This is a genomic window from Lactobacillus rizhaonensis (genome assembly GCF_036246345.1).
GTDB lineage: Bacteria > Bacillota > Bacilli > Lactobacillales > Lactobacillaceae > Lactobacillus > Lactobacillus rizhaonensis.
Window position 1 is genome coordinate 57,672 of the sequence record NZ_BTTV01000005.1, and the last position, 57,671, is coordinate 115,342.

At 36.2% G+C, this 57,671-nt stretch carries 57 protein-coding genes, 1 tRNA gene and 2 other annotated features (2 of these 60 cut by a window edge); of the genes, 49 read left to right on the forward strand and 9 right to left on the reverse strand.

Features of this window, described 5'->3' with window-relative positions; translation table 11 throughout:
- The 23 genes from polA to AAA915_RS07210 all read left to right on the forward strand — a co-directional run.
- Positions 1-1,114 carry the end of a DNA polymerase I gene (gene polA, locus AAA915_RS07100; protein WP_338201022.1) on the forward strand. Its footprint begins 1,562 nt before the window's first position, so only the last 1,114 of its 2,676 coding nucleotides appear in the window; the start codon falls outside the window, past its left edge; the stop codon is at positions 1,112-1,114.
- 12 nt (positions 1,115-1,126) lie between these two features.
- Positions 1,127-1,957, forward strand: a complete 831-nt coding sequence (mutM, locus tag AAA915_RS07105) for a DNA-formamidopyrimidine glycosylase (RefSeq protein ID WP_338201024.1) — start codon at positions 1,127-1,129, stop codon at positions 1,955-1,957.
- Positions 1,954-2,556 carry a dephospho-CoA kinase gene (gene coaE, locus AAA915_RS07110; RefSeq protein ID WP_338201026.1) on the forward strand — a complete coding sequence of 201 codons (603 nt, stop codon included), beginning with the start codon at positions 1,954-1,956 and terminating at the stop codon, positions 2,554-2,556. The genes mutM and coaE overlap by 4 nt, the downstream gene beginning before the upstream one ends.
- Before the next feature lies 1 nt (position 2,557).
- Positions 2,558-3,025: a transcriptional regulator NrdR gene (gene nrdR / locus AAA915_RS07115; protein WP_046325124.1), complete on the forward strand. Its 468-nt coding sequence runs from the start codon at positions 2,558-2,560 to the stop codon at positions 3,023-3,025.
- Between the two features lie 2 nt (positions 3,026-3,027).
- Entirely contained in the window at positions 3,028-4,386 is a 1,359-nt protein-coding gene (locus AAA915_RS07120; RefSeq protein WP_338201028.1) for a DnaD domain protein, read from the forward strand.
- An 8-nt stretch (positions 4,387-4,394) separates the two neighbouring features.
- Positions 4,395-5,294 (forward strand): primosomal protein DnaI, encoded by a 900-nt coding sequence (gene dnaI / locus AAA915_RS07125; RefSeq protein WP_338201030.1) that lies wholly within the window; start codon positions 4,395-4,397, stop codon positions 5,292-5,294.
- Between the two features lie 313 nt (positions 5,295-5,607).
- Entirely contained in the window at positions 5,608-7,542 is a 1,935-nt protein-coding gene (thrS, locus tag AAA915_RS07130) for a threonine--tRNA ligase (RefSeq protein ID WP_338201032.1), read from the forward strand.
- A gap of 194 nt (positions 7,543-7,736) precedes the next feature.
- The gene (locus tag AAA915_RS07135; protein ID WP_338201034.1) at positions 7,737-8,474 is read left to right on the forward strand and encodes an amino acid ABC transporter ATP-binding protein; all 738 of its coding nucleotides are present in this window, start codon (positions 7,737-7,739) and stop codon (positions 8,472-8,474) included.
- A gap of 15 nt (positions 8,475-8,489) precedes the next feature.
- Positions 8,490-9,308, forward strand: a complete 819-nt coding sequence (locus AAA915_RS07140) for a transporter substrate-binding domain-containing protein (protein WP_338201036.1) — start codon at positions 8,490-8,492, stop codon at positions 9,306-9,308.
- Positions 9,305-9,943, forward strand: coding sequence for an amino acid ABC transporter permease (locus tag AAA915_RS07145; protein WP_294891787.1), 639 nt, complete (start codon positions 9,305-9,307; stop codon positions 9,941-9,943). The genes AAA915_RS07140 and AAA915_RS07145 overlap by 4 nt, the downstream gene beginning before the upstream one ends.
- Positions 9,944-9,957: 14 nt before the next feature.
- The gene (locus AAA915_RS07150; RefSeq protein WP_338201039.1) at positions 9,958-10,611 is read left to right on the forward strand and encodes an amino acid ABC transporter permease; all 654 of its coding nucleotides are present in this window, start codon (positions 9,958-9,960) and stop codon (positions 10,609-10,611) included.
- A 67-nt stretch (positions 10,612-10,678) separates the two neighbouring features.
- Positions 10,679-10,790 (forward strand) — a sequence feature (ribosomal protein L20 leader region).
- A gap of 37 nt (positions 10,791-10,827) precedes the next feature.
- Complete coding sequence (gene infC / locus AAA915_RS07155; RefSeq protein ID WP_046325116.1) at positions 10,828-11,340, forward strand: translation initiation factor IF-3; 513 nt, start codon at positions 10,828-10,830, stop codon at positions 11,338-11,340.
- Positions 11,341-11,361: 21 nt separating this feature from the next.
- Entirely contained in the window at positions 11,362-11,562 is a 201-nt protein-coding gene (gene rpmI / locus AAA915_RS07160) for a 50S ribosomal protein L35 (RefSeq protein ID WP_034980158.1), read from the forward strand.
- Between the two features lie 36 nt (positions 11,563-11,598).
- The gene (gene rplT / locus AAA915_RS07165; protein WP_034980161.1) at positions 11,599-11,955 is read left to right on the forward strand and encodes a 50S ribosomal protein L20; all 357 of its coding nucleotides are present in this window, start codon (positions 11,599-11,601) and stop codon (positions 11,953-11,955) included.
- 108 nt (positions 11,956-12,063) lie between these two features.
- Positions 12,064-12,588, forward strand: coding sequence for a YqeG family HAD IIIA-type phosphatase (locus AAA915_RS07170; protein ID WP_338201043.1), 525 nt, complete (start codon positions 12,064-12,066; stop codon positions 12,586-12,588).
- A complete protein-coding gene (yqeH, locus tag AAA915_RS07175) occupies positions 12,581-13,696 on the forward strand; it encodes a ribosome biogenesis GTPase YqeH (RefSeq protein WP_338201045.1) in 1,116 nt (371 codons plus the stop codon). The genes AAA915_RS07170 and yqeH overlap by 8 nt, the downstream gene beginning before the upstream one ends.
- A gap of 8 nt (positions 13,697-13,704) precedes the next feature.
- Complete coding sequence (locus tag AAA915_RS07180) at positions 13,705-14,346, forward strand: nicotinate-nucleotide adenylyltransferase (RefSeq protein ID WP_046325113.1); 642 nt, start codon at positions 13,705-13,707, stop codon at positions 14,344-14,346.
- Entirely contained in the window at positions 14,339-14,935 is a 597-nt protein-coding gene (gene yqeK / locus AAA915_RS07185) for a bis(5'-nucleosyl)-tetraphosphatase (symmetrical) YqeK (protein WP_338201048.1), read from the forward strand. The genes AAA915_RS07180 and yqeK overlap by 8 nt, the downstream gene beginning before the upstream one ends.
- Positions 14,936-14,943: 8 nt before the next feature.
- Positions 14,944-15,291 carry a ribosome silencing factor gene (rsfS, locus tag AAA915_RS07190; protein WP_338201050.1) on the forward strand — a complete coding sequence of 116 codons (348 nt, stop codon included), beginning with the start codon at positions 14,944-14,946 and terminating at the stop codon, positions 15,289-15,291.
- A 6-nt stretch (positions 15,292-15,297) separates the two neighbouring features.
- On the forward strand, positions 15,298-16,452 hold the full coding sequence (locus tag AAA915_RS07195; RefSeq protein ID WP_338201052.1) for a nucleotidyltransferase: 1,155 nt from the start codon (positions 15,298-15,300) through the stop codon (positions 16,450-16,452).
- Positions 16,453-17,025: a DUF177 domain-containing protein gene (locus tag AAA915_RS07200; RefSeq protein WP_338201054.1), complete on the forward strand. Its 573-nt coding sequence runs from the start codon at positions 16,453-16,455 to the stop codon at positions 17,023-17,025.
- Between the two features lie 136 nt (positions 17,026-17,161).
- Positions 17,162-17,875, forward strand: a complete 714-nt coding sequence (locus AAA915_RS07205) for a response regulator transcription factor (RefSeq protein ID WP_294756799.1) — start codon at positions 17,162-17,164, stop codon at positions 17,873-17,875.
- Positions 17,853-19,418 carry a HAMP domain-containing sensor histidine kinase gene (locus tag AAA915_RS07210; protein ID WP_338201057.1) on the forward strand — a complete coding sequence of 522 codons (1,566 nt, stop codon included), beginning with the start codon at positions 17,853-17,855 and terminating at the stop codon, positions 19,416-19,418. Before AAA915_RS07205 ends, AAA915_RS07210 begins: the two co-directional genes overlap by 23 nt.
- Before the next feature lie 94 nt (positions 19,419-19,512).
- Here the strand turns inward: AAA915_RS07210 and yidC are convergent, their stop codons facing one another.
- Positions 19,513-20,478 carry a membrane protein insertase YidC gene (yidC, locus tag AAA915_RS07215; RefSeq protein WP_338201059.1) on the reverse strand — a complete coding sequence of 322 codons (966 nt, stop codon included), beginning with the start codon at positions 20,476-20,478 and terminating at the stop codon, positions 19,513-19,515.
- A 34-nt stretch (positions 20,479-20,512) separates the two neighbouring features.
- Positions 20,513-20,845 carry an acylphosphatase gene (locus AAA915_RS07220; RefSeq protein ID WP_338201061.1) on the reverse strand — a complete coding sequence of 111 codons (333 nt, stop codon included), beginning with the start codon at positions 20,843-20,845 and terminating at the stop codon, positions 20,513-20,515.
- A 90-nt stretch (positions 20,846-20,935) separates the two neighbouring features.
- Here AAA915_RS07220 and AAA915_RS07225 point away from each other — a divergent pair, with 90 nt between their 5' ends.
- From AAA915_RS07225 to greA, 5 genes are all read left to right on the forward strand, one after another.
- Entirely contained in the window at positions 20,936-21,706 is a 771-nt protein-coding gene (locus AAA915_RS07225) for a TrmH family RNA methyltransferase (protein WP_338201062.1), read from the forward strand.
- A 78-nt stretch (positions 21,707-21,784) separates the two neighbouring features.
- Positions 21,785-22,135 carry a winged helix-turn-helix transcriptional regulator gene (locus tag AAA915_RS07230; RefSeq protein ID WP_046325103.1) on the forward strand — a complete coding sequence of 117 codons (351 nt, stop codon included), beginning with the start codon at positions 21,785-21,787 and terminating at the stop codon, positions 22,133-22,135.
- A 48-nt stretch (positions 22,136-22,183) separates the two neighbouring features.
- Positions 22,184-22,389 (forward strand) — a binding site (T-box leader).
- Between the two features lie 40 nt (positions 22,390-22,429).
- Positions 22,430-23,479 (forward strand): phenylalanine--tRNA ligase subunit alpha, encoded by a 1,050-nt coding sequence (gene pheS / locus AAA915_RS07235; RefSeq protein ID WP_294604958.1) that lies wholly within the window; start codon positions 22,430-22,432, stop codon positions 23,477-23,479.
- A complete protein-coding gene (gene pheT / locus AAA915_RS07240; protein WP_338201065.1) occupies positions 23,479-25,896 on the forward strand; it encodes a phenylalanine--tRNA ligase subunit beta in 2,418 nt (805 codons plus the stop codon). The genes pheS and pheT overlap by 1 nt, the downstream gene beginning before the upstream one ends.
- A gap of 77 nt (positions 25,897-25,973) precedes the next feature.
- Positions 25,974-26,453 carry a transcription elongation factor GreA gene (gene greA / locus AAA915_RS07245; RefSeq protein WP_046325100.1) on the forward strand — a complete coding sequence of 160 codons (480 nt, stop codon included), beginning with the start codon at positions 25,974-25,976 and terminating at the stop codon, positions 26,451-26,453.
- Between the two features lie 107 nt (positions 26,454-26,560).
- Here greA and AAA915_RS07250 read toward each other — a convergent pair whose 3' ends face one another.
- Positions 26,561-27,475: an N-acetylglucosamine kinase gene (locus tag AAA915_RS07250; protein ID WP_338201067.1), complete on the reverse strand. Its 915-nt coding sequence runs from the start codon at positions 27,473-27,475 to the stop codon at positions 26,561-26,563.
- Positions 27,476-27,759: 284 nt separating this feature from the next.
- Between AAA915_RS07250 and AAA915_RS07255 the strand changes: the two genes are divergently transcribed.
- The 10 genes from AAA915_RS07255 (at position 27,760) to AAA915_RS07300 (ending at position 37,189) form a co-directional block, all read left to right on the forward strand.
- Entirely contained in the window at positions 27,760-29,787 is a 2,028-nt protein-coding gene (locus AAA915_RS07255) for a peptidoglycan D,D-transpeptidase FtsI family protein (protein ID WP_420915118.1), read from the forward strand.
- An 82-nt stretch (positions 29,788-29,869) separates the two neighbouring features.
- A complete protein-coding gene (gene rpmG, locus AAA915_RS07260) occupies positions 29,870-30,019 on the forward strand; it encodes a 50S ribosomal protein L33 (RefSeq protein ID WP_081945351.1) in 150 nt (49 codons plus the stop codon).
- A gap of 53 nt (positions 30,020-30,072) precedes the next feature.
- On the forward strand, positions 30,073-30,645 hold the full coding sequence (locus tag AAA915_RS07265; protein ID WP_338201073.1) for a 5-formyltetrahydrofolate cyclo-ligase: 573 nt from the start codon (positions 30,073-30,075) through the stop codon (positions 30,643-30,645).
- 11 nt (positions 30,646-30,656) lie between these two features.
- On the forward strand, positions 30,657-31,337 hold the full coding sequence (locus AAA915_RS07270) for a rhomboid family intramembrane serine protease (RefSeq protein ID WP_338201075.1): 681 nt from the start codon (positions 30,657-30,659) through the stop codon (positions 31,335-31,337).
- A complete protein-coding gene (locus AAA915_RS07275; RefSeq protein WP_046325095.1) occupies positions 31,337-31,555 on the forward strand; it encodes a YqgQ family protein in 219 nt (72 codons plus the stop codon). The genes AAA915_RS07270 and AAA915_RS07275 overlap by 1 nt, the downstream gene beginning before the upstream one ends.
- Positions 31,556-31,604: 49 nt before the next feature.
- Positions 31,605-32,009, forward strand: a complete 405-nt coding sequence (locus AAA915_RS07280) for a rhodanese-like domain-containing protein (protein ID WP_046325094.1) — start codon at positions 31,605-31,607, stop codon at positions 32,007-32,009.
- Between the two features lie 69 nt (positions 32,010-32,078).
- On the forward strand, positions 32,079-32,999 hold the full coding sequence (gene miaA, locus AAA915_RS07285; protein WP_338201078.1) for a tRNA (adenosine(37)-N6)-dimethylallyltransferase MiaA: 921 nt from the start codon (positions 32,079-32,081) through the stop codon (positions 32,997-32,999).
- Complete coding sequence (locus tag AAA915_RS07290) at positions 32,992-34,245, forward strand: methionine gamma-lyase family protein (protein WP_338201079.1); 1,254 nt, start codon at positions 32,992-32,994, stop codon at positions 34,243-34,245. The genes miaA and AAA915_RS07290 overlap by 8 nt, the downstream gene beginning before the upstream one ends.
- Before the next feature lie 168 nt (positions 34,246-34,413).
- Entirely contained in the window at positions 34,414-35,751 is a 1,338-nt protein-coding gene (gene glnA, locus AAA915_RS07295; RefSeq protein WP_338201081.1) for a type I glutamate--ammonia ligase, read from the forward strand.
- A 253-nt stretch (positions 35,752-36,004) separates the two neighbouring features.
- A complete protein-coding gene (locus tag AAA915_RS07300; protein WP_338201083.1) occupies positions 36,005-37,189 on the forward strand; it encodes an MFS transporter in 1,185 nt (394 codons plus the stop codon).
- Between the two features lie 84 nt (positions 37,190-37,273).
- Here the strand turns inward: AAA915_RS07300 and pyrE are convergent, their stop codons facing one another.
- Both pyrE and pyrF read right to left on the reverse strand, forming a co-directional pair.
- Positions 37,274-37,915, reverse strand: coding sequence for an orotate phosphoribosyltransferase (gene pyrE / locus AAA915_RS07305; protein WP_338201085.1), 642 nt, complete (start codon positions 37,913-37,915; stop codon positions 37,274-37,276).
- Positions 37,915-38,622: an orotidine-5'-phosphate decarboxylase gene (gene pyrF, locus AAA915_RS07310; RefSeq protein WP_338201087.1), complete on the reverse strand. Its 708-nt coding sequence runs from the start codon at positions 38,620-38,622 to the stop codon at positions 37,915-37,917. Before pyrF ends, pyrE begins: the two co-directional genes overlap by 1 nt.
- 242 nt (positions 38,623-38,864) lie before the next feature.
- Between pyrF and AAA915_RS07315 the strand changes: the two genes are divergently transcribed.
- From AAA915_RS07315 to carB, 6 genes are all read left to right on the forward strand, one after another.
- Positions 38,865-39,788, forward strand: coding sequence for a dihydroorotate dehydrogenase (locus tag AAA915_RS07315; RefSeq protein ID WP_338201089.1), 924 nt, complete (start codon positions 38,865-38,867; stop codon positions 39,786-39,788).
- Between the two features lie 196 nt (positions 39,789-39,984).
- On the forward strand, positions 39,985-40,527 hold the full coding sequence (gene pyrR / locus AAA915_RS07320) for a bifunctional pyr operon transcriptional regulator/uracil phosphoribosyltransferase PyrR (protein WP_294835666.1): 543 nt from the start codon (positions 39,985-39,987) through the stop codon (positions 40,525-40,527).
- Between the two features lie 145 nt (positions 40,528-40,672).
- Positions 40,673-41,629 carry an aspartate carbamoyltransferase catalytic subunit gene (locus AAA915_RS07325; RefSeq protein WP_338201092.1) on the forward strand — a complete coding sequence of 319 codons (957 nt, stop codon included), beginning with the start codon at positions 40,673-40,675 and terminating at the stop codon, positions 41,627-41,629.
- Positions 41,629-42,906 (forward strand): dihydroorotase, encoded by a 1,278-nt coding sequence (locus AAA915_RS07330; RefSeq protein ID WP_338201094.1) that lies wholly within the window; start codon positions 41,629-41,631, stop codon positions 42,904-42,906. The genes AAA915_RS07325 and AAA915_RS07330 overlap by 1 nt, the downstream gene beginning before the upstream one ends.
- Complete coding sequence (locus tag AAA915_RS07335) at positions 42,903-43,988, forward strand: carbamoyl phosphate synthase small subunit (RefSeq protein WP_338201095.1); 1,086 nt, start codon at positions 42,903-42,905, stop codon at positions 43,986-43,988. The genes AAA915_RS07330 and AAA915_RS07335 overlap by 4 nt, the downstream gene beginning before the upstream one ends.
- A complete protein-coding gene (carB, locus tag AAA915_RS07340) occupies positions 43,981-47,163 on the forward strand; it encodes a carbamoyl-phosphate synthase large subunit (protein WP_338201097.1) in 3,183 nt (1,060 codons plus the stop codon). Before AAA915_RS07335 ends, carB begins: the two co-directional genes overlap by 8 nt.
- 79 nt (positions 47,164-47,242) lie before the next feature.
- Here the strand turns inward: carB and AAA915_RS07345 are convergent, their stop codons facing one another.
- Complete coding sequence (locus AAA915_RS07345; protein WP_338201099.1) at positions 47,243-49,645, reverse strand: Xaa-Pro dipeptidyl-peptidase; 2,403 nt, start codon at positions 49,643-49,645, stop codon at positions 47,243-47,245.
- Positions 49,646-49,753: 108 nt separating this feature from the next.
- Entirely contained in the window at positions 49,754-50,110 is a 357-nt protein-coding gene (locus tag AAA915_RS07350) for an arsenate reductase family protein (RefSeq protein ID WP_338201101.1), read from the reverse strand.
- Positions 50,111-50,245: 135 nt separating this feature from the next.
- Between AAA915_RS07350 and AAA915_RS07355 the strand changes: the two genes are divergently transcribed.
- From AAA915_RS07355 to AAA915_RS07365, 3 genes are all read left to right on the forward strand, one after another.
- Positions 50,246-51,253, forward strand: coding sequence for a LuxR C-terminal-related transcriptional regulator (locus AAA915_RS07355; protein ID WP_338201103.1), 1,008 nt, complete (start codon positions 50,246-50,248; stop codon positions 51,251-51,253).
- Between the two features lie 283 nt (positions 51,254-51,536).
- A complete protein-coding gene (locus AAA915_RS07360; protein ID WP_338201104.1) occupies positions 51,537-52,727 on the forward strand; it encodes an MFS transporter in 1,191 nt (396 codons plus the stop codon).
- Between the two features lie 14 nt (positions 52,728-52,741).
- The gene (locus tag AAA915_RS07365) at positions 52,742-54,367 is read left to right on the forward strand and encodes an amidohydrolase (RefSeq protein ID WP_338201106.1); all 1,626 of its coding nucleotides are present in this window, start codon (positions 52,742-52,744) and stop codon (positions 54,365-54,367) included.
- A gap of 66 nt (positions 54,368-54,433) precedes the next feature.
- Here the strand turns inward: AAA915_RS07365 and AAA915_RS07370 are convergent, their stop codons facing one another.
- Positions 54,434-55,471 carry a PTS sugar transporter subunit IIC gene (locus tag AAA915_RS07370; RefSeq protein WP_338201108.1) on the reverse strand — a complete coding sequence of 346 codons (1,038 nt, stop codon included), beginning with the start codon at positions 55,469-55,471 and terminating at the stop codon, positions 54,434-54,436.
- Positions 55,472-55,985: 514 nt separating this feature from the next.
- On the opposite strand from AAA915_RS07370, the gene AAA915_RS07375 reads away from it, so the two are divergent.
- Positions 55,986-56,471 (forward strand): hypothetical protein, encoded by a 486-nt coding sequence (locus AAA915_RS07375; RefSeq protein ID WP_052724654.1) that lies wholly within the window; start codon positions 55,986-55,988, stop codon positions 56,469-56,471.
- Between the two features lie 88 nt (positions 56,472-56,559).
- On the opposite strand, the gene AAA915_RS07380 is transcribed toward AAA915_RS07375, so the two are convergent.
- A tRNA-Arg gene (locus AAA915_RS07380) sits at positions 56,560-56,633 on the reverse strand.
- Positions 56,634-56,834: 201 nt separating this feature from the next.
- Here AAA915_RS07380 and AAA915_RS07385 point away from each other — a divergent pair.
- Positions 56,835-57,671 carry the 5' portion of a DUF2207 family protein gene (locus AAA915_RS07385; RefSeq protein ID WP_338201111.1) on the forward strand. 927 nt of this gene lie beyond the right edge of the window, so 837 of the gene's 1,764 nt are visible here — the first part of the coding sequence; it begins with the start codon at positions 56,835-56,837; the stop codon falls past the right edge of the window.

The following is a 57,671-nucleotide window of genomic DNA, read 5'->3' on the forward strand; positions in this document are numbered from 1 at the left end:
ATTTGCGGTTGACCTCAAGAAAATGGAAAAGCAAATTTATGATGAGGCCGGTGAAGAATTTAATATTAATTCACCTAAACAATTAGGTCATATTTTATTTGAAAAAATGGGCTTAAAGCCAGTTAAAAAGACTAAAACTGGTTATTCGACTTCTGTTGATGTTTTGAATCAGTTGAGGGATGAAAGCCCAATTATTGATCAAATTTTGACTTACCGGCAAATTGCCAAAATACAGTCAACTTACGTTAATGGCCTATTGGATGTTATCCAAAAAGACGGTCGGGTTCATACCAGGTACTTGCAAACATTGACTGCTACTGGTCGCTTGTCCTCAGTTGATCCTAACTTACAAAATATTCCTACCAGAACGGAGGAAGGAAAGCAAATTAGAAAAGCGTTTGTTCCAAGTGAACCAGATGGCTACATTTTTTCCTGTGATTATTCTCAAATCGAATTACGAGTATTGGCACAAGTTTCCGGTGATGAACAAATGCAGGAAGCTTTCAGAACGGGTTATGACATCCACGCTCATACGGCTATGAAAATTTTTCATCTGAAATCAACTGCTGACGTTACACCATTAATGCGGCGCAGAGCAAAAGCCGTCAACTTCGGTATTGTTTATGGCATTTCTGATTATGGCTTATCTAAAAATCTTAATATCAGTCGAAAACAAGCCAAGGAATTTATTGATAATTATTTTGAACAATATCCGCAAATTAAGGATTATATGGATAAAGCAGTTCAAGTTGCTCGAGAAAAAGGTTATGCCGAAACAATTATGCACAGAAGGCGTTATCTGCCAGATATTCATGCCAAAAATTATAATGTGCGCTCATTTGCGGAAAGAACTGCGATTAACTCACCAATTCAAGGTTCAGCTGCAGATATAATCAAGATTGCGATGATTAACATGCAGAAAAAATTGGATGAGATGCATCTTAAAACTAAGATGGTGGTTCAGGTTCATGATGAATTGATTTTTGACGTGCCAAAAGATGAATTAGAAACAATTAAAAAGATTGTGCCAGAAGTAATGCAATCTGCTGTGAGACTCGATATACCTCTTGTAGCTGATTCCGGCTATGGTCACAATTGGTTTGATGCTAAGTAAGGAGTAATTTTAATGCCCGAAATGCCAGAAGTTGAAACTGTCAGACGGACGCTACTTCCCCTGATTAAGGGAAAAACGATTAAAGAAGTAACTGTTTGGTATCCTAAAATAATAACTGGCGATGCCCATGAATTTGCCAGTCAATTAGCTGGTAAAAGAATAGAAACAATTGATCGTTATGCTAAATATTTGCTTATTCGTCTCAGTGGTCATTTAACTGTGGTATCGCATTTACGCATGGAAGGTAAATATCGTTTAGTCAAAGTAAATACCAAAAAAGATAAACACGATCATGTGCAAATTGTTTTTAACGATAATTCTGCTTTGCGTTACAATGATGTGCGTAAATTCGGACGCATGCAGTTGATTAAAACCGGCACAGAGAAAGAAAATACTGGTATTGGCAAATTGGGTGCTGAACCTAATTCAAAGGCGTTTACAGTTTCATACTTGCAAAATGGCTTAGCTCGTAAAAAGAAAAATATCAAAAATACATTGCTTGATCAATCAGTAGTGGCCGGTCTTGGTAACATTTACGTGGATGAAGTTTTGTGGGAAACAAAAATTCACCCATTAAGTATGGCTAATAGTATCCCAGCAGCAAAAGTTGCTGCATTGCATGATAATATTAATTCGTTGATAGAATTAGCTATAGCAGAAAGGGGTACTACTGTTCATACCTATCTTGATGCTAACGGCAAGACTGGTGGTTTTCAAAAAATGTTGCAAGTATATGGTCACAAGGGCGAACCTTGTGAGCGTTGTGGAACTTCTCTTGAAAAAATTAAAGTAAACGGCCGAGGAACTACTTTTTGTCCTAAATGTCAGGTGATCTATAAATGACAACTATTTTGGGCTTAACTGGTGGAATAGCCAGTGGCAAAAGCACAGCAGATATATTTTTTAGGGAAAAACACATACCGGTGATAGACTGTGACCAAATAGCTCATGATATATTAAATATTGGCAATAAAGGTTATGAATTAGTTAGAAAACAGTTTGGCCCTCAAATAATCACTGAAGATCAATTAATCAACCGGGCAGTTTTAGGACAAATAGTTTTCAATGACGAAAAGCAACTTGACATTCTTAATAAAATTACCCATCCGTTGATTTTTAAAGAAATACAAGATAAAATTGCGCTAAACAAGATTGCTAAAAAACCTTTAATTATTGTAGATGCACCAGTTTTGTTTGAAGCAAATGGTCAAAAATATTGTGATTGCACTTTATTAATTGCAATACCTGAATCTTTGCAGTTAAAGCGGCTGATGTTAAGGGATCACTTAAGTAAAGATGCTGCTTTGAAACGCATCCGCAGTCAGATGCCCTTGTCTCAGAAAGAAAAACTAGCTGACTTTGTCATTAAAAATGTTGGTACAAAGCAAGCTCTGAAATATCAACTTGAGCAGTTGCTTCTTAAAATAAAAGAGGAGTATTAATATGGAATGTCCGAATTGTCACAAAAATGCATCAAAAGTAATAGATTCTCGCCCCAGTGATGAAAATCGTGCAATCAGACGGCGGCGTGAATGTGAAAACTGTGGTTTTCGTTTTACTACGTTTGAAAGAGTTGAGACTACACCACTACTGGTAATCAAAAATGATGGCACTCGTGAACCTTTTAACCGTAAAAAAATTTTACACGGCGTAATGGCTGCGGGACAAAAGCGTCCAATATCTAGTTCTCAATTTGAAGAATTAGTTGATCATGTAGAAAACAAAGTGCGTCAGCAAGGAGTTAGTGAAATTTCTTCCAAAAAGATTGGTCAATTAGTAATGGATGAATTGGCTAAAATTGATGATGTCGCTTATATTCGTTTTGCTTCTATTTATCGTGAATTTAAAGATATGTCCAGCTTCATGAAAACCATGGAAGACATGATTGCAAAAAGGGAGAAAGGTAATTAATTATGTTTGAGACAAATGATCCCAAACAACCATTTTTCATTGCTAACAGGGTAGATATTTTTCCTAATGATTTAAGAGTTTTAATCAAATTATACCAGCCACTCATAGGATCTTTGGCACTGGCAGTTTATTTAAGCTTAAATGAAGACTACAATCCGCAGGCGATGCTCTCTGATGCTAAAGGTATCTATTTCTTGCTGGAACAAGCGGACTGTGATATCAAAAAATTATTTCCTGCTTTGCATAAACTTGAAGCAGTTGGTCTAATTGAAAGCCATTTGCTTGCTAATCAAATTATGGGTCATGTTTTGTGCTTCGAACTTAAGAATGTTCCTTCCAGCAGTGAATTTTTTACAACCGCACTTTTAGCAAGTTTATTAAAAGAAAAAGTCGGTATTACAGCCTTTAATAAATTGAGCCATGAGTTTGCCAGAGAAACAAAGCAAAGTCAAAGCAGCATAAGTGGTATTAAGGAAGCACCTAACGTATCTGCATCCTTTATGGAAGTTTTTCATTTACCTGACCAAGAAGCAATTGATCCTTCAATTGATGTTAAAAAAGCTGCTAAAGAAAACAGTTATGCTTCTAAAGATTTTGCCACCGTCAATGAACAAGACCATATTGACTGGGATTTTATGAAACAACAATTTGAAATTTATCAAATTGCGGGCAGTGAAATTGATCAGAATGAAGAAGCTATTCGAGCTGTTATGCGCATGTACGGACTTTCTGAGCAAGAATTTGTTGACGAAGCAATACCTTGTTTACATGGTGATTATCGCTTGAATATGCGTCAAATTAAGCAATCTATCGCTAACAGTATTCATGGCAGTGACACGCGCCGGCATTTGCCAAAAAAGGAAGAAATAACAGACAAGGTCGTCAATAATAGTCACTTAAATGAAGAGCAACAACAGTTATTACAGAAAGCTCAATCTGATTCTCCAGCTCAGTTTTTGTATCATTTAAAAACCGAGCGAAATGATTTTGTTGATGCCAGTGAATATCAAGTGCTTGATAATTTATATAACGATAAAGGAATACCCGCAGAATTGCTTAATATTTTGACTTATGCTTGTTTAAAGAGTGGTCCCAATGTCTCTTTTCGCCTAGCAAATAAAATACTTCATGATTGGCTGCAGCACGGGGTTAAAACTGCTAGTCAAGCTTTGGAATACATGGAAAAGAGAAAAAAGGTACAGGAACAAAGAAGCGGTCGTTATCATTCTTTTGCTCCCAGAAAAACGGTTGAAAAGGGCACGGATTGGAACAAACAAAAGCCAAAAGTAAAATCGGATGTTTCCAGTGCAGAATTAAAAGAATTTTTCAAGAATTTTGAAGATAAAAACGGCATGAAGTAGGTGAAAAAATGCAATCCATCAAAAAAATTATGGTTAAGGGACAAACAGCTAAAGCAGATGAGGAAAGTACAGCTAAAATTAAGCAAAAAGTATTGGCTGAACCCAAAGTGCAACAATTTATCAGCCAGCACCAAGAGCAGCTTAACGACAGTATAATTGATAAAAGCTTACCCAGCCTTTTCGAGTTTTATCTCAGTCAACATAAAAAAGACCCGGTAACTCAAGGATATTATCCTGATTTAATTATGAATAAAAATGCAATTAGTTTAAAGTTCGTTCCTGAGGACAGTAAGCTGATTCATGATAGAGAAATTAGTATTAAGAAACACTTACGCTTAATTAATTTACCTGACGGACTGCATGATATTCGTTTGAGTCAAATTGAACTGACTCCTGAAAGAAAAGAAGTAATGACAGCTATTCAAAAGTTTTTATATCATTATTCTCAGGATATTCATCAAAAGGGGTTATATTTATCAGGTAATTTTGGTATTGGTAAAACCTATATATTGGCGGGATTGGCAAATCAGGTTGCTGCCATGAACAAATATGTTGTTTTTTTACATGTTCCTACTTTTATTGCCAGTTTGGCAAGCCATTTTAATGATAATAGTCTGCAAGATGAAGTTTACACAATTGCAAACTGTGATTTATTAATACTTGATGATATCGGTGCGGAAAACTTGAGTCAGTGGTCACGCGACGAGGTTTTAGCAGTAATTTTACAAGCAAGAATGGATAATATTTTGCCAACCTTCTTTTCGTCCAACTTTGCTATGAATGACTTAGAAGATCATTTCAAAGAGACCAAAAATGCTATTGAACCAGTAAAAGCTGCCAGATTAATGGAAAGAATACATTCTCTAGCCACTGAAATAGTCATCTCTGGTCCTAATCGGCGGCATTAGTGACTAAAAAGTCCAGTTTGAATATTTTTAGTGAAAATATACTTGCATTAAAAAATTATTGGGTTATAATTAACTGCAATGAATGAACATGTTGTAATACGATTCAGAGAGAGAAGCATTATTCTGGAAGCTTCCATTAGTGTTACAACCCACTCATTCGTACCTGAAATTAAAAAGATGGGTTAGATCCGTTATAATCTTCAACGAGATAGTCTGGAGTCCAGACTAAATTTTGGGTGGAACCACGTTAATTAACGTCCCAGTGCTTAACTGCACTGGGATTTTTTTATTTATTTGAATTTTGGAGGAAAAAATGAGTTTTGCAATTACTTTGCCAGATGGTTCTAAAAAGGAATATGAAGATGGAGTATCAGTTTCTGATTTAGCACATGATATAGGTACATCCTTAGGTAAAGCTGCTATTGGAGCAAAAGTAAACGGTCAAGTTGTTTCTTTGGACTACAAATTAAATAAAGATGCTGAAGTTGCAATTATTACCGATAAGGATGAAGTAGGCTTAAATATTTTACGAGCTACAGTAGCCTTTGTTTTTGAAGCTGTTGCTAAAAAAGCTTATCCTGAGATTCATTTTGGTGAACATGCAGCGAATGAAGATGGATTTTTTGTTGATACTGACAAAGAAAATCAGATTAAAGTTAATGAACTTCCAGAATTAGAGAAAGCAATTAAAAAAGTTATTAAGGCTGGAAATAAAATTGAATCTTCTTTCATGTCAAAAGCAGAATTATCTGAAATTTTTAAAGATGATCCGTATAAAAGTGAATTGCTAAAAGCAGAAAAAGATGATCAAATTCAAGTATACAAGCTAGGTGACTTCATTGACTTTGGCTTCGACGTGTTACTGCCTAATACAGGAAAGATTAAGCAATTTAAATTGTTATCGGTTGCTGGCGCTTATTGGAAAGGTCAATCATCTAACCCTATGCTTCAAAGAATTTCCGGTACAGCCTTCTTTAAAAAGGCTGATTTAGATGCAGATATTAAGCGTCGTGAAGAAATTAAAGAACGTGATCACAGAACAATTGGCCGGGATCTTGATTTATTCTTTGTAGATCCCAAAGTCGGAGCTGGATTACCTTACTGGATGCCTAAAGGAGCAACAATTCGCCGGGTAGTTGAACGTTACATCATTGATAAAGAGGTAGCTGATGGTTACCAACACGTTTATACCCCTGTGCTCATGAACGTTGACGCTTATAAAACATCAGGCCACTGGGCACACTATCGTGATGACATGTTTCCACCGATGGATATGGGAGACGGGGAAATGCTTGAGCTGCGTCCTATGAATTGTCCGTCACACATTCAAATTTATAAGCACCATATTCGTTCATACCGCGAGTTGCCAATTCGAATTGCAGAGCTGGGTATGATGCACAGATATGAAAAATCTGGTGCTTTGTCAGGTTTACAACGCGTAAGAGAAATGACTTTAAATGATGGTCATACATTTGTGACCTTAGACCAGGTTCAAAGTGAATTCTCTAAGATTTTGACTTTAATTCTGGATGTATACAAAGACTTTGACATCACCGATTACTACTTCAGACTTTCCTATCGTGACCCGAAAAATACTAAGAAGTATTTTGCTAATGATGAAATGTGGGAAAGAAGTCAGTCAATGTTAAAAAAGGCAATGGATGATATGGGCCTTGATTATGTCGAAGCAGAAGGTGAAGCCGCATTCTACGGTCCTAAACTTGATATTCAGACTAAGACTGCTTTAGGTGCTGATGAAACCATGTCCACTATTCAACTGGACTTCATGCTTCCTGAACGTTTTAACTTAACTTATGTTGGTCAAGATGGTGAAGAACACCGTCCAGTTATGATTCACCGTGGTATTGTCGGAACTATGGAACGTTTCATCGCTTACTTGATTGAAATATACAAAGGGGCTTTCCCAACCTGGTTAGCTCCAGTTCAAGTTGAAGTAATTCCTGTTAACCTGGACGCTCATTCAGATTACGCTAAGAAAGTTCGTGATGAGCTTAATAAGAGAGGCTTTAGAGCTGAAGCAGACTTACGTAATGAAAAATTGGGCTACAAGATTCGTGAATCGCAAACACAAAAAGTACCCTATACTCTAGTTTTAGGTGACAAAGAGCTCAAGGGCAATAGTGTTAACGTTCGTCGCTATGGTACTGAAGAAGAAGTAGCAAAGAGTTTTGACGAATTTATTCGTGAAATTGAACAAGATGTTAAATCATACTCGTGCAATGAATAAAAGAGTAAAAGATAATAAAAAATTTAATAGATGGCAGAAATAGTTTGATGACTTAAATCTTAATATAAAACCGCTAAAATTTGCACGTCGAGTAACAAAATGTAGTGTTGACGGGATGCACTTTTGATTAATTAATCAATTGATAAAAATTAGGTTGGATAATTAAATTAAAACTGCTAAAAGGAGTAATAATTATGTCAATGGTAGAATTTCATGACGTGCAGAAATTTTATGGCAAATTTCACGCGTTGCATAATATCAATTTACAAATCGATAAAGGTGAAACTGTTGTTTTGATTGGACCTTCCGGTTCTGGTAAAAGTACACTTATCAGAACAATAAATCGGTTAGAATCAATTCAGGGTGGCAAATTAATAGTCAACAATCAGGATTTATCCAATCCGAAGACTGATTCAAACAGATTGCGCCAAGATGTGGGAATGGTTTTTCAGCATTTTAATCTCTATAAAAACAAAAATGTCTTGGAAAACGTCATGCTGGCACCAAGAATTGTAAGCCATTTACCCGAAGAAGAAAATAAAAAACAGGCACTGCATCTGCTTGATATGGTTGGTATGGCAGATAAGGCTCAAAATATGCCGGCACAAATATCTGGTGGACAAAAGCAACGCGTCGCTATTGCTCGGTCCTTAGCAATGAATCCCAAATTGTTACTTTTTGATGAGCCAACTTCAGCACTTGACCCAGAAATGATAGACGAAGTGTTGCAAGTAATTAAAAAGGTAACATCAGCTAGTGATATGACTTCCTTGATTGTGACTCACGAAATGGGCTTTGCTAAAGAAGTGGCTAATCGCGTTATCTTTATGGATCAGGGTCATATTGTGGAAGATGATGATAGTACTTCCTTTTTTAAGCAGCCTAAAACAGATCGTGCTCAACAATTCTTAAGCAAAATAATAGCGCATTAAGATGGGGGCATTATCATGAAAAAAATAATTTGCTCAATCTCGCTACTAATCGGAATGTTCCTTTTATCTGGTTGCGGTAATAAAGTCGCTGATCAATCAGCTTTAAAAAATATTCGTTCATCCAATACTATTACTTGGGCTGTTGAAGGTGATAAAAAGCTATTTAGTTTAATTGATATCAGAGATGATAAAGAAAAAGGCTTTGATATTGATATGGCTAAAGCTATTACCAAAGAAATTTTAGGTCCAAAAGGTCAAGCCCGCTTTACTCTTGCCACTTCACAATCAAGAATTCCCTTGCTGAAAAATGGCAATGTTGATGCGGTAATTGCCACTTTGACAATTACTCCTGAAAGAGCTCAAGTAATCAGTTTTTCTAAGCCGTATTTTCAGGCTGGTAAATCGTTCCTTGTTCCTAAAGGATCCAATATTAAAAGGCCAAGCGATCTTAATGGTAAAACTGTAATCGGTATTGTTGGTGATAACTCAGTTGAGGCAATAAAGAAGGTTGCTCCCAGAGCAAAAGTTGTTGCTATGCAAGATTATGGTCAAGCTGTATCAGCTTTGAAATCTCATCAAGGTGACGCTTTGACCAGTGATAATGGTATTTTATATGGTTTAGCAGCACAAAGTCCTGATAGCCTTGAAGTAACCGGAGGAACTTATACTAAAGAACCTTATGGTATTGCAGTAAATAAAAATCAAGAACCTTTTCATAGAGCAATAAATCGGGCCATTGACAAGATTCAGAAAAGTGGAGAATACAATCGCTTAATCAAAAAGTGGTTCGGTCAAGTTCCTGGTTTTAACTATAAGGAGATGTATATTAAATGATTCGGATCTTCAATGATTTTAGTAGTCAACTATTTGCAGGGTTTGGCTGGACTATTTTATCAAGCCTGTTAACACTAGTATTTAGTTTGATTTTTGGTATTTTATTAGCATTATTAGAAGTTATTCCAAATAAAACAGCTAATAGGATTGGTAGGATTTACGTTGAAATCTTTCGTAATATTCCGTTATTGATTATCGTAATGTTCTTTTATCTAATAGTACCTAAATATTTTGTTCAAATTGATGGTTTCACAGCTGGAACTATTGGTCTGTTCCTGTATACCTCGGCTTTTATTGCGGAAATTATTCGTTCGGGTATTCAGTCGGTATCTCAAGGTCAAATGGAAGGTGCCAGATCAACCGGTATGACTTATAGTCAAGCTATGCGTTATGTGATCTTACCTCAAGCACTTAAGATTGTTATCCCACCGCTTGGTAATCAATTTGTTAATTTAATTAAAGATTCTTCAATACTGGCTTTTGTTGCAGGTTTTGATTTGATGTATCAAGCCAATGCAATTGCATCTGTAACTTTTGATACATTTAACAGTTACTTTGTAATCGGCATATTATATCTGGTAATTACTATGCCACTAAGTTATTACATGCGGCACTTAGAAAAGAGAATGGCGTAGGGAGGCGGCTTATAATGCAAACATGGATTAATGCTCTATCATGGTTAAACTTTGGCTTTTTGTTAAAAGGTCTGGCTGTTACATTATTTATTTCGGTTTTTGCAATTGTATTGAGTTTCATTTTAGGTTCAGTCCTAGGAATAATTCGCTATGCTAAGATTAAATTTGTTTCGGCAATTGTAGGCTTTATTATTGATTTAGTTAGAAATCTACCTCTATTATTAATTATCTTTTTTACTTATTTTGGGTTACCAAATATTGGACTCAGGCCAGGGGCAATTTTATCAGCAATTATTGCTATGACGATCTTTGAGTCCAGCATGATTGCAGAAATTGTCCGCTCTGGTATTCAATCAGTAGCAATTGGCCAAATTGAAGGTGCCAGATCAACCGGAATGACATTTGTGCAGTCATTATGGCATGTAGTTTTGCCACAGGCCTATCGGCACATGATACCTACTATTATTGGACAGTTTGTTTCTTTAATTAAGGATACTTCTTTAGCAACTATTATTGTTGTCCCTGAACTTATCCAACATGCGCAAGTTATTTACGGACAAAATGCTAATTATATTGTGCCGATGTTTGCGGCTTTAACGTTTTTATATTTTATCATCTGCTTTACATTATCTGTGATAGGGAATAAACTTAATAAGCGTTTAGTATGATGAAAGAAATTTTTTAAAGTTTATCTTATTGACACGTATACTGAAGACGAGTATAATCACTTTAGTTGAGAACAAGAAGAAGCTTCCCGCTTCTCGCCTAAGTTAAGTTGACCTCTAGGCTGATCGATATTTTCTGTTGATTAAGGGCGGGTAAGGTTTACCCGTCTTTTTCTTGTCCTCAGATTAACACGGAGGTGAAGAATTATTCCAAGGAATTTGATATTGAACGATCAAATTCGCGCTCGCGAAGTTCGTTTAATTAATGAAGATGGTGAACAAGTTGGTGTTGTTACTAAAACTGAGGCTTTACGCCAAGCAAGTGTTGCAAATTTAGATTTAGTTCTAATTTCGCCTAATGCCAAGCCACCTGTTGCTCGTATCATGGACTATGGTAAATACCGTTTCCAGCAACAAAAGAAAGTTAAAGAATCCCGTAAAAAGTCTAAAACGGTCAGTGTCAAAGAAATCCGTTTAAGTCCAACGATTGAGGGTAACGATTTTAACACTAAGTTAAAACATGCGCGTAAATTTATCACTAAAGAAGGTGCTAAAGTACGCGTTTCGATCAGGTTCAGAGGTCGAGCAATCACTCATAAGGAACTAGGTCGTGAAGTATTGGAAAAAATGGCTGAAGCTACATCTGATATTGCTACTGTAGTTAGCAAACCTAAGATGGAAGGCCGCTCAATGTTCTTAATGCTCGCTCCGAAGAGTGACAAAAATAATTAGTTAATTTGGAGGAATTAGAAAATGCCTAAAATGAAAACCCACCGCGCTTCTGCTAAGCGTTTTAAGAGAACTGCTTCTGGTCAATTAAAGCGTCATCACGCTTTTACCGGCCACCGTTTCCACGGCAAGACTAAGAAACAACGTCGTCATTTGAGAAAGGCTGCAATGGTTTCACGCAGCGACTTGAAGCGCATCAAACAGATGCTCTCTCAAATGCGTTAATTACATCAATCAAACGATATTTAGGAGGAATTTTAGATGCCAAGAGTTAAGGGTGGAACAGTTACACGTAAACGTCGTAAAAAGATTATGAAGCTTGCCAAGGGTTACCGTGGCGCAAAGCATATGCAATTTAAGGCTGCAAGTACACAGTTATTTGTATCTTACAGATATGCATTTCGTGACAGAAGAAGACGTAAGAGCGACTTTAGAAAGTTATGGATTGCCAGAATCAATGCTGCAGCAAGACAAAATGATATTTCATATTCTAAGTTAATGCACGGCTTGAAATTAGCTGGTGTTGATATTAACCGTAAGATGTTAGCTGATATTGCTTATAACGATTCAAAGACCTTTGCAAAATTAGCAGAAACTGCTAAGAAGGCTTTAAATTAACCAAAATAGCGCTTATGGCGCTGTTTTTTTATGTCAAAATTTAGCACTTGCAGCTGATAATTTGGTATATTAAACTAGTGCAATGGATATAGATGAAGGGAATTTTGCATGTTATTCAGACCACGCTATACGATTGATACAATTTATCATTTAAATACTGCTGAGCTGCATAAAATGGGCATCAAAGCTGTTTTTTCAGATTTAGATAATACTCTTTTGGCTTGGAACGAGTTTGAAACTGCAGAAAAAATGAATAGTTTCAATAAGAAGTTAGAGCATGCTAAAATTAAGCTTGTTGTAATTTCCAATAACAATGCTGAAAGAGTAGGTAGAGTATTGAATCCTTATCATATTGACTTTGTTGCTAAATCCAAAAAGCCGTTACCTTTCGCGATCACTCGCAAAAGGCAAAGTATGGGTTTAAAAAAAGAACAAGTCATGATGGTGGGGGATCAGCTGATTACTGATATTCAGGCAGGAAATCTAGCTGGTGTAGAATCAGTGTTAGTAAAACCCCTTATTGAAACTGATAAATGGAATACCCGTATTAATCGTTTTTTTGAAAAAATTATTTTTTTCCTTTTAGGCTTATCACATCCCGTTACATTTAAGGAGACTATAAAAAATGGATGACCAAATTATATGTATTGGTTGTGGTGCTGTGCTTCAATCTGATAATGTAGAAGAAGCCGGCTATCTTCCGGCTGCACGTTTAAAGCAGGCAAGAGAAAGCAAAGATGAGGATAATGACATTTATTGTCAACGTTGTTTTCGCTTGCGTCATTATAATGAGATTATGCCAGTCAAAGCAGACAATGATGATTTTTTAAAGTTATTGAATTCGCTAGCAGAAAAAAAAGCATTGGTTGTTAATGTGGTAGATCTGTTTGATTTTACTAACTCTTTGCTTTCAGCCCTCAAGCGTTTTATAGGGAATAATGATTTTATTTTAGTGGGTAATAAATTTGATCTTTTTCCCCAGAATTCTCGTCAAAGTAAAATTAAAGATTGGATGAGGCAAGAGGCTAATAGGCTGGGTTTATACCCTAAAAAGATCTTTTTGGTCAGTGCTAAAAATAAAAAAAATTTGCCGGAATTAATAAGCTACTTGGATCATAATTCCCGAGATCAAGATGTCTACTTTGTAGGGACAACTAATGTTGGAAAGTCAACTCTTCTTAATGCTATTATTGAGCAAATGGGTGATATTCAAAATTTGATTACTACCTCACGTTTTCCAGGGACCACGCTTGATAAAATTGAAATTCCATTGGCAAATGGTCACTTTTTAGTTGATACTCCAGGAATTTTGACCAAGAACCAGTTGGCTACGCACTTAAACACTCAGGAACTGGAGTTAATATCACCTCAAAAACAACTTAAGCCGGTTACTTTTCAACTTAGTCCAGGAAACAGTTTATTTTTGGCGGGTCTTGGCAGAGTTGACTATTTAAAAGGAGAAAAAGCAAGTTTTACAGTTTATGCTGCGCGCGGACTGTATATTCACAGGACTAAAACAGAAAACGCGGATAGTTTTTACGAAAAGCATATTGGTGAATTACTTAGTCCACCTGCAAAAAGTGACGAGTTACCGCCTTTAAAGGGTCAGGAATATCATACTAGTAGTAAAAGTGACTTGCTTTTTGGAGGAATTGGTTTCATTACAGTTCCTGCAGATTGTTTAGTTAAAATTTATACACCTGGTAAAATCGGACTGGGTATTAGACGAGCTTTAATTTAGAGGATATAATGATTGCTATTGCAAAAAATTATCAAAAAACACCTACTGTAGCTGTAGCTGAAGAAAAATTGACACCAAAAAAAGGGCGCCAAATTGGTATTTTTGGTGGAACTTTTAATCCTATTCATATCGGTCATTTGATAGTAGCTGAACAGGTATTAACTAAATTACATTTAGACGAAATTTGGTTTATTCCTACCAATGTTCCGCCGCTGAAAAATGAACCCAGCGTTTCTGCTCAAGATAGGGCAAATATGTTGGAGTTAGGTACTCAAGACAATCCACGTTTTCAGGTAAAACTGTTTGAATTATATCGTGGAGGAGTATCTTATACAGTAGACACATTAAGATATTTACGCGAAACCCAGCCTGAAAATCATTATTACTTGATCATGGGTAGTGACCAAGTCAATAATTTAGGTGAATGGAAGGAACCAACAAAGCTGGCACAATTGGCAACCTTAGTGGGAGTTCAAAGGGCTGGTTATCCTCAGAAGGCAAAATTGCCGATGATTTGGGTTGATTCTCCAGCTATAGATATTAGTTCGACTTTGATTAGACAAACGATTGCAATTGGTGGTTCAATCAGATATTTGGTGCCTGATACAGTTAGAAATTATATTCATAAAAAGGGTTTATATCATGACTGATTTAGTATTTAAGAAAACATATTCTTCTTTATCAAGTTCTGAAATTATTGCTAAGGAAAAGAGTAATATGACTGCTGACCGCTTTGAACACTGTATTGGGGTCAGTAAAACTGCACGTAAACTGGCCGAGCTTAATCATTATGATGTAGATAAGGCAGCTTTAGCCGGCTTTATTCATGATTATGCTAAACAAGTTTCAGTTGATGAATATCGCGAAGTAATTAAAACACAAGGCTTCGATCAGGATCTGTTAAATTGGAATCGTAGCATTTGGCATGGTATTGTTGGTACATATTTTATCCAAAGAGATTTAAAGATTAATGATCCAGAAATATTAACTGCAGTTTGTAAACATACTACAGCTGACGTTGAAATGACAACTTTAGATAAAATTGTGTTCATGGCTGATTATATTGAACCAGGCAGATCATTTCCGGGTGTTGAAGAAGCGCGTAAAATAACTTATGCTAATATTAACCAGGGAGTTGGCTACCAGTTAGCACACACTCTTAAATTTTTAATTGATAAAAGGAATAAAATCTATCCCCGTACTTTAGACGCATATAACGTTTGGGGTATTAAAGAATAAGGAGAAAAATGACTAGCAAAGAAATATTGACTTTTACGTTAAAAGCAATTAGCGACCGTCATGGAGAAGATACAGGTGCTTACGATATGCAAGGACATAGTATTTTAGCCGATTATTACGTAGTTACTAGCGCGGGTTCAAACAGACAATTGCACGCAATAGCCAATGCAATTATTGACGAAGCTCACAAACATAATTATTATGATTACCGTGTTGAAGGTACGAGTGAATCCAACTGGCTTTTACTTGACTTGGGCGATGTTGTCGTAAATGTTTTTACTGAAGATGCTCGTGATTTTTATAATGTTGAAAAATTATGGGTCAACGGTAAAAAATTAGAATTAAAGGAAGATTAGCTAACCATGAGTGTAGTTGGGATCATTGCAGAATATAATCCCTTTCACAGTGGGCATGAATTCTTAATGAATCAGGCTCGTTATATAGCTGGAAGCAAAGACCCGATCGTTGTAGTCATGTCTGGAAATTACGTTCAACGTGGCGAAATGGCAATAATGGACAAGTGGTCTCGCGCCCAGACAGCACTTGAAAGTGGTGCTGATTTGGTGTTTGAACTGCCATTTTCCACTTCAGTTGAGCCTGCTGATTTATTTGCACTTGGCAGTATCGACCAATTGGTAAAAGTTGGAGTAACTGATCTAATTTTTGGAGTTGAAGATGCTACCCAAAATTATGCTTATTTAGGCAGCAAAATTGCGGAAATCCCTCAAAGTCACATGGACTTTAATGATTACAGTCAGACATATTCAACTCAATATAATCAGATGGTAGCTCGTGAAGTTGGTCATGAAGTTAGTGAGCCTAATGCGATTTTGGCTTTAGCCTATGCAGTAGCCAATCATAATTTAGGTACTCCTCTAGTTTTACATCCAATTAACCGCATTGGAGCAGGTCATGACGATGTTTTGCAGAGTAATAAGGTAGTTCAGAGCGCAAGTGCAATTCGCAATATGATTTTGCATAATGAAGTTGGTTGTACATTAGAAGAATGGATGCCTAAAAAAGAAGTAAAGTTACTTTTTAAACAAAAGAATTATCCAAATTGGAATCTTCTGTTTCCATTTTTAAAATATCGGTTAGAATCTTCCTCAATTTCAGAATTGCAGAATATATATCAAATGAGTGAAGGCCTGGAATATAAAATGAAGCAGGAGATACATACTGCACAAACCTTTACTGAGTTTTTGCGTAGAGTAAAATCAAAGCGTTATACATATTCACGCTTGCGTCGACTAAGTTTATATACTTTGATGAATGTGACCCAAGAGGATATGATTGACAGCTTTAATCATGAATCACTTTTTCTGTTGGGATACAGTAAAGTAGGTAGGAAATATCTTAAACGGATTAGAAAAGAAACACCTGCAGATATCATTTCTAAAGTTGATCAAAAAAATACTCAAAGCGGCTCCATGAGACTACAGCTTCGGGTTGATCGCTTTTTTGAACAACTGCTGCAAGTGGATCAAAACTTTGGTCGCCGTCCATTGGAGGTCTAAATGTTAAAACTGAATTATTCGCAGATCAAATATAGTAATGATCCTTTAACTCATATTGAATGCGACTTGCAGGTAGCAGATGATTTCATTAATAGAAGTCATGGTCTAGTCTATCAAGTTGATAGTGTTCTACTGACAGGAGATTTATTTTATAATCAACCATTTGTCACAGGCAATTTTCATGTACAAGCAGATCTTGTAGTACCATCCAGTCGTAGCTTAAATCCTGTTAAGTTTAAAGAAGATTTTCATTTTAGTGAGAATTATACAGATGTTGAGATAGCTAAAGAAGAGATTGATGAGAGTGATATTCCGATTGTCAAAGTCGAGCATGAAGTTATTGATCTGCAAAAAGCAATTGAGGATAACATTTTATTAAATATCCCAACAACAATTTTAACTACCAAAGAGCAGGAGCAGGGCATTTATCCTGAAGGAAAAGGTTGGAGAGTCATTTCAGAAAAAGATTTTAATAAAAAGAAAGATGATCAAATCAATCCTGCTTTTGCTAAATTAAAAGATCTTTTTAAAGAAAATAATGAAAAGATTCATAACGGAAATAATGATAATTAAATTAGTTAAAAAATCAGTGTTAGCAAAATGCTGGTTTTTAATCTTGTTTTAAAAGCACTTTTAAAGTATGCTTTACTTGTTAATAACAATATAAATTAAATTAATCAAAATTAAATTTTAAAAAGGATGAAGAAAAATGGCAAGAATCTTAATTGTTGAAGATGAAAAGAATTTGGCGCGTTTTGTTGAACTTGAGCTAAAACATGAAAAGTATGACACAGTTGTTGAAAGCAATGGACGCAAAGCCTTGGACTTAGCGTTAAAAGAAGACTTTGATGCGATTTTGTTAGACTTGATGCTGCCTGACCTGAATGGCTTGGAAATAGCTCGTAGAGTGCGTCAGGTAAAGAGTACGCCTATCATAATGATGACCGCCCGTGATTCCGTCATTGATCGAGTTTCGGGTCTTGATCATGGAGCTGATGATTATATTGTTAAGCCATTTGCGATTGAAGAACTATTAGCTCGTCTGCGTGCGGTTTTACGCCGAGTAAAAATCGAAAAAGATGCTTCGGATGATTCAATAGAGAAAAAGGTTGTAAAGTTTAAAGATCTTACTATTGAAACCGCAAATAGAATTGTTCGCCGTGGTGATGGTAAAGCAGTTGATCTAACTAAGCGCGAATATAACTTATTAATGACTTTGATTAAAAATAAGAATAATGTTGTCAGCCGTGACCAATTGCTCGCTAAGATTTGGGGTCCTGGTTCAAATATTGAAACTAATGTTGTAGAAGTTTATGTGCGTTACCTGCGCAATAAAATTGACGTTCCCGGTAAGCAATCATATATCAAAACAGTTCGGGGAACTGGATACATGGTAAGAGATGAGGACGATGAAAAGGAATAAAAGCAAAAAGAAAAAGGAGACCAAACACTCATCTCTTGTCGTGAGATGGGTAACTGTCGTGGCTTTGACAATTATGGTCTCTTTTGTTGTATTTTCTGTAATAATATACTCATTTGTGGGCCAGCAATCCATGGTTCAGCAAAAACAAACTTCAAACGAAATGATATCTAAACTTAATAGTAGTTTGACACGAATTCCAACTGAACTGCAGATAGCTAATGTTTCTTTTGCCCTCACACCGTCAGCTAGAGAAGTAATGAGAGGTAATCCTCCAATTAGGTCTGACCAACAGGGCAATAGAGCCTTTAATGATGACCTACTATCTTCATTAACTAATCCTGATTTAAATGTAGTAGTTTATAATTTACACGGGGAAGATGTTTTTGATAATGGCGGTAAAATCCCGGATTTTAAGAAGTTTCAGGATGATTATAAAATGTCACGTGTCACTAAAAACCGCAAACAGGAACTACTAACCTATCAAAAAGTGAGATCAGATAAATCTGGAAAAGTTACAGGTTATATTATCGTTGAAAATAAAATGTCATACTATAACGGTCTGATGAAGGATTTGTTAAAGTGGATGGTACGGATTTCGTTGATAGCTGTTGTATTGTTCACTTTAATTGCTTATATAATAGTGCGCGATATTGTCAAACCTGTTAAGGAAATGTCTCATGTTGCTTTGGAAGTAAATGATGATCCTAATAGTACTGCCAGAATTAGAGATTTTCACCGTCATGATGAATTGCAGGAACTGGCGGTTTCATTTAACCAAATGCTTGATCGTATGCAACGCTATATTGATCAGCAAAAAGAGTTTGTGGGAGATGTTTCTCACGAATTACGCACACCGGTTGCTGTTATTGAAGGTCATCTAAATATGCTCAAGCGCTGGGGCAAAGATGATCCCCAAATTTTAGCGGAATCTATCGACGCTTCTCTGCAGGAAGCCAAAAGAATGCAGCATCTTATCCAGGAAATGTTGGACTTGACTCGTGCGGAACAGATTAATGTTCAATATCCTAATGCAGTTACCAAGGTCTCAGAGGTGTTAAAACGAGTTGTTGGTGATATGTCATTGGTACACAAGGATTTTACTATCAGATTAGATATGGATGATCTGCCTCAAGATACAGAAATTCAGATTTACCAAGGGCACTTGGAACAACTCCTTGTCATATTAATTGACAACGGTGTTAAATACTCTACGGACCGTAAAGAAATGAATGTTTCAGCTGGCTTGTCACAGGATGAAGTTCATATAATAGTGCAAGACTACGGCGAAGGAATTTCCAAAAAAGAACAAAGTAAAATTTTTAACCGCTTTTATAGGGTGGATAAAGCTAGAACCAGAGAAAAAGGCGGTAATGGTTTAGGTTTGTCAATTGCTCAAAAATTAGTTACTAGTTATCATGGTAAAATTAGCGTTGATTCTGTTGAGGGACAGGGTAGTCAGTTTATGATGGACTTCCCGGCTCTTTCGCAATCTCAGGCTTCAAGGCTACGAAAGCGTGAAGAAGCAGAAAAAAGCAAAAAATAAAATAAATAAAAAAGACCTGTAAGTCTGTTATTATGTTTGTCGAGTTATAAACATATCATGACATATACAGGTTTTTTTGACATATTTTTATCAGTTAATGCCGTTTTTGTTGCTTACCTTTGTTACGATTACGTAAGGATTCATGCAATTCTTTTGTTTCTTCAGTTTGAAGTGGAGAACTTACTTGTGAATTAATCAATTCCTTAACTTTTTCTTCAGTTACTACTTCAGTAATAGGCTCCCGCTTTAACTCTTCATCTACTTCTTTCTTAACTTTTGGCGTGATGATATATGTTACCAGCAATTGCTGAATAATAGAGAAAAAGTTGCCGGCAGCCCAATACAAGGCAACGGATCCTGAGACAGAAAGACAGATAAAGAGTGTCATAATAGGGTTCAAGAGCATCATTGACTGCATCTGCTTCTTTTGTTCTTGGGGAATTCCCACCATTGAAAGATATCCTTGTGCAAAAGCGAAAATTGTAGCAAAAATCGTGACTGAAATTGATCTGCTACTTAAGGAAATACCGAAAAATGACGAACTAGCCAAGCTCTTGGAATACATTACGGCATCATAAATACCAATCATAATAGGGAACTGAATAATTAGGGGCAAACAGCCCATCCCACCGGTCAGAGACAAATGGTTTTTGGAATAGAGTTCTCGTTGCCAACCAGCCAAGGTCATTTGCTGGTCTTGATTCAGATCCTTACGTTTCATAGTATCCTGAATTAATTTCATCTGTGGTTGTAAACGAGACATTTTCTCTTGTTGTGTAGTTGATTTCTTTTGTTGATTAAGCATTAGAGGCAAAAGAATCATTCTAACTACAAGGGTCATTAAGATAATGGCCCAACCGGCTCCATTTGCTCCACCTATGATATTGGAAAAATAGAGCATGATATTTTGCATAGGTTTGCCGATAAACTTATAAATCGACCCATATATAAAGCCCGTTGGTGGCTTATTAGCTCCACCATTCTGTGCACAAGCAGTAACAATCAACATGACCGCCAAGCAAATAGCAATTAATCCGATATATTTTCGAAATTTTTTCATTCAACTCACCCAATTATTATTTTTTTGCCAATAACTAATATAATACATGAAAACCAGTTATTTTGCCCACTTTTATCAGTTTTTCTTTCTTGATAGTTGAAATTCGGGCAAATTGCGAAATATTTTTGGGTAATTCAGAGCAAAACTGATTGACTCTGTCTTGGTCAGCTTGTAAAGTAATTGTGACTGTTTCATCGCTGTTATTGCGCACATTCCCATCTAATTCCATCTTTTTAGCAAGGTTTAAGACGCTCCAGCGAAAGCCTACTCCTTGAACGATGCCTGAGATAGTTAATTGCCAGGTTTCTCTTGATTCATTGGTCGGATTGCTTTCCCTTTTAATTTTATGTTTGTTAAAAAATCCCATAATAATCCTTCCTATACTGCTTCCTTGATTTTAACATTTTAGCAGCTTGAAATTAAAAAATATATTATAAAAACGAAAGAAGATATCCAGATGCTAGAAAAAATAAGTTCGGTAAATAATAACTTAATAAAAGATCTATCTAAATTAAAACAAAAAAAGTATCGGCAAAAAGACAGTTTATACTTAATTGAAGGTTTTCACCTAATTGAAGAAGCACTAAAAGCGGGAGAAAAATACCTTTATCTGCTGGGAAGTGCTGCGGCAATCACTAAAATCAATGAAAACTTTCATGAGGTAATAACCAGTAAGAAAACATTTATCATAAATTCGGCTATTGCTCATCACCTTTCTAGTACCAAAAATTCGCAGGATATTTTTATGGTTTTAAAAATGGCGCAAGCCCGCGACTATCACGTGAATTTTGGCAAATGGGTTCTTTTAGACCATTTGGCAGATCCTGGTAATGTAGGTACCATTATTAGGACAGCAGATGCTGCTGGCTTTAATGGTGTTGTTTTTTCTCCTGCAAGTGTTGATATTTATAATCCTAAAACTCAAAGGGCAATGCAAGGAAGTCAGTTCCATGTTAAATTAATTATGCAGGACCTAACAGAAGTTATTAAAGAAATGCAAGATAATTCAATACCTGTATATTCTAGTATGCTAGACAAAAATGCTAAAGAATTGCCCCAGTTTCATAAGGTGCCCCAATTAGGTTTGGTTATTGGCAATGAAGCTCACGGTGTTACTTCAGAAATAGCAGAAATGAGTGATGAAAAGTTATATATTCCTATTAAAGGCAAAGCTGAATCTTTAAATGCGGCTGTAGCTGCGGGTATTATAATCTATTATTTTGCTTAACTGCTAACACTTGTTTTTAGTAAGTATATTTAATATAATAAAAGACAAAGTAAAGCTTTCTTGTGGGAGGACGATATCATGACTCAAGGTATTAAGGACAAACGCTGTGCGGATTGTGGTGCTCCTAATTATGAATACTGCGAACATTTTATTAACGCATTTAAAATTATTGGCAAAAAGTGGAATGGACTAATCATCAGTTCTTTGTGTGCTGGCGATTATATGCGATTTAAAGACTTGGCTCAATGTGTTTTGCCTTGCTCCGATCGTGTTCTAGTTGAAAGATTGAAGGAATTGGAAAAAGAAAATATTGTTAATCGATCAGTTGATAGCAAAACAAAGATTATCTCTTATAGTCTGACTAAAAAAGGTGCAGAATTAAAACCCGTTTTCGATCAAATTCATGGTTGGGCTGATAAATGGGTTTAATTTCGCATATTCGCTTGCATGTTTTTCCAAAAAGTTATATTCTATTAACTAATTACAAAGAGTAAGACTAGTAGCAGCAATCATTTAGTCAGAGAAACTTTTTTATTGAGCTGAAAGAAAAGTTTAAACGGAACTGTGAATTTCATCTTACTAGTAGAATCTAATCCATTCCGGTATTCACCGTTAGCGAAATTGAAAGTGTGGACATTTTTGGTGTCCAAACTAGGGTGGTACCGCGAAGCTTCGTCCCTTATGGGATGAAGCTTTTTTGTTTGATTTGAAAGGAAAATTTTTATGGACTTGTTTGACAGATTAAAAGAGCTGCGTGAAAAAGGTCTGGTAGAGATCAATAAGGCTAAGAACGAGGAAATGTTAAATGATGTTCGGGTTAAATTAACTGGTCGCAAAAGTGAATTAACTGAAATCCTCCATTCAATGAAAGATATTGATCCCAGTGATAGACGTGAAGTAGGACAACGTGTTAATAAATTACGTGATCTTTTTAACAGCAAGCTGGATGATGCTAAAACAGAGATAGTAGAGGCATTAGTAGAAGAGCAGTTAAACAAAGAAAAAATAGATGTTACGTTACCCGGAAGAGAAATGCACCTTGGCGCTAAGCACCCAATTAATATTATTTTAGATGACCTGGAAAAATACTTTATTGGTATGGGTTATGAAGTCGTGCAGGGACCAGAAATAGAAACTGACCACTACTGCTTCGAAATGATGAACTTGCCTAAAGACCATCCAGCAAGAGATATGCAGGAAACTTTCTATATTGATTCTGATAACTTATTGCGTTCACAAACTTCAGGTGATCAGGCACGAGTTTTGGAAAAACACGATTTTGCTAAAGGACCTTTAAAAATGGTGGGACCTGGAAAAGTTTATCGTCGCGATGATGATGATGCCACTCACTCCCATCAGTTTATGCAGATGGAAGGATTAGTAGTTGATAAGAACATTACAATGGGTGATTTGAAGGGAACTTTAGAACTAATGGCCAAGCATATTTTTGGTCAAGATCGTGAAACCCGTCTTCGTCCTAGTTACTTTCCTTTTACTGAACCTTCTGTAGAAATGGACGTTTCCTGCTTTAATTGCAATGGCAAAGGCTGTTCTATTTGTAAATATACAGGTTGGATTGAAGTTTTAGGTGCTGGAATGGTTCATCCTAACGTTATAGAAAATGCTGGAATTGATTCCAATGTATATGGTGGTTTTGCTTTTGGTGTGGGATTAGATCGTTTCGCTATTCTTAAATATGGTATTGATGATATTCGTGATTTTTACACAAACGATGTCCGCTTCTTAGAACAATTCAGTAGGGAGGAAAGATAATGCTAGTTTCATACAATTGGCTAAAGGATTTTATTAAGTTGGACCAGGATCCTAATGATTTGGCTGAAAAAATAACTCGGACAGGTGTTGAAGTAGCAGAAGTTAAACACCCTGAAGATGGTATGAAGAAGTTGGTAGTGGGTCATATTATTGACTGCGAACCAATTTCTGGTACGCACTTAAATTTAACTCACGTTGATGTAGGAGAAGAAGAACCTTACCAAATTGTTTGCGGTGCTCCTAATGTTGCTGCCGGAGAAGACGTTGTGGTTGCATTACCAGGTGCTAGAATTGCCGATAATGTTAAAATCAAAAAAACCAAATTGCGGGGCAATGAATCTAACGGTATGATTTGTGGCTTACAAGAAATAGGTTTTCCAGATAAGCTGGTACCCGAAAAGTACACAAATGGTATTTATGTTTTTCCACACGATGCAGAAATAAAACCTGGAGATTCAGCATTTGAACTACTAGGAATGGACGACTATATTTTTGACTTTGACATTACTCCTAATCGCGCGGACACATTGTCAATGGAAGGTTCGGCGTATGAAGTTGGTGCCATTACTGATGTACCGGTTAAAGTTGAAGGTGTAGTAGTTAAAGAAGACGGTCCCAATTGGACCAATGATTTTACTGTCGATGTGGATTCCCAGCTTGCACCTAAATTTTATTTACGCAAAATCAGTAATGTCAAAATTGGCGACAGCCCTCTTTGGCTCCAAAGAAGACTATGGAATGCGGGAATAAGACCCATTAACAATGTAGTTGATGTTACTAACTACATTATGCTTTTAACCGGTCAACCAATGCATAGTTACGATGCCAGAGCTTTTAAAACACATAAACTAGTAGTTAGAAAAGCTAATAAAGATGAAAAACTGACTTTGTTGAATAATAAAGAAGTTGATCTTGATCCCAATGACATCGTCATTACTAATGGTGAAGATGTAGTGATGATGGCGGGTGTAATGGGAGGACTTAATTCAGAAATTGAATCAGATACTACAGATGTTTTGTTAGAATCTGCTATCTTTGATCCCACTTTAATTAGAAAGGCTGCTTTGCGCCATGCAAATAGAACTGAAGCCTCTAGTCGTTATGAAAAGGGCGTTAATTGGGATGCTACTACCAGAGCGTTAGATATGGCTGCGTTGCTTTTAAGAAATGATGCTTCTGGAACAATTAATGAAGGTGTCATTACAGGCAGTTCTGTAGAACGCAAACCAACTAAAATTACCACAACAATCTCTTATATAAATAAAGTATTAGGTACTGAGATATCTTCTTCAGAAATTGCTGCCATTTTTGCCCGTTTGAATTTTAAAATTGAAATTAACGGTGATAATTTAATTGTCGATGTACCCGCAAGGCGCTGGGATATTGCTATTCCTGCTGATCTGGTTGAGGAAGTGGGACGCTTATATGGTTATGATAATATTAAGTCGACGCAACCGATCCTAGCAGAAACACATGGCGGTTACTCTAAAAAAGAAGAAACCATTAGACGCATTAAAAATGTGGTTCAAGGTCAAGGCTTAATTGAAGCTATTTCCTATTCATTAACTTCGCTTGAAAAAGCAATTGGCTTTTCCAAGGAACCTAAAAAACCCGTTGAAGTCCAAATGCCGTTGAATTCCAATCGTTCAACTTTAAGACAAAACCTAATGACTGGTTTGGTCGATGCTGCGAGCTACAATATGGCACGTAAGCAAAATCAGCTGGCAATTTTTGAACAGGGACGTGTCTATGATTTTGAAAATAACAATTATAATGAGCATGAACATTTAGCTGCGTTATATAGCGGTAATGTTTATTTCGAAAACTGGCAGAATGATAATGAAAAAATTGATTTCTTTTATGTTAAAGGACAATTGACTAATCTGTTCTCAGCCCTGGGAATTAATTTGAATGATGTTGAATACCGAGCTGAAGTAATCATGTACATGCATCCTACTAGAACTGCAGGGATATACATTAAAAACAAATATGTTGGCATGATTGGTATGCTGGATCGTCCTGTTACTCAGTCTAATAAGGCAATGAAAGATAGCGAAATTTACGGCTATGAATTGAATCTTGATGATATTATTCCATTAATTCTTAATCCACAAACTACTGCTCAAAGCGCTCCTAAGTTTCCTGCAGTTGAACGCGATTTGTCAATTTTAGTAGATAAAGATGTAACTAATCAAGCTGTTGAGGATGTTATAAAAGCAAATGGTGGAAAATATCTCTATAACTTGCGTATTATTGATGTCTACCGCGGTTCTCACATTGCTGAAGATAAAAAGAGCTTTGCTTATCGTTTAACATTTCTCAATGAAAATGACACATTAACTGATGAAATCGTTAATAAAGCAATGAATTCTATTGAAGCTAGCCTTGAAAAACAACTAAAAGTAGAAATACGTTAATTATTGACATTAACCGTTTAAGTGAATATCATAGACCAGTGCAAAAAGAATTTTAACTTTAAGGAGTAGAAAGTTTTATGCCTGAAAAATCATATCCGATGACTGCTGAAGGTAAAGAAAAACTTGAAGCAGAATTAAAAAATTTAAAAGTTGTAAAGCGGCCAGAAGTAATTGAAAGAATCAAGGTCGCCCGTTCTTATGGCGATTTATCCGAAAACTCGGAATATGATGCAGCCAAAGATGAGCAAAGTCATCTTGAAGATCGCATTAGTGTTGTTGAAGACATGCTTAAGTATGCTCATGTTGTTGATGCTAATGCTAGTGATCCAGATGAAGTTGCTGTAGGTAAAACTGTTACCTATACTGAAGTTGGTGAGGATGAACCTGAGACATATACAATTGTTGGTAGTGATGAATCTGATCCAATGAATGGTAAGATTTCTAATGATTCACCGATTGCTCAAGCAATTTTGGGAAAGAAAAAAGGTGAAACAGTAACTATTTCAACACCTGGTGGCAAATTTGATGTCGTAATCAATAAAGTTGAAGAAAAATAGCTAGTTTGATAGAGTTATTTTAGAATAACGCTTATAAAAATAAAAAGACCAGAACAGCTGTACTTCTATAAGAGAAGTGGTAACCGTCTGGTCTTTTTATTTTAAATTTAATGACTAGTAAAGTAGCGGTAGTCCTTGCTTTTATCAAAGATAACACCACGAGCATTTTCACCGTTAGAAATAGAAAACTGGGCTTGTGGATATTTTTCATGAACTTTATTTTCAAGAAAATCGCGCAACATTTGATTATTGGCAAGTACGGAACCAGTCAGCGCAATTTTCATTGGCTTGGGCTCTTCATACCGGTCCATTCCGATTGTAATATCTCTTGCAAGCAGTTCAGCTTGCTCTTTTATTACAGCTGAAGCAAAAGGATCACCTTTATCAGCTAATTGAGCTACGTTCACAGCCATTGAAGCAAAATCAGAATTGCTGGTTTTGTAAAACTTGGCAGTAGCATCATTTAAATTATCAACTTTAAAAAGTTTATTAAACATTCCAATTAATTCATTGTCTTCTCGTTTATCCCAACTAAGTAAAGCAGATTTTAAAGCACTTAGTGAGATAGCATAGCCTGAGCCTTCGTCACCTAAAATGGAACCATAGCCACCAGTGGTGATAATGCTGCCATGCTGTAAGCCATTGAAAACAGAACCAGTACCAGCAATAACAAGACCGCCATCTTCACCTTCAAGTCCATTATAAAGAGCTAAGAGGGAGTCGGTAACTGCTCTGGTTGGCAGGTTATCAACCTTGGCAGAGATTTCAGCGGCTACTTCTGGCGCATGACCGATAACTGATAAACCAGCCATTCCACAGAGAATCCGTTGACAATCTCCATCAATTTCGTCAACTAATTCGTTGATTGCTTTTGTGATGTTAGTAATGGCATTATTATAGTCCGTATTTACTTGTCCAGGACCGGCTTGAGCCTCTGCCAGTTTTTGACCCTTTAAGTCATAAGCTATTGCTGTAGTGTGCGTTCCTCCAGCATCAACTCCAATAAGATATTTAAGTGTCATAGTTTGATCTTCTTTCTATATTTTATCCCACTTTTATTTTATTACATTTAGAAAAAATACTGAAGATTTTTCGCAAAAGTATTTGTGTGCAGTTTTGGTCTTTCTGATCAATAAGTATTCTATCTTAAAGTTTTTCCAAAACGTTACCATCTCAATAGATTTGTACTCTAGTTTTTGTTAAAATTACACTAGTTTAGTGAGGTTGAGGCTAAGTGAATTTTTTCAAGAAAAAACTGAAAACTAAAAATAATAATGCCAAAAAACAAGCTTCTACTCCAATCAGGATGAAGATAATTTTAGGTATTATTTTTGTCCTTTTTGCGGCTTTGATTGGACAACTAGCATACTTGCAAATAGGTTATGGCTCACGCTTTAAAGCTGAAGTACAAAAATCTAATTCGGCAATAGTTTCCAGTCAGGTTCCTCGCGGTGTTATGTATGACAATAAAGGTCGTGTACTGGTAGGGAATAAGGCTAAAAATGCTATTACTTATACTAAAAGTGTTTCGACTACAACCGAAGATATCTATGCAATTTCCAACTCTCTTAGTCATTATATTTCTATCAAGGATGAGAAACCGACTGAACAACAAGTAATTGATTATTATTTGGCAAATAAGGAAAATAGTGCTAAAGAATCTGCCAAAGTTCCTAAATCCGTCAGAGCCAAACAGGATGACAATTTAATTAATCAGAAAATCAAAGAACAGGTTAGTGCAGAACATATTAAGCTGAATGCACGTGAGAAAACAGCGGCATTAATTTATAATAAAATTTCAGGAGCCTATACTCTTTCTACAATTTATATTAAGAATAATCATTTAACAGACAAAGAAATTGCGGAGGTGGGTGAGCACCTCTCAGAGCTTCCTGGTGTGGGCATTGGAACTGACTGGCAAAGATCTTATCCTAATGGTTCGTCTATCCGCAGTATTATTGGTTCTGTCTCAACAGAAAAGGCCGGCTTGCCTAGTGATAATTTACAATATTACTTAACAAACGGTTATTCTCGAAATGATCGGGTAGGTACATCATATTTGGAAGAAAAATATGAACCACTGCTCAAGGGAACTAAGTCAACCAGCAAAGTTTGGACTAAGAATTCGGGAGACATCGAACAGTCAAAATCGGTTTATTCTGGGCAGGCAGGCGCCAGTTTAGTTTTGACCCTTGATGCTAAATATCAAAAACAGGTTCAAAGTTCATTAGAAAAAATCTATGCTTCTGCTATTGGGTCAGGTGCCGCTCACTATTCAAATGGTGCATATGCCATTGCAATGAATCCTAAAACCGGTGCAATTCTAGCTATGGCGGGAATCAGTCGTGATCCTAAGAAAAATAAAACTACCAATAATGCGTTAGGCGTTATTAATCAGTCTTTTGTCATGGGCTCGGCAGTTAAAGGTGCAATGGTAAGTGGAGGATTAATAAATAAAGTAATTACTCCTACCAATAATGTAATGCCGGATACCCCAGTTTATTTACCTAGTACGCCGGTCAAAAAGTCAGTATATCCAATTGGCACTTTTAGTGCGCTAGATGCTGAAACTGCTTTAGAAGTTTCCAGTAATATTTACATGATGCATTTGGCAATGAAATGGGTTAATGCGTCTTATGTTCCTAAAATAAGGATCACCATGCCTCAAACAGCCTTTGAAACTTTGCGCCACAATTTTAATATGTTTGGTTTGGGTCAAAAGACTGGAATTGATTTACCGGGAGAAATATCGGGTATTCAAGGTAGATCATTCAATGATCAGGGATTAGTTCTTTCAGGTTCTGTACTTGACTTATCATATGGTAACTATGATGCTTATACACTTATCCAAATGGCACAATATGTTTCAACGATAGCTAATGGTGGCTATCGCATGCAGCCTTATGTGGTGCAGTCGGTTGGTAGAACGGCAAATAATGGTAAAAAAGTTTATATTGACTATAACAAAAAGCCTCAGGTACAGTTACGCATACCTTGGACTCAAGATGAGCTTAATATCATCAGACAAGGCTTCTGGCGTGTTGTTCATGGTACAAATTCCTGGGGTACCGCTCATAAATTGAAAAAAGTGAAACCATCTATTTCGGGAAAGTCGGGAACAGCTCAAACATTTTATTACGATCCTGATAATCCTAACCAAAAAAATCCACCAGAACTAGTCAATGCTACTTTTGTTGGTTATGCACCGTCGAATAATCCTGAAATTGCTACAGCTGTAATTTTTCCTGGACTGGATCCCAAATTGGAAGGATCCTATACATTACAAATGACCAAGGCGATGGTACAAGACTACTTTAAATTACATAAAAAATAGAATTTTGTTAATATTACTGGTAATAATAATAGAAAAATGCTAAGATAATACAGTCAGAATAAAAGCGTAGGTGGTGAAAGAAATGGCAGATAACATCATTTTGGAATGCACCGAATGTGGCGATAGAAGTTACTTATCTAAGAAAAACAAGCGTAAGCATCCGGAACGTTTAAGTTTGAAGAAGTATTGCCCAGTAGAAAGACATACTACTCTTCATCGTGAAACTAAGTAATAAACTAATATAGTAGGAGCCTATGCTCCTGCTATTTTTTATATGGAAGAATCATGACAAAAAAAGAAATAAGACAACAACAAATTGAAAAGTTGAGCGAATTTGCTGAAACGGCAGAAAAGGATGCTGAAGATCAGGTTTTGCTTAAAAGTATTATGAACTCTGAGATCATTAGTAATTGTCAAAGCATTGGCATAACCTCTTCCTTGAGTTATGAAGTTGACACTTCAGGTTTGATTGCTCAGTTATGGGATCAAGGTAAAGATGTTTACTTAGCACGTGCAAATGATAATGCCGAACATACTCAAGATTTTATTTATTATAGTTATATGACGAAATTAACAAAGTCAAAGTTTGGTGTTGAAGAAGTAAATGAGCCGAATGCTCAAATCAACAATGATTTAGATCTGATTATTGTTCCTGGACTAGCCTTTGCCTTGGATTCGCATCAACGTTTGGGATTTGGCGGAGGCTATTATGACCGTTTTTTGTCAAAGCATACTAATTCTAAAACAGTAGCTTTGGCCAATTCCAAGATGATTTTTAAGACAGCTCCCTGGAAAGTGGAAGCGACCGATATAGCTATTCAAACAATTATTACTCCGGAATCCATTTTTACGAATTAATTGAGGTTATAATGAATCAGCGACAAAACCTGAAAAGTTGTTACATAACCGTAAGTATATTAGCCGTTCTCTTACTAGTATTTTTAATTGAAACGGCCATTGGTGGTTCAGAAAATATTTATGTTCTAATGAAAATGGGAGCCATGAAAAATGATGCCGTTGTCATAGGTAATCAGTGGTGGCGTCTGTTTACGGCCCAATTTTTGCATATGGGAATTATGCATCTGGTTTCTAACGCGGTTATGATCTATTATCTTGGGATGTATATGGAAACCATTATTGGTCATTGGCGCTTTTTAATAATATATCTTCTTTCTGGTATAGGGGGTAACTTATTAAGCTTGGCTTGGGGCAGTGATAATGCTATTAGTGCTGGGGCTTCAACAGCCTTATTTGGATTATTTGGTGCTATGACAGCAATTGCTTTGCAAAATCGGGCCAACCCTATTTTGGTGTACCTTGGTAAACAATCATTTTGGTTAGCTTTAATTAATATAGTGATTGATTTGTTCGCACCTAATATTGATATACCAGGTCACATTGGCGGTTTCGTTATGGGATTTTTAGTTGCAGTAATTCTGGGTGAAAAAACTTTAAGACAATACTCAGTTAAAAAGCGTGTTATCGCTCTTTGTTTACTAATTATTTATTGTGTGGCAACCGTCAGAATGGGCATGGTAATCAATTTATAATGAAAACTTTGTATGACGTGCAGCAACTTCTTGAAAAATATGGTATTTTTGTTCATGTAGGCAAAAGAATTTGGGACATTGAGTTGATGGCACTTGAACTTGACAACATTAACCATTCACACTTAATTGACCAGCATGATTATTTAGTCGCTAAATTAATATTGCGACGTGAATATGAGTATGAAGAGCGCCACAATAAAGATAAGCATAAATATTAGATTTGTTTATGCGCAGTAGTTTTTAAATTTTAGTGGGAGAAATAAATTTATGTCATCTTTTTTACTTATTCTAGACGTAGTTTTAATTGTTATCATATTAGCTTTTGTGGCAGTTTGGCTGTGGAATAAAATACAAACTAAACGCTTGGGTAATGGAGATTTAACCAATGAAGAATTTAATAAAGGAATGCGTAAGGCGCAAGTAGTAGATTTACGTGAAAAAGCTCCTTTTAAAAGAAAACATATTGATGGAGCCAGAAACTTGCCTTACACGATGCTTAAATACCAATATACTGAATTGAGAGCTGATTTACCCGTTTATTTGTATTCCGACTCTTTATCAGTTACTTTACGTGCTGCCAGATTTTTACAAAAAAAGCATTTTTCTTCAATTAAATGGTTGAAGAATGGTTTTGATGAGTGGGATGGACGCACCAAGAAATCTAAATATTAAATAAAAAACATGTTTGTTGCACTTATCAAACGTGTTTTTTCTATGTTATCCATGAATGAGAATGTAATTATGCAAAAAGTTATAGCTCTCGTAGGACCGACGGCTATTGGTAAAACTGCTTTGGCAATTGAGCTTGCTCAGAGAATTAACGCTGAAATAATTTCAGGTGACTCCATGCAGGTTTACAGAGAGGTCGCAATTGGAACCGCTAAGGCAACTCCTACAGAACAAAAATTGGTACCCCATTATTTGGTCAACACACAAACAATTTTTAAACCTTATTCAGTAGTTGATTTTGTTACCCAGGCAGAAAAAGCTATTGAGCAAATAGTGAAGAAAAATAAAGTGCCATTGTTGGTCGGCGGCACTGGCTTTTACGTTAATGCTTTGCTTAATAAAATGCAATTAGGTGAGCCGAGTAAAGAAAGTGCAGCTATATCAGATAAATGGCAGGGCTATTTAAATAAAAACGGTAAAGTAAAGCTTTGGCAAGAACTAAAAAAACGTGATCCAGTAGCTGCTCAAAAAATTCCGTTAAACAATTCACGTAGGGCTTTAAGAGCTTTAACGGTAATTGATCGTACAGGACAAAAATTTTCAGAACAACAGGACAAAATTGAACCGCGATACCAGTATTTTATTATTGGATTAAATTCTGCACGTTCAGAAATTTACTCTAGGATTAATAAACGTGTTGATCAAATGATGGACGAAGGCTTACTTAACGAAGCCCGTTTTGTCTATCAAAATCGTGATAAAGAATATACTATTTTGCAGGCTATTGGCTATAAGGAATTTTTTCCTTATTTTGCTGGTCAGGATAGTCTGGAAAATTGTATTAAAAATTTAAAAAGAGCTTCAAGGAGATATGCTAAGAGACAGTTGACGTATTTTCACCACCAGTTACCTTTATACTGGTTTGATCCTTTAGCTGATTCAAATTGTTTGCAAGAGATTTTACAGAAAGTTGAGGAATGGTTAAATGAATAATTGGCCAAAAGAATTACAAGAAATTGTAGCTGATATTGATAAAAAGATTGAGCCGCAGCTGGCAAAAATTGAGCAAAACATTCTTTTTAATCAAAATAAAGTTCTGCAGGCGTTTAAAGACAAGGCTGTAGCAGAATCAGATTTGATTGGCAGTACCGGCTATGGTTCAGATGACAGCGGACGAGACAAGCTTGATCGTATTTACGCCCAAATTTTTCACACAGAAGATGCTTTAGTACGGTCACAATTTGTTTCTGGCACCCACACTTTGGCTACAGCCATGGCTGGTAATTTATTGCCAGGCGATGAATTAACATACTTAACGGGTATGCCTTATGATACTTTGCAACAAGTTATCGGAATTGCCGGTAATGGCAGGGGCAGTTTAAAAGAATATGGAGTAAAATTCTCTCACGTTGATTTATTACCTGATGGTAGCGTTGATTTTGCTTCAGCTCGCAAATTGCTTACAGATCATCAACCCAAAATGGTAGTCATTCAACGTTCACGTGGTTATAATACTAGACCTAGCTTCACTGTAAGTAAGATTAAGCCGATGATAACTATGATTAGGGAAGTTTCACCTAAGAGCATTATTTTTGTTGATAATTGTTATGGGGAATTTTCAGAAAAACACGAACCCACGGAATATGGTGCCGATTTAATGGCGGGTTCCTTAATTAAGAATGCTGGTGGTGGTCTAGCAAAAATTGGTGGGTATGTTGTTGGTAAGCACGAATTAATTGAAAATACTGCTACCCGTCTTACAGCTGGCGGAATAGGACGAGAAGAAGGTGCCAGCTTAAATAATAATCTCGATTATTTTGAAGGCTTGTTTATTTCACCAAGTGTCACTGGCAATGCTATCAAAGGCGCAATTTATGCGTCTGCACTTTTAGAAAAGATGGGGTTAGAAGTTTCTCCTAAATGGGATGAGGACAGAACTGACTTAATTCAAACCGTTATTTTCCATAATAAAGATAAAATGATTAGGTTCACAAAAACTCTGCAGGAGAACTCGCCCATTAATTCATTTGTGGATCCGATACCAAGTAATGATACCGGATATGAGGATCAGGTGATCATGGCAGACGGGTCCTTCGTTGAAGGTGCAAGTATTGAATTTTCTGGGGATGGTCCAATCAGGCCACCATATGCTTTGTATATGCAGGGTGGATTGACCTATGCTCATGTGAAAATAGCGATCACCAATGCAGTTAACGAATTATTTTTTCAGAACAAGTAACAGATATTTATAAATGTAAAGTAAAACTTTGGTAAAGATTTAATATTTTTTGTTAGACCACTTTACAATGATTTAATCATTTGCTAATCTTATATCTAGTTTTAAATGAGGAATATAATTCCAATTAAGACTATACCAATTATTGTATGATTTTTTAGGTGGAGAAGCATGACAAAGAAAATTTCAGCAGACGACATCAGAAAAAGTGTAGAAAAAGAAGATGTCAGATTTATTAGACTAGCTTTTACAGATATTAACGGAACTCTTAAGGCAGTTGAAGTTCCAAATAGTCAGCTAGACAAAGTTTTGAGTAATGATGTACGCTTTGATGGTTCTTCAATTGACGGATTTGTTCGGTTGGAAGAAAGTGATATGATATTATATCCTGATTTTTCCACTTGGTCCGTTTTGCCTTGGGATGACAGCACAGGTGGTAAAATTGGCTGTTTAACTTGTTCGGTTCATACCACAGACGGCAAACCTTTTGCTGGAGATCCTAGAAATAATCTCAAAAGAATCATTGGTCAGATGAAAGAAATGGGTTTTACGGCTTTTGACATAGGGTTTGAAGCGGAATTTCATTTACTTAAACTCGATCAAAATGGTAATTGGACTACAGAAGTTCCTGATCATGCATCATATTTTGATTTAACTTCAAATGATGAAAGTGCGAGCTGCCGTAGAGATATTGTTGAAACTTTAGAGAGTATTGGCTTTGAAGTAGAAGCTGCTCACCATGAAGTTGGAGACGGTCAACAGGAAATTGACTTTAGGTTTGATGATGCTTTAACAACGGCCGATCGTGTTCAAACTTTTAAAATGATCGTACGAGAGATTGCTAAGCGTCATGGCTTGTTTGCTACATTTATGGCTAAGCCTTTACAGGGTCAGGCAGGAAATGGAATGCACACTAATATGTCATTATTTAAGGGTAATAAAAACGCTTTTTATGATGAAAACAACAAATATAATTTGTCAAAAACGGCTTTGTATTTCTTAAATGGTATTTTGGAACATGCCCGTGCAATTACTGCTGTCGGTAATCCAACTGTTAATTCTTATAAACGTTTAATTCCTGGTTTTGAGGCACCAGTATATATTTCTTGGGCTTCAAAGAATCGTTCACCAATGGTTCGAGTTCCTGCTGCTGGTGAATTGAATACTCGTCTTGAAATGCGTTCAGCTGATCCTACTGCCAACCCATATTTGCTTTTGGCTGCATGCTTAAGTGCCGGTATGGCGGGAATTAAGGAAGAAAAAATGCCTATGGCACCAGTTACTTGCAACTTATTTACTTTAAGTGAAAAACAACGTAATGAAATGGGGATTAAACCGTTGCCTTCGACTTTGCATAATGCCCTTAAAGCATTTAAGGAGGACAAGTTAATTCAAGATGCTTTAGGAGAACACTTAACTCAAAGCTTTATTGATTCTAAGGAATTGGAATGGTCGCAATATACTCAAACGGTTTCTGACTGGGAACGAAATCGTTATATGGGATATTAAACTAACTTAATCTAGTTTAGAAATTATTTCAAATTTGATTAATAAATTTATTATAGATTTTTGTGTCAAGCTATTAGTTAGCTTGACATTTTTGTTTTGACATTTTTGTCATCAACCTGCTTAGCAAAGGAATAAGAAAGCTAATAAATTGGCATTAAAGGCAAAATAATATATACATTATAAACTGTCAGAAAAATTAAAAGAATTTAAGTGATAAAATAAATAAGTCAAGTTTTAAGTATAAGAGGTAAAAATGGTAAAAAGAAAACGAATATATACTAAAGACGTAATATTAGTCATGGCAGCTTCGTTCTTTTTTATGTTTAGTACGATGTTTGTAAATCCTTTAATCAATGGCTACGCAAAAAGTTTAGGTGCTAGTAGTGCTTTTGCTGGGATAATTGTGGGAATTATGAGTATTGCTGCAATGTTTTTGCGTCCAATTGCTGGTAATTTAACGGATAGATTTTCCAAATATCGTTTATCCTTTGTTGGGGGAGTTTTAATAGTAATCGGAGTAATTGGCTATGTGTTGGCGCCTACAAGCAGTTGGTTACTTCTTTTTCGTCTAATTAATGGTTCGGGCTATGTTCTTTGCACCGTTTGTATGACTACCTGGCTTGCTTTTTTGGTACCGCGGGCTCATGTCGGTCAAGCGATGGGATTTTATGGCTTGATGAATGCTCTGGCCATGGCTATTGCTCCAGCGTTAGCAATTAATATTTATCAAAAAACTGGGTACAGGTTAGCGATTATTGCTTCCGGCATTTCTGCATGTTTGATGGTCATTATGATTCAATTTGTAGGAAATAAAGCAAAGCCCCAAAATACTAGTAAATCTCAAGCACAGAATTCATTACTTCATATTAAAATTATTCAGAAAAATGTTTTGCCCATTGCATTGCTCACTACCTTATTTGCTTTTCCTTATTTCGCTACTCAAGCTGACCTGGTAACTTATGCTGAAGAGCAGCATCTTAATATAAATGTGGGTTCGTACTTTCTAATATATGCCGTGGTATTACTGCTTATAAGAATCACCCTTAAAAATCTGTTTGATACTGTCAAATTCGGCACCTGGTTTTGGGTTAGTGTTGCAGCTACTTTGATATATCTTATTTTATTAGCCACAATGAAAAATAATTTTCTAATGGGTCTGGCAGCCGCTTTTATGGCAGTAGGATATGGTTTAATGTATTCTGTTTTGCAGTCAACTGCAATGCTCCTGGCACCAATTAGTGAGCAGGGTCTAGCAAGTAGTACATTTTACTTGGGTCTAGATATTGGTATGGCTTTTGGCCCGATAATCATGGGCTTTGTGAATGATTTGCTACCAGCAAAATATTTTTATTTGGTACAATTAATTTTAATACCATTTATGATATTGATTTATTTGCATTACCGTACTCGTCTAAACAGTGCAATAAGGCACCATTAAGTTTATTTTTGAATAAAAAGAAACTGACTAAGCTTGTCTTTGTATAAACTTAGTCAGTTTTTAATGCAAGTTAAAATATTGAAATTACTTTTTATGAAACTTTTTACCCCATGCCCAAGGGTCTTCATGCCAAGTTTTTAAAGCTTCATATTCATTTGCATTTATATAATTCATTTCTTTCTCTTTTTGCAGCAGTTCTGGGTATGTTAATAGCGGACTATAATCAACACCGGCTTGAGCAAAATTAGCTGTGGTATCCTTTAAATAATAGGTGAATATTGAACTTACTCCGATCACATGACCACCCTCTTTTTCAGTGGCTTTCACTGCATTAATAACTGATCCACCAGTAGTAATTAAATCATCAATTAGAACAATCCGATCATTTTCAGTGAAAAGACCTTCAATTTGCTTACCTTTACCGTGATCTTTAGGCTTTGGCCGTACATAAATCATAGGTAAATTTAATTTGGCAGCAACCCATGCAGCATGAGGAATGCCAGCTGTAGCAACCCCGCCAATGATACTTACATCTGGATATTTTTCTTTAATAAGAGTTGCTAAATCTGAGGCAATCCAGTCGCGTAAATCCGGATAAGATACAGTTAATCTAAGATCTGTATAAACAGGTGATAACATTCCACTTGCATAAGTGTAAGGCTTGTTAGGGGATATTGTTATAATCTTCTTTTCAACTAACTTGTTAATGATTTGATCTTGATACATTATTCAAACTCCTTTTTAATTTCATGATATATTTGAGCAGGATCTTTTGCCTGGGTAATCGGACGACCAACTACGATTGCGCTGGAACCAAATTGTTTGGCTTTCTGTGGAGTTGCAATCCGCTTTTGATCATCATTAGATTTATTAGTTAATCTAATTCCCGGTGTGACATATAAAAAATCAGAACCAATGTGCTTTATTAGGTTTTTTACCTCAAGTGGTGAGCAGATCACGCCATCAGCTCCAGCATTTTTGGCTGTTTGGGCTAAGCTGACAACTTGTTCAGGCATTGACAACGAACAATTTTGCTCAGTAGACAGGACTTTTTCAGTAATAGAAGTTAGTTCTGTTACTGCTAGTAACTTTGGCACTTCACTACCTTGAGCTGTGCCATCTTTTAAACCTTTCTTGGCAGCAGTGATCATTTCACTACCCCCTAAGGCATGAATGGTTGTGCAGTATACACCCAAATGTGCTATCTGTCTTGCAGCTTGATATACTGTGTTTGGAATATCGTGTAATTTAAGGTCTAAAAAAATGTGGTAACCTTGTTTAACGAGGTTGGTAACTAAATATGAGCCATAATGATAGTAAAGTTCCATGCCTATTTTTAGGTATGTTTCTTCGGGGCGACCCAGATTTGCCAGTAACTTTTCTACTTCTTTTTGGTTATCATAGTCCAAAGCCACAAATACTGCTTTTTTCATTAAAAACCTCCACGAAAAAAAGCCTATTTTGGTACGAGAGTGCATCAAAATAGACTAGCTAAAAATTTAAGTCATGTTTTCAACTTGCGGTCTCTCTGTACCGTTTAAAGTTTGTCATTATTGAGATTACCATTTTTATTTAAAAAATACAACCAAATATTATTTTAAAAAGGTTAAAAAATTGTGTAAAATATAGCCAAAATAATTGTACTGACAGAGAGCTTACATTTTGGGAGGATAAAATGACAAATATTAGTGTTAAATTACCCGGTCTTAACTTAAAAAACCCGCTAATGCCGGCAAGTGGTACATTCGGATTTGGTGACGTACCGGCAGCAAAAAGATTTGACTTGAATGAGTTAGGGGCGCTAGTGATAAAAACGACTACTCCGCAATCCCGCCTGGGTAATCCGCAACCGCAGATAGCGGTTTTAGATAAAGGTGTTTTAAATTCAGTGGGACTGACTAATCCAGGAGTAGATAATGTTATTGATAATAAATTACCAGCAATCAAAAAGCAGTACCCCCAGCTTCCTTTAATTGCCAGTGTCGGTGGTGAAAGTAAAGAAGGCTATATTGAAGTCGCGCAAAAACTATCGGAGTCAAAAATGGTTGATGCCCTGGAAATTAATGTTTCTTGTCCTAATGTTGCTCAGGGTGGAATGACTTTTGGAGTTCATCCCGAGTTGGTTGAGAAATTAACTGCAGCTATAAAACCGGTTGTTAACTTGCCTATTTTTGTCAAATTGACACCAAATGTAACGGATATAACTGCAATTGCACAAGCTGCTGAAGCAGGCGGTGCAGATGGCTTGTCACTAATCAATACGATAACTGGAATGCGCATTAACATTGAAACGCGTAAACCTTTTTTGGGAAATAATTATGGCGGTTATTCTGGGCCCGCTGTTAAGCCAATTGCCTTGTACCAGATTAATCAGGTAAGAAAAAATACTAAGTTACCCATCATTGGCATGGGTGGTATTAGCTCAGCTGAAGATGTAGTTGAATTTATGCTGGCTGGTGCTAACGCAGTCGAAGTGGGTAGTGCTCATTTTAAAGATCCTTTGGCTTGCCCGCATATTGCACAACAATTGCCTCAGGTTTTAGAAAAACTTGGAGTCAAAGATATCAATGAACTGGTAGGACAGGTTGAATTTAATTAATGAGCCTGACTTGTCAATATGCAGCTTTACTATTGACAACTATTGCTTTAGCAAGTATATTTAAATAGATGTCCTTTTAAGTTAGTCCCGAGAGGCTAGTAAGGAAAGCTCAATTAACTATTGACTTTTACGAAACGCTTAGTCTCAGGCAGATTAAGTGTTTTTTTATGGGCAAAGCACTAGTAGGAGAAAAAAGATGACTAAAGAAATTTGGGACGCATCTGCAATGAAAAGAGCGCTAACCAGAATCACTTATGAAATCATTGAACGCAATAAAGGTACTGAGGATTTAGTTCTTATAGGAATTAAAACTCGTGGTGTTTATTTAGCTCAACGTATTCACGATCGAATCGAAAAACTTGAAGGTGTTGATGTACCACTAGGTCAGCTTGATATTACTTTATATCGCGATGATCGTCATGATGCATCATTGAAGCTGGATCCCGTTGTTAACTCTAAAGAGTTGGGTGTTGAAATTAGCAATAAACACGTAATTTTAGTTGATGACGTGATTTTTACCGGTCGAACGATTAGAGCAGCTATGGATGCTTTAATGGATAAGGGAAGACCAAGTTCCATTGCTGTTGCTGCTTTGGTTGATCGCGGTCATCGTGAACTACCAATTCGAGCAGACTTTGTTGGTAAAAATGTTCCAACTTCTTCACATGAAGAAATTGCAGTCCATGTAGAAGAAATTGATAATAAAGACAATGTAGAATTGAAACCATTGCCGCAATAAAAGAATCAATTCAACCGTTTAATTGGCTCCAGAGAGGGTCAGAAGGGTTTGAGTTTATTTTGTTGAGTCATCGACTGAACTAGAGACCCTTTTGTAAACCTGGAGCTATAAAGCTTCAGGTTTATTTTTGTGGAAAGAGTAAAAAATGAAAAATAGCAATTTTGTAACTTTAAAATCATTTGTCAGTGTCGAAAATTTAACTGTAGCAGAAGTAGGGGCACTTATCGAGCGAGCAGAATATTTTAAAAACGGTGGCGCTCGCCCGCATTTGACGCAACCGGTTTATGTTACCAATATGTTTTTCGAAAATTCGAGTAGAACACATACCAGCTTTGAAATGGCTGAAAGAAAATTAGGTTTAACAGTCATTCCGTTTGATGCTGCTCATAGTTCAACCCAAAAGGGTGAGACTCTATATGATACTTCCTTAATTATGGCAGCACTTGGAATTGACCTTGAAGTTATCAGACATTCGGAAAATGAATACTATAAAAAATTAATACATCCAAATAAAAACCAACATCTTAATATTGGCGTGATTAATGCTGGTGATGGTAGCGGTCAGCATCCTTCGCAGTGTTTACTTGATATGATGACAATCCACGAACATTTTGGTCATTTTAAAGATCTCAACGTAGCGATAGTTGGTGATATTACTAACTCAAGAGTAGCTAAAAGTAATATGGAGCTTTTAACTAGACTAGGAGCAAAGGTATATTTCTCAGGTCCAGAATATTGGTATGACAAACAATATGACAAATATGGAAAATATCTACCGATAGATGAATTAGTTGATCAAATGGATGTAATGATGTTGCTGCGGGTGCAGCATGAAAGACATGCAGGAGATCCTAACGAGGCAAAATTTGATGCCAAGCAATATCATGATAAATATGGAATTAATCAGAAACGCTATAACGCTATGAAAAATGATGCCATTATTATGCATCCAGGTCCAATTAACCATGATGTTGAACTTAGTGGCAATTTGGTGGAAGCTCCAAAGTGCAGGTTTGTGCGTCAAATGGAAAATGGGGTCTTTATGAGAATGGCAATGATTGAAGCTGTTATGCGGGGACGCAATTTAGGAGGATTATCCTGATGGCAACTGTTATTAAAAATGGTTACATATACACTGGCGGAGAAACAGTTCATAGCGATCTTTTAATCAAAAATGGTGTGATTGCCGCAATTGGCAATAATTTAACAGCAGAAAAAGAGATTGATGCGACAGGAAAATTGGTTACTCCTGGTCTAGTTGATGTTCACGTTCATTATAGAGATCCTGGCCAAACAGATAAAGAAGACGTCCGGACTGGCTCATTGGCAGCAGTACATGGTGGTTTTACTACAGTCTGTGCGATGCCTAATGTAGACCCCGTTCCTAATACACCTGATTTAATGGCAAAGATGGTTCAGAATAATCGTAAAAATGGTTTAGTGCATATTTTTCAATACGCACCTATTACAGTTGATGAGGATAGTAAAGAAATTCCTGATTATGCTGGGTTAAAAAAGGCTGGTTGTATTGCTTTAAGTAACGATGGCAAAGGGGTCCAGGATGCTAGGACCATGTTTTTGGCAATGCAAAGAGCTCAAGCAAATGACTTGATAATAGCTGAACACGCACAGGATGATTCTCTTTTTAATCATGGCGTTATGAATGACGGCTCAAAAGCACAACTACTTAAGCAGAAGCCAATTACTGAACTGGCAGAGACAACGCAAATTGCACGCGACCTCTTATTAGCAGCCAAAACTGGGGTTCATTATCATGTTTGTCATGTTTCTACTAAAACTAGTGTGGAACTAATTAGAATTGCTAAAAGTCATGATATTAATGTTACTTGTGAAGTGGCCCCTCATCATCTTTTATTGGGAGAAGAAAATATCGGTAAAGACGATAGCAATTTCAAGATGAACCCACCTTTGAGAACCAGGGAAGATCAAAAAGCATTAATAGCGGGATTACTTGACAGCACGATTGATATGATTGCAACTGATCATGCACCACATACTGCAAAGGATAAACAAGGTGGTTTTAAAAAGTCTGCCTTTGGTATAGTCGGAAGCGAAACTGCGTTTAGCGAACTTTACACTAAATTTGTCAAAACTGGTATTTTTACATTAAAGCAGTTATTAAACTGGTTAACAATTGCTCCAGCCAAGGCTTTTGGGTTTAAACAAGCAGGCAGAATAGCTGTAAACCAACCAGCTGATATAGCCATTTTTAATCTTAAACAAAAAGCGACTATAAATAGCTCTGATTTCAAATCCAAAGGAAGAAACACTCCATTTAATAAAGATTTGGTATTCGGTCAAACTGTATTAACAATGGTTGATGGCAAAATTGTTTTTCAAAGTGAGGAAAGTAAATGAGATATTTAATTTTGGAAGATGGTAGTATTTTTGCTGGTGAAGGTTTTGGTGGAGATCAGGTAACTAAAGGTGAGGTCGTTTTTACCACTGGTATGACCGGCTATCAAGAAGCAATCACCGACCAGTCTTATGCTGATCAAATTCTGGTATTTACAAACCCATTAATTGGTAATTATGGCATAACGCTAGCTGATTATGAATCACTTGATCCGGGAATAAAAGGTGTGATTTGCCACCAAGTTGCTCGCTATCCTGATAATTGGCGCATGCAGACTACTTTGCCCGATTTTCTTAAGAGCTTAAATATTCCGGGAATTCAGGGAATTGATACTAGAAAATTGGTTAAAAAACTGCGCGCACACGGTACAATGAAGGGTCAAATCTGCGATTCTAAGGAAAATGCTGCTCAAATTGCTGCTGATTTAAGAGCAAGCAAAATTACTGCAGGAGTGGTTAAGCGTGTTTCAACTGCAAAATCATATCCTGTGCCGGGTTCAAAACGCAATATTGTTGTTGTCGACTTTGGCTTGAAAAACAGTATTTTACGTGAACTTAGTAAACGAGACTGCAATTGTATAGTTCTTCCTTACACTACCTCAGCTGCAAAAATTTTATCTTTGCATCCAGATGGAGTGTTATTGTCAAATGGCCCCGGCGATCCACTTGAAATGAAGGATGCAGCGAAAATGGTGCAGGAAGTTGAAAAGGAAATACCACTCATGGGTATTTGTATGGGGCATCAGGTTTTTGCTTTAGCCAATGGTGCTAAAACTTATAAAATGAAATTCGGACACCGTGGGTTTAATCATCCTGTACGTGAAATTGCTACTGGGAATATTGGGTTTACCTCTCAAAATCATGGTTATGCTGTTAGTCGTGATTCAATTGACCCCGAAAATTTAATGGTAACTCATGTAGAAGTTAATGATGGAACTATTGAGGGCTTACGGCATAAAAAATATCCTGCTTTTTCAGTTCAATTTCACCCTGACAGTACCCCTGGTCCGCACGACGAGGAAGGGATTTTTGATTACTTTATGCAAATGATTGATCAAAGAAAGGACAATGAAAGTCATGCCTAAAAGAACTGATATAAAAAAAATAATGGTAATTGGTTCAGGTCCAATTATTATTGGTCAAGCAGCAGAATTTGATTACTCGGGAACCCAAGCATGTTTGGCTTTACGTGAAGAAGGTTATGAAGTGGTTCTGGTTAATTCCAATCCTGCTACTATCATGACTGATACTACGATTGCTGACAAGGTTTATATTGAGCCGTTAACTGTTGAATCAGTTTCCCGCATTATTCGTAAGGAATACCCTGATGCAATATTGCCTACTTTAGGTGGTCAAGTGGGTTTGAATATGGCCTTATCGTTATCTAAAAGCGGCATTTTAGACGAATTAAATATTGAACTGTTGGGAACAAAACTTGACTCAATTGAACAAGCGGAAGATAGAGAAAAATTTAAGGAACTTTGTCAAAAACTGGGTGAACCAGTGCCACCTTCAACCAGTGTTAAAACAGTTCAAGAAGCTTTAGATTTCGGAGATAAAATTGGGTATCCCATCATTGTGCGTCCTGCCTTCACTATGGGAGGAACCGGTGGTGGCATTTGTAATGATCGCGACGAACTTGCAAAAATTGCTAAAAATGGATTGGAACTGTCTCCAGTTACTGAATGTTTAATTGAACGGTCGATTGCAGGCTATAAAGAGATTGAATTTGAAGTAATGAGAGATCATGACGATAATGCCATGATTGTCTGCTGTATGGAAAATTTTGATCCTGTGGGTATTCACACCGGGGATTCAATTGTTTTCTCACCGTCTCAGACATTATCTGACAAAGAATATCAGATGTTGCGTGATTGTTCTTTAAAGCTTATTCGAGCACTAAAGATTGAAGGTGGCTGCAATGTTCAATTAGCCTTAGATCCAAATAGTTTTAATTATGATGTCATTGAAGTTAACCCAAGAGTTTCACGTTCATCTGCCTTGGCTTCTAAAGCTACTGGCTATCCCATTGCCAAAATGGCGGCCAAAATTGCTGTGGGTCTTACTTTAGATGAAATTAAAAATCCAGTAACAGGCACTACCTTCGCGGAGTTTGAACCAGCATTGGACTATGTTGTCTGCAAGATACCACGCTGGCCTTTTGACAAATTTGCCAAAGCTAATCGCGAACTGGGTACACAGATGAAAGCGACTGGGGAAGTGATGGCGATAGGGAGAACAGCTGAAGAAGCCTTTCAAAAAGCCGTTCGCTCCTTGGAAATCGATCAAAAAGATTTTTATTCAGTTGAAGCTCATAAAGCCAGTGATGAGGATCTCGAAAATAAACTGGTTAGAGCGCAGGATGATCGTCTTTTCTACTTAGCTGAAGCCTTTCGCCGGGGTTATTCAATGTCGGACTTGCATGAATTAACCAAAATTAATTTTTACTTTTTAGATATTGTTAAGCATATTGTCGATTTAGAAAAAGTTATTGCCGCAAATCCTGATGATCTAGAGGTCCTTAAAAATGCTAAAAAATATGGCTTTAGTGATCATACAGTCGCTAATTTGTGGCACGAAGATGAAGACAAAGTAAGAACTTTGCGCAAGCAAAACCATTTGCTGCCAGTATATAAAATGGTTGATACATGTGCAGGTGAATTTGTTTCTCAAACTCCTTATTTTTACTCTACTTATGATACCGAAAATGAGAGTCAGAAAACTTCCAAGAAGTCTGTTTTGGTAGTTGGTTCAGGTCCAATTCGCATAGGGCAGGGTGTAGAATTTGATTATGCCACAGTACACTGTGTTAAAGCCCTGCAAAAGATGGGTTATGAAGCCATTGTCATTAATTCAAATCCAGAAACTGTTTCAACTGATTTTTCCGTTTCTGATAAATTGTACTTTGAACCTTTAACTTTAGAAGATGTGTTAAATGTTTGTGATTTAGAGCAACCAGAAGGTGTAATTATTCAGTTTGGTGGTCAAACCTCGATCAATCTGGCAGCTGGTCTGGAAAAACATGGTATCAAGATTTTAGGTACTAGCGTAGAGGATCTTAATCGAGCAGAAGATCGAGAATTATTTGATCAAGTAGTAAAAGAATTAGGTTTGAAGCAGCCGCAAGGTATTACTACTACCACACACGATGGTGTTATTAAAGCCGCTGAGAAGCTTGGCTATCCGGTTTTAGTCAGACCAAGTTATGTTTTGGGTGGTAAGGCAATGGAAATTGTTTACAACCAACCTGAACTCGAAGACTACTTGCATAACCATGTTGACATTGCCAGCAGTCATCCAATTTTGGTAGATGACTACCTCGATGGTCGAGAGTGTGATGTTGATGCCATTTGTGACGGAGAAGAAGTGCTTATTCCTGGAATAATGGAGCATATTGAACATGCTGGTGTTCACTCTGGAGATTCTATGGCCGTTTATCCGGCTCAAACATTTTCACCTGCCATTAAGCAAAAAATTGCTGACATTACCAAAAAACTGGCTTTAAAACTTAATTGCCGCGGAATCATGAATTTGCAGTTAATTGAGCGCGATGGAGAAATTTATATTATTGAAGTTAATCCCCGTGCCAGTCGTACGGTACCATTTTTAAGTAAAATTACCAGTATTGAAATGGCTCAGGTTGCCACTCGGGTAATTATGGGTGAAAGTCTAAAGGAACAAGGCTATAAAGATGGTCTGGCACCTGAAACAAAAATGATTAGTGTTAAAGCACCAGTCTTCTCATTTAGTAAACTTTCAGATGTTGATAGCTACTTGGGTCCGGAAATGAAATCAACTGGTGAAGTTATGGGCAGCGATTTAAGTTTTCCTAAAGCACTTTATAAAGCTTTTTCAGGAGCCAACATGCAAATACCAGATAGTGGTAACATTTTATTAACCATTGAGGATCGTGATAAGCAGGAAATATTACCTATTGCTCAAAGATTTGCCCAAATAGGTTATCGTATTTTTGCTACCAGTGGTACAGCAAGCTTTTTAAAACAAAACCATTTACATATTACACTGGTGGACAAGATTCATCAGAACACTGAGACCAATATTTTAAATGAGTTTAAAAATGGGAAAATTGATTTGGTAATAAACACTATGGGACATGACTTGGCGAAAACTTCTGACGGCTTTATTATTCGTCAAGCTGCCATTCAGCAAAATATTCCTTTAATTACCAGCCTGGATACTGCACGTGCACTTCTTACTGCTTTAGAAAACCGCTCGTTTTCTACAATAAGCATAAAATAAATTTTAATAAGCAAAAAAGCAACTGCGTATACAACACAGTTGCTTTTTTTATACTTAAAAAGGTGAATACAGTTAAATTTTATTTAATACTAAATTTAATGGCAGTTTCAGACAGATCTATTGTGTAATTCGTATTTTCAAGGGGTCTCTTTGTCATTCCCTGATCGGTTGAATAAATAATTAAGCAAAGTTTGCTGCCAACAGGCATTGTGTAATAGGTTGGTTGCAGCTTAAATTGTAAGTCATAAAATTCACCGGCTTTAATACTACTTGGCTTTTTCATATTCGCATAATTCTGCAGATTCATATGAGCCTTGGTAATTAATTTAGCATGAGTCAATTTGTCAGGCATAAATTCTTGCAGGGAATCTAATTGAAAATGAAATCCTAATTCTTGGCCTCCTGGCATTAAGATTCTGGGAGTAGTTGTTAACCGTTTACGTTCACCCATTTCAACTAAAGCTACAGAAATTTGACCTCTGTTAAGACTGGATGCTACCCGCATTCTTATTTCTGGTCGTCCAACAATTGTTACTGGATGAATAAATTCATCTGTCGTGAAGCGTAGACTTGCTTGAGCCCATTTCTTGTTGCCACAGATAAATTGGTATTGCCAGTCATTTTCTGAGATCTTGGCTTTTTTAAACTCAGTTCCGCCTACATCTGTGAAGGAAACTTCCTTTTCGCTACTCGTGTCCTTGGCTAATCCATTGTCATTAGCTGGGAAATAAACTGTTTCTCTTCCGCTATCATTACTCCAATCCTGCTCTTCATGCCAATTATCTGCATTTAGATTGTCTTGAACTAAGACAGTTGGCCATTGTTGATATGCATTGTTTTCAATACCTAGGAGTTCATGAACCAACCACAAATTCATCAGGTCAGTAAAATCAATCGAAACCAAATTATTCATATTGTAATGAGGTCCTTGATGCAAGAAAAGATGATGTTCAACAGGAAGGTTTTTGACTTTTTGCCAAATTTTGTAAACATTTTTAGGTTTGACATTCCAATCATTGAGACCGTGGACACTAATCCAGGAACACTTAATATTATTGGTATGATGACGATAATTGCGCTTTTCCCAGAAATCAGAATACTGGCCGGTTTTACGATCAGCTTTGTCTAATAAAATCTTTTGCATTGCGTCAAATTTAGGTTTGATCTTTAAGTAGTCTCCTGCATCCCACAGATTAGACTGACAAGTTTCAGCCAGCATATCCAAGTCTTCACCTTGACATTCCTCTGGTGCTATCACTAATCCGTGTTCACGGTAATAATCATACCAGGAAGAAATGGCAGCTTCAGAAATAACGGTTTTTAAGCCGGCGACGCCAGTAGTTGCGATTGCTATTTGCAAGGTTCCTAAATAAGACCGTCCTGTCATCCCAATCTTTTTGTTGCACCAGGTTGCTTTAGTTTCGTGTTGTCGAGATCTATCAGTGTAGGCGATTCTATCGCCATGTAACCACTCTATTATTTCTTTTGCACTTTCGGTTTCTTCTGGAGCACCGGTAATTCTGAGGCCATCACTGCCGCGAGTACCAATAGCTCCAGCAAAGACGCTGGCGAAACCGCGAGCTAACATATATTCGTTTAAACCATAGGAAGATTTACCAACGGCTTGTTCGATCGGCTTATATGACATAGTATCATCAGTGTTTGATTTTTGAGCTTTGACAATTGGAGCAGCTTGATATTGCGGATTTTCCCATTCAGTTGCATCACTCAAATTTTCGTCAACGTTGTGGTTACGCTTTTCATTATCGATAATACCGCCAAAATATGGATCAGCTGTGTATAAAGCTGGTACAGGCATATTTTCACTTTCAATAGGTCGGAAAATGGTTGTTTGCAAGAGGTCACTCTTGCCATCGCCATCGGTGTCAAGATCACTTTCAACGTAAACTACTTCCCTGATTATTTTGCTGGTGTCAAAAACAGGCATGCTTTTACCATTAAAAAAGAGAAATTTATTTTTGGTGAATTGGCTTTTGCGATTATAAAAATAGCCTTCACCCGCCATCACATCAATTAAAAGTTGACCGTTTTTAGCACGAGTATTTAGTAAACGATAAAAGACGCGGATGAGTGATTGCTTATCATTAATATCTGCCATATAGGGCAACGCCTGCTTTTTCATGAATTTTAGAGGATTTGTTAATTGATAATCGTAATCAACGTGATACCCTAAAAGTTGCAAGGCAACGTTATAAAATTGTTGAGACGATATTTTTACTGGGTTGCCGTCCAAAAATTGCTTAAGAGTTTGTGTTTTTGATACAGCAAACTCGGCTAGTTTTGCCTTGCGCGCACTAGCATCATTTGGATCGACTACTGCCACAGCATTTGCTGTAAGTTCAGCTAGAAGATCTCCAAAAGAAAGCTTTTCATAATCGGCCGGTAAAAATTTAATTTGCTGCAATTCTTTAACTTCTGTTTGAAAGTCAGTTTTTACATAAGCGTATTGATTGTATTTCATAAAATTCTCCTTTTTGTATTATTTTACCTGTTATTAAGATTATTAGAAAGCCAGTTATTAAATAAAAAAGAAGAAGATTTCTAAAAAATCTTCTTCCTCTAATGTAAGTTATAGCCAAACTTCTTGGTAGGTTTTTTCATTAAAACCGCAGGTCAGTTTTTCACCGTCAACAACCAATGGTCGTTTAATCAATTTACCATTTTTGGACATCATATCTGCTGCTTCAGCAATTGACATATCAGCTACCTGATCTTTGAGATGCAGCTTGCGATAGTCTTGTCCGTGAGTGTTGAAAAAGTACTTTAACCCGCGATCCTGATGTTGAGTAAGCCAATTGATTAAGTCAGCTTTCTTAGGCGGTTGCTCAACTAAATCTTGAAAATCAAATTTAACATTGTGCTCTGTTAACCATTTTTGAGCTGCTCTTGAAGTTGAGCAGCGCTTATAGCCGTAAAATTTTATCATTTTCATCTTCTCCTTTGGTTAAATTATAGCAATGATGGTAAGCAAAAATACAATAATAAAAACATTTTTATAATTTAGGATTTATTATGTTAAACTCAGTGTATAGTTTTTAGAGGAAATTTAGGAGCAGCAATTTTGCAAGAAATATTTGTTTATATTTATAATATTGCCTTTTTAGTTCTTTACTTATGGGTAATAAATGTTTCAGAATATGCTTATAAAACCACTAATAATAGTATTTTTTACTATGTAGGCTTGCTTTACGTAACTTTAATAATTGACAGTACAATAGCCTTTTCATCAGATCTGCTAAAAGTTACTAACAGTAACTACCAGATTGATACCAAAGCGTTTTATTTAATTAGAATTTTGGCATTTATAATAGGTGGAATTTGCTACGTTAAACTAATGTCCAGCATGATAAACCAGAAACCCAAAATTTTATACTATATACCTATTTTTGCCGTCTCCTTGTTAAATGCCGCTTTTGTGTTAAATTCCTATAATGAACAAAATGCGGGAGTACTACAAAGGAGTACACAAGATGCTAGTATTTTATTTCTCTGCATAATTTATTTTTGTAATACTTTTAAATCAAATTCTAAAGGAAAAAATGGTAAGAAAAAATATTACGATCATGCTGTAGTAATAACTGCTGTTTTTATGACTTTGTCATGCATAGAAGGAATTTTATTTTTGTTTTTGAATGATGTAAATCAAAATAGTTTTGCCGTTTTAACCAGTTACATGAAAGTTATTGGATTTAATGAGGACCTTTTTTCAATTATCCTCTCCTTATTAATTATTTGGTTTGCTAAAAAGGAAGAGGAAGAAGCAAATAAAAATAACTTAGAAATTTTAGTGCAGCAAAAAATGAATCAATATCAATCTATGCTTCATGAAAGGGAAAATGCCAGCGAGGAAAGTCAAGTTGTAGAATTTTGCAATTATTACAATATGACAAAAAGAGAATCGGAAATATTAAGGTTAGTTTTAAAAGGTAAGAAGAATCAGGAGATTGCAGATGAATTGTATATTTCTGTAGGAACGGTGAAAACACATATTTACAGCATTTATAAAAAATTAGCTGTTGATCGCCGAAGTCAGTTAATGCATGTTTTTATGGAATATAAAGAAAAATAAGCTGAAAATAATTGGGTAAATTTCAAGTTCAAGCAAAGAGACTGGGAAATCATATTAATGGGTAGTGATTTTTCAGTCCTTTTTAGTTTTATCAATATTTTACAGCGCTGTTTTTTAGAGTCTTTTGACATCTACTACTAAAGTTTAGTTTTAAGAAATACCTAATTTCAGCATATTTTACGCTTAAAATACAACGAAAGTTGATTGTAACTTTACTTGTTTTTGATTAATTTGATTTATGAATTAATCCATAAATGGATCAAAAAGAAAAGGAGAAAAAGTTATGGAGAATCAAAAATTGCCCGCTTACCGCTGGGTGATTCTAACAATTGTTAGTTTGTTGTGTTTTATTGCTAATTATATTCAGTTTCAGGTTTCAGCTTTGGCCACTGTAGTCATGCCTCAGTTACATATTACAACTGCTGAGTTTTCAGCTCTCTTAATGGCTCCAATGCTAGTAGCCGTTGTGCTCAGTATTCCGGCTGGATCCTTAGGAGATAAATTTGGCTCTAAAAAGGTAATATCAGTGGGATGTATTTTATCAATAATAGGTGCATTTGGTAGGTTTATTGCGTCAAATTTTGCCATGATGATGATAATGCTCTTATTATGCGGTATTTTTATTTCGCTTTTAAATGCCAACTTAATTAAAGTTTTGGGTACCTGGTTTAAGCAGGATACAGATGCTGCCATGGGTGTATTCTACGCAGCTTCATGTTTAGGAATAACTTTGGCTCAGATCACTAGCTCGTGGTTTCCGTCTGTTAATGCTGCCTACATGTTTTCATCGGTGTCATTATTGGTTTTAACTATTTGCTGGATAGTGTTTGTTCGTGATACTCCAAAGGGCGAATCATTGCCGCCAGCAGAGCCGACAATGAAATATTTAAAAGTTGCTATTAAAAGTAAAAATACTTGGATTGTCTCAATCTGTGCTGGCTTAGGTATCGCATCAACAACTGCTTATGCTGGCTTATTACCACAGGCGCTTAATTTAGGTCAACATATTAGTAATTCAACTGCGGGAATTATGTCTTCTGTAGTTACTGTCGGTAGTTTCTTTGGCTCTTTAATTGGGCCAGCTTGGTGCAACAAGTTGGGTCGTTACAAGATGTTTTTGACCGTAACAACATTAATAGGTGCGATCGTAATGTACTTTACCTGGTATACACCTGCTGGTTTCTTTTTATGGGCCATGTTGGTAATTAATGGTTTCTTTACTGCAATTAGTGGACCAATAGTTCAGGCTATGCCAATACAATTTCCAGAAATAGGAGAGAAATATTCTGGTAGTGCCGGTGGAATAGTTGGTACAGTTTCAATGCTTATATCATATTTCATCCCAATCATTGTATCTAAGATTGCTGGAAACGACTACGCTAAAAACCTAAGTATTGAGTCATTAATTTTCGGATTATCGATACTATGCATTTTAGCGTTGCCTGAAGTTGGCAGCAAAGCAAAAAATAAATAGGAAGGCAAGAAAAAATGGAAAAAGCAGATTTTGTTTTAAAAGGATCAGCTATTTTTACTGGTGCTGGTGATAAGCCAATATCTGGTTGCGTTTTAATCAAGGGTAATCGCATCTTGAAGATCGTGCCATTAGATAGAATGACTGGTTATATTGATGAAAAAACCACCGTGATTAATTGTGGTGATCATTTAATTATGCCCGGCTTTAACGATTCACATATGCATATTTCATTAGGTTCAGTTCAAAATGATCCGGACTTTTGCATTCAAATGATGAATTGTAAGAGTGAAGAAGAATGTGTGCAAATGGTTAAATCATTTGCTGATTCGCATCCTGATAATCCTTGGATATATGGTACAGGCTGGTATTCAGAAGTTTGGGATAATCCTCATACTCCCTCAAAAGAATCACTTGATGCCTTAAATTTAGATCGTCCAGTTTGTTTAAATTCATTTGACCTTCACTCTGTATGGTGCAATTCAATAGCACTTGACAAGATTGGCATTAAAAAAGATACGCCTAACCCACAAGGTGGAATATATGGTCATGACGAACAGGGCGAACTAAATGGTATTCTATATGAACCACCAGCAACAAAAGCCATGATGGACGAGGTTTTAAATGTGCCAACACTGAAACAATCTTTGCTGAAATGCTTGAAGCACTTTCGTGAATTAGGTATTACTTCAGTTGCTGATGTCTATCCGTCAGGTCTAACGAATGACAATATTCCAGAAATATTTGATGAATTAGAGCAATCTGGAGAACTAACTACCAGGATTACTTCATTTCCGTCCTTAACAGATATTGCTGGTGCTAAAGAATTGAAGAGAAAGTACCATACTAATAAGCATAGAGTTGCAGGATTAAAACAAGTTCTTGATGGCGTGGTTGAAGCTCATACTGCCTTTTTGAGCAAAGAATATGATAATGATCCTGGGAAATTTGGTGATACTTCCTTAACTCAGGACGAGCTTAACAAATATGTTCTAGCGGCCCAAAAGGAAGGTTTTCCTGTCAAAATACATACTATTGGTGACCAGGCAAGTACAATGGCTCTTAATGCATATGAATATGCCAAAAGTAAAATTGGCAAGTTAATTTTGCACAATTCATTAGAACATATTGATATGATTAGACAAGATGATATTGACAGATTGAAGAGTCTAAACGTAATGTGTGCAGTTCAACCACAACATTGTATAGGAGACTATATGAGTGGAGGTTATTTGCCGTGTATTGGTAAAGAGAGGTTGTCACACACTTGGCCATACCGTGAAATACTTGATGCGGGAAGCCATTTGGCTTTTGGCTCAGACTTTCCAGCTGTATACTCTGTAAATCCAATTTGGACAATTTATGCGGCTGTAACGCGTTGTGAACCAAATGAAGGCAAACCAGATGGAGGTTATTTCCCAGAACATGCAATTACTTTGACTGAAGCTTTGCAGGCTCATACCAAGTGGTCAGCATATGCTGAATCTTTTGAAAATGAATTGGGAACTCTGGAACCCGGTAAATTGGCCGATGTCATTGTTTTGGATAGAAATTTGTTTGACATTGATCCACAAGAAATTCGTTTTGCTAAAGTTAACTTAACATTTTCTGATGGTAAGCTGGTTTATAAGCGCGATAAGTAAATAAAAACTAAAAAACTGATAGTTACCGATTATGATTGATAACTATCAGTTTTTGATTGTTTTTAATTAATTGAAATCTAGTTCAAAGTCTTTACTTGTAAAAAGATGTACTTTGCTATTGAAGAGGTAGTTCATCAATATGCCCAATGCAATTGGCAAAAAGAAGAAAAGAATTGCAATTAGAAGAATATTGAACAAATTTGCGGGCCGATTTGCCATTGCCGCAATGGGCCCGATTAAACCAGAAAAACCAAACCCCGCACTCATTGGTGTTCCTTGAATTTGAAAGATTGCTCCCAAACCACCCATGATGCCAGCATTGATTAAAAGTGGAATAAGTAGTTTAGGATTAGTCATTAAATTAGCCATTTGCATTTTGGGAGAACCCAAGAAGTGAGCGATTGATGTCCCAAAACTATTGGATTTCCACCCAAAAACTGCTAACGCAAAAGATACAGCTGTAATACCGAGATTAGCAGAGCCAGAAGCAATACCGGAAATGCTGATTGCAGTGGCGATACCGACCGAAGAAATTGGAGAAACAATAAGCAGACCGAATACTATTCCCATCAGCATGCCCATAATAATTGGCTGTAAGTCTGTCAGTTTTTGGACTCCTAAGCCGATTAAACTGGTGAATTGACCAACTGGTATGCGCGTCAGACAGCCGATTCCACCTGCTATTAGTAAAACTAAAAGGGGAACCAGTAAAATCGTGTATGCCTTTAATTTTTTACCAAAAAACAATACTAATCCGTAGGCAATCATAATCGTAATTGCGGTATTAATGACATCACCACTGCCTGTTACAGTGATTTTACCGTTATTCATCATAAAATTACCAGCGCCTGCTGTTGCTGCTAAAGCGATGGATGAAGTTTGAATAGGTGTCAATTTTCCAGTCATGCCGACACATACCGCACTAATTGCTGGTAACAAGGCTGAAGCAAAGCTAGTTAGGGCTAGGATAAAACTCAGCTGCGGCATGCTGGGTAAAAGTGCTTTTACCAGTTGGTTAATTAATGCTCCCGGAATTAAGGCTACAACTATACCAGTTGATAAGCCGTTCAGGGTATCTAGCGTAATCTTTTTTAAAGTATTCATTTTACTCTCCTAAATAAAAAACTCACACAGATGACGACAACTGTGTGAGTCTTCAGAGAAGAAAGTACTTAAGTCTTTAAACACACAATTGTCATGAAGATTGAACTGTGTGTCTAAGACAATGACAAACCAGGCACTCAGATCAAATAGCTGAAGTACCAGAAATAATATTTAACTTGCGGTTGATTAATTTTTTTAATTGCCGTCATAATCTTTACCTCTCATAAATATTTAAGCAATATCATAACTTAATAATAAATAAAAAGCAAGTCTCAATTTGATTTAATTTAAAAATAGCTGATACAGCAGCTAATTGAGTAATTTGAAATCATCCTGCTTAAGTAATACAAGTAAGCTCAATATTAAAATACTAAATCAACTAGATATTATATTTTTAATATTACCAGAGCTAAAAAGCCGAAAAAATTACAAATAAAAGCTTTGAATAACTCTGTGGTAACGACTAGAATATTCTCAAGTAAAATATAAATATATTCTATTGTAAAAGAAAGAAGTGTTTATTATCACACTGTTTATTAACTGTATCAGTTTTTTGGGTGACTGGTTACTATTTGCGTTTCCTCTTTACCAGGGATTAATGGAGCTTTATGACTACGAATGGTTTTTAAAAGAATTTAATCAATCAAGCAAAGCACAGCCTAAGATTTCTCCTCTTTACTGGATTATACCTATTGTCAAAATATACCTTGAAAAAAGACGAGCAGTCAAAATTTTGGGCAGTATTATCAAAAATGAATCGGATTTACGTACAGCTATGAGTTTTATTGACAAAGCAACTGCATGGTATTTTGTTTCTCTTGGTGGTTGGTTAAAGATGGTATCTTCTCTATATGAATTTATCGGAGAACTTCATGAAGACAGCATATTGTTGCTAGTTGGCGGAACCATAGTCTTAACATTTTTAGGTATCTTTTCAGGTTATTACCGGTTGAATCCGAAGAGACAAAGAGTATTGATTTCAAAAATTAAGAAAAACTAGAAACTAGCAAAAATAAAAGAACTATAACAATTCTGTTATAGTTCTTTTATTTATGAGTTTAAACAAGCGTTAACTATTTATAACAAAATGATCCGGGTGAGATTCGAACCCACGACCCACGGTTTAGAAGACCGTTGCTCTATCCAGCTGAGCTACCAGACCGTCAGTTTTGCGTATTCCTGCGCAAGAACAGTAACTATTATAGAGAAAAATTTTTGTAATTGCAACCAGAAATTGCGATTTTGTTTAAATAATTTTAAAGCAAGGTTGATGTTAGCAAAGAAGAGATTGTAAGATTAATATGTTAATTGTAGTTTGTAATCGGTATAATTAAAATAATTATTTTAAATGATTGGAAAAATTATGAAACATAAATTACTAAAATTTATCTGTCTCTTAGGCATGCTTTTACTTAGCTTAACCCCTGTACAAAAAGTAAAAGCCGATGTTGATTATGATATTGCTAAAAATATCACAAGTGCCAAAGTTAATTCTGATGGTTCTTTGTCGATGAAAAGGGCAATTACCTATCAATTCAATAGTCGAGCACATGGCGTTTATTACCGGCAAGTTTTAAATTCAAATCAAAAAATTGAAGACGTAAAAGTACAGGTAAAAAATGAAAATGAAAAAAGAGAAACAATTAATAACTATGTTCTTAAAAAAATGAAACGTGGATATCGCTTTAAAGTATTTTATCCCATAAAAAATCACAGTCATTTTACTGTGACGTATTTTTATCGCATAACCAATGCTATTACTAATTATCGTGACGTTGCTGAACTTAATTTTAAGATTATTGGTAATGGTTGGGACACTGACTTAGACTATGTCAAGGCAAGCGTAATTTTTCCAAGGCCTGTTAAAGGACTGAAAGCCTGGGCCCACGGGCCGCTTGATGGCTACCTTAAAGTTAATCCTAAAAAAGGAAAAATTGTTATGATAGCTGAGAATCTTGGTGGCGACACCGGTATAGAAGTTCATACTATTTTCCCCTTGAGTATCACAGCCAAAAATAAAAATGTTAAAAATAAGAATCACCGAAAAGAAGTTATAAAGCAAGAGAAAGAATTAGCTCAAGCAACTATTAAAAATAGGCGGAAAAGAGAAAGAAGAAGTATTTGGTTAATAGCACTAAGTTTGATTGTAGGACTTTTGGGTATTATTAAAGGCTTCAGAACAAAAGCGGTTGGTTTGAAG

Coding starts and splice junctions, on each gene's coding strand:
- mutM (WP_338201024.1), top strand. CDS start 1,127: ATGCCCGAAATGCCAGAAGTTGAAACTGTCAGACGGACGCTACTTCCC.
- coaE (WP_338201026.1), top strand. CDS start 1,954: ATGACAACTATTTTGGGCTTAACTGGTGGAATAGCCAGTGGCAAAAGC.
- nrdR (WP_046325124.1), top strand. CDS start 2,558: ATGGAATGTCCGAATTGTCACAAAAATGCATCAAAAGTAATAGATTCT.
- AAA915_RS07120 (WP_338201028.1), top strand. CDS start 3,028: ATGTTTGAGACAAATGATCCCAAACAACCATTTTTCATTGCTAACAGG.
- dnaI (WP_338201030.1), top strand. CDS start 4,395: ATGCAATCCATCAAAAAAATTATGGTTAAGGGACAAACAGCTAAAGCA.
- thrS (WP_338201032.1), top strand. CDS start 5,608: ATGAGTTTTGCAATTACTTTGCCAGATGGTTCTAAAAAGGAATATGAA.
- AAA915_RS07135 (WP_338201034.1), top strand. CDS start 7,737: ATGTCAATGGTAGAATTTCATGACGTGCAGAAATTTTATGGCAAATTT.
- AAA915_RS07140 (WP_338201036.1), top strand. CDS start 8,490: ATGAAAAAAATAATTTGCTCAATCTCGCTACTAATCGGAATGTTCCTT.
- AAA915_RS07145 (WP_294891787.1), top strand. CDS start 9,305: ATGATTCGGATCTTCAATGATTTTAGTAGTCAACTATTTGCAGGGTTT.
- AAA915_RS07150 (WP_338201039.1), top strand. CDS start 9,958: ATGCAAACATGGATTAATGCTCTATCATGGTTAAACTTTGGCTTTTTG.
- rpmI (WP_034980158.1), top strand. CDS start 11,362: ATGCCTAAAATGAAAACCCACCGCGCTTCTGCTAAGCGTTTTAAGAGA.
- rplT (WP_034980161.1), top strand. CDS start 11,599: ATGCCAAGAGTTAAGGGTGGAACAGTTACACGTAAACGTCGTAAAAAG.
- AAA915_RS07170 (WP_338201043.1), top strand. CDS start 12,064: ATGTTATTCAGACCACGCTATACGATTGATACAATTTATCATTTAAAT.
- yqeH (WP_338201045.1), top strand. CDS start 12,581: ATGGATGACCAAATTATATGTATTGGTTGTGGTGCTGTGCTTCAATCT.
- AAA915_RS07180 (WP_046325113.1), top strand. CDS start 13,705: ATGATTGCTATTGCAAAAAATTATCAAAAAACACCTACTGTAGCTGTA.
- yqeK (WP_338201048.1), top strand. CDS start 14,339: ATGACTGATTTAGTATTTAAGAAAACATATTCTTCTTTATCAAGTTCT.
- rsfS (WP_338201050.1), top strand. CDS start 14,944: ATGACTAGCAAAGAAATATTGACTTTTACGTTAAAAGCAATTAGCGAC.
- AAA915_RS07195 (WP_338201052.1), top strand. CDS start 15,298: ATGAGTGTAGTTGGGATCATTGCAGAATATAATCCCTTTCACAGTGGG.
- AAA915_RS07200 (WP_338201054.1), top strand. CDS start 16,453: ATGTTAAAACTGAATTATTCGCAGATCAAATATAGTAATGATCCTTTA.
- AAA915_RS07205 (WP_294756799.1), top strand. CDS start 17,162: ATGGCAAGAATCTTAATTGTTGAAGATGAAAAGAATTTGGCGCGTTTT.
- AAA915_RS07210 (WP_338201057.1), top strand. CDS start 17,853: ATGAGGACGATGAAAAGGAATAAAAGCAAAAAGAAAAAGGAGACCAAA.
- yidC (WP_338201059.1), bottom strand. CDS start 20,478: ATGAAAAAATTTCGAAAATATATCGGATTAATTGCTATTTGCTTGGCG.
- AAA915_RS07220 (WP_338201061.1), bottom strand. CDS start 20,845: ATGGGATTTTTTAACAAACATAAAATTAAAAGGGAAAGCAATCCGACC.
- AAA915_RS07225 (WP_338201062.1), top strand. CDS start 20,936: ATGCTAGAAAAAATAAGTTCGGTAAATAATAACTTAATAAAAGATCTA.
- AAA915_RS07230 (WP_046325103.1), top strand. CDS start 21,785: ATGACTCAAGGTATTAAGGACAAACGCTGTGCGGATTGTGGTGCTCCT.
- pheS (WP_294604958.1), top strand. CDS start 22,430: ATGGACTTGTTTGACAGATTAAAAGAGCTGCGTGAAAAAGGTCTGGTA.
- pheT (WP_338201065.1), top strand. CDS start 23,479: ATGCTAGTTTCATACAATTGGCTAAAGGATTTTATTAAGTTGGACCAG.
- greA (WP_046325100.1), top strand. CDS start 25,974: ATGCCTGAAAAATCATATCCGATGACTGCTGAAGGTAAAGAAAAACTT.
- AAA915_RS07250 (WP_338201067.1), bottom strand. CDS start 27,475: ATGACACTTAAATATCTTATTGGAGTTGATGCTGGAGGAACGCACACT.
- AAA915_RS07255 (WP_420915118.1), top strand. CDS start 27,760: ATGAAGATAATTTTAGGTATTATTTTTGTCCTTTTTGCGGCTTTGATT.
- rpmG (WP_081945351.1), top strand. CDS start 29,870: ATGGCAGATAACATCATTTTGGAATGCACCGAATGTGGCGATAGAAGT.
- AAA915_RS07265 (WP_338201073.1), top strand. CDS start 30,073: ATGACAAAAAAAGAAATAAGACAACAACAAATTGAAAAGTTGAGCGAA.
- AAA915_RS07270 (WP_338201075.1), top strand. CDS start 30,657: ATGAATCAGCGACAAAACCTGAAAAGTTGTTACATAACCGTAAGTATA.
- AAA915_RS07275 (WP_046325095.1), top strand. CDS start 31,337: ATGAAAACTTTGTATGACGTGCAGCAACTTCTTGAAAAATATGGTATT.
- AAA915_RS07280 (WP_046325094.1), top strand. CDS start 31,605: ATGTCATCTTTTTTACTTATTCTAGACGTAGTTTTAATTGTTATCATA.
- miaA (WP_338201078.1), top strand. CDS start 32,079: ATGCAAAAAGTTATAGCTCTCGTAGGACCGACGGCTATTGGTAAAACT.
- AAA915_RS07290 (WP_338201079.1), top strand. CDS start 32,992: ATGAATAATTGGCCAAAAGAATTACAAGAAATTGTAGCTGATATTGAT.
- glnA (WP_338201081.1), top strand. CDS start 34,414: ATGACAAAGAAAATTTCAGCAGACGACATCAGAAAAAGTGTAGAAAAA.
- AAA915_RS07300 (WP_338201083.1), top strand. CDS start 36,005: ATGGTAAAAAGAAAACGAATATATACTAAAGACGTAATATTAGTCATG.
- pyrE (WP_338201085.1), bottom strand. CDS start 37,915: ATGTATCAAGATCAAATCATTAACAAGTTAGTTGAAAAGAAGATTATA.
- pyrF (WP_338201087.1), bottom strand. CDS start 38,622: ATGAAAAAAGCAGTATTTGTGGCTTTGGACTATGATAACCAAAAAGAA.
- AAA915_RS07315 (WP_338201089.1), top strand. CDS start 38,865: ATGACAAATATTAGTGTTAAATTACCCGGTCTTAACTTAAAAAACCCG.
- pyrR (WP_294835666.1), top strand. CDS start 39,985: ATGACTAAAGAAATTTGGGACGCATCTGCAATGAAAAGAGCGCTAACC.
- AAA915_RS07325 (WP_338201092.1), top strand. CDS start 40,673: ATGAAAAATAGCAATTTTGTAACTTTAAAATCATTTGTCAGTGTCGAA.
- AAA915_RS07330 (WP_338201094.1), top strand. CDS start 41,629: ATGGCAACTGTTATTAAAAATGGTTACATATACACTGGCGGAGAAACA.
- AAA915_RS07335 (WP_338201095.1), top strand. CDS start 42,903: ATGAGATATTTAATTTTGGAAGATGGTAGTATTTTTGCTGGTGAAGGT.
- carB (WP_338201097.1), top strand. CDS start 43,981: ATGCCTAAAAGAACTGATATAAAAAAAATAATGGTAATTGGTTCAGGT.
- AAA915_RS07345 (WP_338201099.1), bottom strand. CDS start 49,645: ATGAAATACAATCAATACGCTTATGTAAAAACTGACTTTCAAACAGAA.
- AAA915_RS07350 (WP_338201101.1), bottom strand. CDS start 50,110: ATGATAAAATTTTACGGCTATAAGCGCTGCTCAACTTCAAGAGCAGCT.
- AAA915_RS07360 (WP_338201104.1), top strand. CDS start 51,537: ATGGAGAATCAAAAATTGCCCGCTTACCGCTGGGTGATTCTAACAATT.
- AAA915_RS07365 (WP_338201106.1), top strand. CDS start 52,742: ATGGAAAAAGCAGATTTTGTTTTAAAAGGATCAGCTATTTTTACTGGT.
- AAA915_RS07370 (WP_338201108.1), bottom strand. CDS start 55,471: ATGAATACTTTAAAAAAGATTACGCTAGATACCCTGAACGGCTTATCA.